Annotated in this window: 49 protein-coding genes; 29 read left to right on the top strand and 20 right to left on the bottom strand. The window is 56.2% G+C overall.

Annotation, left to right across the window (positions count from 1 at the left end; genetic code table 11):
- From PHD44_RS05665 to rpsU, 3 genes are all read right to left on the bottom strand, one after another.
- Positions 1–1,292 (bottom strand): FAD-dependent oxidoreductase (locus PHD44_RS05665; RefSeq protein ID WP_300189049.1); only part of this gene is annotated, 1,292 nt, incomplete at its 3' end.
- Positions 1,293–1,413: 121 nt separating this feature from the next.
- A complete protein-coding gene (locus tag PHD44_RS05660) occupies positions 1,414–1,863 on the bottom strand; it encodes a GatB/YqeY domain-containing protein (protein ID WP_300189047.1) in 450 nt (149 codons plus the stop codon).
- 33 nt (positions 1,864–1,896) lie between these two features.
- Positions 1,897–2,112, bottom strand: coding sequence for a 30S ribosomal protein S21 (rpsU, locus tag PHD44_RS05655; protein ID WP_012824786.1), 216 nt, complete (start codon positions 2,110–2,112; stop codon positions 1,897–1,899).
- Between the two features lie 240 nt (positions 2,113–2,352).
- Here rpsU and PHD44_RS05650 point away from each other — a divergent pair, with 240 nt between their 5' ends.
- Both PHD44_RS05650 and purT read left to right on the top strand, forming a co-directional pair.
- Positions 2,353–2,670, top strand: a complete 318-nt coding sequence (locus tag PHD44_RS05650; RefSeq protein ID WP_290678431.1) for a DUF3301 domain-containing protein — start codon at positions 2,353–2,355, stop codon at positions 2,668–2,670.
- Between the two features lie 79 nt (positions 2,671–2,749).
- A complete protein-coding gene (purT, locus tag PHD44_RS05645) occupies positions 2,750–3,961 on the top strand; it encodes a formate-dependent phosphoribosylglycinamide formyltransferase (protein ID WP_300189043.1) in 1,212 nt (403 codons plus the stop codon).
- 52 nt (positions 3,962–4,013) lie between these two features.
- Here the strand turns inward: purT and glcF are convergent, their stop codons facing one another.
- The 6 genes from glcF to PHD44_RS05620 form a co-directional block, all read right to left on the bottom strand.
- Positions 4,014–5,261 (bottom strand): glycolate oxidase subunit GlcF, encoded by a 1,248-nt coding sequence (gene glcF / locus PHD44_RS05640; protein WP_300189041.1) that lies wholly within the window; start codon positions 5,259–5,261, stop codon positions 4,014–4,016.
- Positions 5,262–5,294: 33 nt separating this feature from the next.
- Positions 5,295–5,795, bottom strand: coding sequence for an FAD-linked oxidase C-terminal domain-containing protein (locus PHD44_RS12730; protein ID WP_367182007.1), 501 nt, complete (start codon positions 5,793–5,795; stop codon positions 5,295–5,297).
- 12 nt (positions 5,796–5,807) lie between these two features.
- Complete coding sequence (gene glcE, locus PHD44_RS12725; RefSeq protein WP_367182006.1) at positions 5,808–6,410, bottom strand: glycolate oxidase subunit GlcE; 603 nt, start codon at positions 6,408–6,410, stop codon at positions 5,808–5,810.
- A gap of 15 nt (positions 6,411–6,425) precedes the next feature.
- Positions 6,426–7,928 carry an FAD-linked oxidase C-terminal domain-containing protein gene (locus PHD44_RS05630; RefSeq protein WP_300189038.1) on the bottom strand — a complete coding sequence of 501 codons (1,503 nt, stop codon included), beginning with the start codon at positions 7,926–7,928 and terminating at the stop codon, positions 6,426–6,428.
- A 28-nt stretch (positions 7,929–7,956) separates the two neighbouring features.
- Positions 7,957–9,276: a four-carbon acid sugar kinase family protein gene (locus PHD44_RS05625; RefSeq protein ID WP_300189035.1), complete on the bottom strand. Its 1,320-nt coding sequence runs from the start codon at positions 9,274–9,276 to the stop codon at positions 7,957–7,959.
- Positions 9,277–9,341: 65 nt separating this feature from the next.
- Entirely contained in the window at positions 9,342–11,528 is a 2,187-nt protein-coding gene (locus PHD44_RS05620) for a phosphoketolase (RefSeq protein ID WP_300189032.1), read from the bottom strand.
- A gap of 197 nt (positions 11,529–11,725) precedes the next feature.
- On the opposite strand from PHD44_RS05620, the gene PHD44_RS05615 reads away from it, so the two are divergent.
- Positions 11,726–12,499: an IclR family transcriptional regulator gene (locus tag PHD44_RS05615; protein WP_300189029.1), complete on the top strand. Its 774-nt coding sequence runs from the start codon at positions 11,726–11,728 to the stop codon at positions 12,497–12,499.
- 527 nt (positions 12,500–13,026) lie between these two features.
- Here PHD44_RS05615 and PHD44_RS05610 read toward each other — a convergent pair.
- The 3 genes from PHD44_RS05610 to PHD44_RS05600 all read right to left on the bottom strand — a co-directional run bounded on the left by PHD44_RS05610 (position 13,027) and on the right by PHD44_RS05600 (position 17,165).
- A complete protein-coding gene (locus PHD44_RS05610; protein WP_300189026.1) occupies positions 13,027–13,593 on the bottom strand; it encodes a methylated-DNA--[protein]-cysteine S-methyltransferase in 567 nt (188 codons plus the stop codon).
- Between the two features lie 215 nt (positions 13,594–13,808).
- Positions 13,809–15,593 (bottom strand): DEAD/DEAH box helicase, encoded by a 1,785-nt coding sequence (locus tag PHD44_RS05605; protein WP_300189024.1) that lies wholly within the window; start codon positions 15,591–15,593, stop codon positions 13,809–13,811.
- Between the two features lie 384 nt (positions 15,594–15,977).
- Positions 15,978–17,165 carry a glycosyltransferase gene (locus tag PHD44_RS05600; protein ID WP_300189022.1) on the bottom strand — a complete coding sequence of 396 codons (1,188 nt, stop codon included), beginning with the start codon at positions 17,163–17,165 and terminating at the stop codon, positions 15,978–15,980.
- Positions 17,166–17,336: 171 nt separating this feature from the next.
- Between PHD44_RS05600 and fabD the strand changes: the two genes are divergently transcribed.
- From fabD to soxB, 10 genes are all read left to right on the top strand, one after another.
- Entirely contained in the window at positions 17,337–18,257 is a 921-nt protein-coding gene (gene fabD, locus PHD44_RS05595) for an ACP S-malonyltransferase (RefSeq protein ID WP_300189019.1), read from the top strand.
- Between the two features lie 54 nt (positions 18,258–18,311).
- A complete protein-coding gene (gene fabG, locus PHD44_RS05590; protein WP_300189017.1) occupies positions 18,312–19,076 on the top strand; it encodes a 3-oxoacyl-ACP reductase FabG in 765 nt (254 codons plus the stop codon).
- A gap of 176 nt (positions 19,077–19,252) precedes the next feature.
- Positions 19,253–19,492 (top strand): acyl carrier protein, encoded by a 240-nt coding sequence (acpP, locus tag PHD44_RS05585; RefSeq protein WP_012824778.1) that lies wholly within the window; start codon positions 19,253–19,255, stop codon positions 19,490–19,492.
- Between the two features lie 118 nt (positions 19,493–19,610).
- Entirely contained in the window at positions 19,611–20,852 is a 1,242-nt protein-coding gene (fabF, locus tag PHD44_RS05580) for a beta-ketoacyl-ACP synthase II (RefSeq protein ID WP_300189015.1), read from the top strand.
- 40 nt (positions 20,853–20,892) lie between these two features.
- Complete coding sequence (locus tag PHD44_RS05575; RefSeq protein ID WP_300189012.1) at positions 20,893–22,356, top strand: aminodeoxychorismate synthase component I; 1,464 nt, start codon at positions 20,893–20,895, stop codon at positions 22,354–22,356.
- Positions 22,353–23,270 (top strand): aminotransferase class IV, encoded by a 918-nt coding sequence (locus tag PHD44_RS05570; protein WP_300189009.1) that lies wholly within the window; start codon positions 22,353–22,355, stop codon positions 23,268–23,270. Before PHD44_RS05575 ends, PHD44_RS05570 begins: the two co-directional genes overlap by 4 nt.
- A complete protein-coding gene (gene mltG / locus PHD44_RS05565) occupies positions 23,263–24,336 on the top strand; it encodes an endolytic transglycosylase MltG (protein ID WP_300189006.1) in 1,074 nt (357 codons plus the stop codon). Before PHD44_RS05570 ends, mltG begins: the two co-directional genes overlap by 8 nt.
- Positions 24,337–24,358: 22 nt before the next feature.
- The gene (gene tmk / locus PHD44_RS05560) at positions 24,359–25,012 is read left to right on the top strand and encodes a dTMP kinase (RefSeq protein WP_300189004.1); all 654 of its coding nucleotides are present in this window, start codon (positions 24,359–24,361) and stop codon (positions 25,010–25,012) included.
- Positions 25,005–26,090, top strand: coding sequence for a DNA polymerase III subunit (locus tag PHD44_RS05555; RefSeq protein ID WP_300189001.1), 1,086 nt, complete (start codon positions 25,005–25,007; stop codon positions 26,088–26,090). Before tmk ends, PHD44_RS05555 begins: the two co-directional genes overlap by 8 nt.
- Before the next feature lie 269 nt (positions 26,091–26,359).
- A complete protein-coding gene (gene soxB, locus PHD44_RS05550; protein ID WP_300188998.1) occupies positions 26,360–28,162 on the top strand; it encodes a thiosulfohydrolase SoxB in 1,803 nt (600 codons plus the stop codon).
- Positions 28,163–28,244: 82 nt separating this feature from the next.
- On the opposite strand, the gene PHD44_RS05545 is transcribed toward soxB, so the two are convergent.
- Positions 28,245–28,862: an asparaginase domain-containing protein gene (locus PHD44_RS05545; RefSeq protein ID WP_300188995.1), complete on the bottom strand. Its 618-nt coding sequence runs from the start codon at positions 28,860–28,862 to the stop codon at positions 28,245–28,247.
- 126 nt (positions 28,863–28,988) lie between these two features.
- Here PHD44_RS05545 and PHD44_RS05540 point away from each other — a divergent pair, with 126 nt between their 5' ends.
- Genes PHD44_RS05540 through PHD44_RS05515 form a run of 6 tightly spaced genes read left to right on the top strand, consistent with a single transcriptional unit; the run spans position 28,989 to position 34,146 of the window.
- Entirely contained in the window at positions 28,989–29,336 is a 348-nt protein-coding gene (locus PHD44_RS05540; protein WP_300188994.1) for a DUF3579 domain-containing protein, read from the top strand.
- A 22-nt stretch (positions 29,337–29,358) separates the two neighbouring features.
- Positions 29,359–30,723 (top strand): 30S ribosomal protein S12 methylthiotransferase RimO, encoded by a 1,365-nt coding sequence (rimO, locus tag PHD44_RS05535; protein ID WP_300188991.1) that lies wholly within the window; start codon positions 29,359–29,361, stop codon positions 30,721–30,723.
- A 29-nt stretch (positions 30,724–30,752) separates the two neighbouring features.
- Entirely contained in the window at positions 30,753–30,992 is a 240-nt protein-coding gene (locus PHD44_RS05530; RefSeq protein ID WP_300188989.1) for a DUF3565 domain-containing protein, read from the top strand.
- A 25-nt stretch (positions 30,993–31,017) separates the two neighbouring features.
- Positions 31,018–31,536 carry a molybdenum cofactor biosynthesis protein B gene (gene moaB / locus PHD44_RS05525; RefSeq protein ID WP_300188987.1) on the top strand — a complete coding sequence of 173 codons (519 nt, stop codon included), beginning with the start codon at positions 31,018–31,020 and terminating at the stop codon, positions 31,534–31,536.
- A 2-nt stretch (positions 31,537–31,538) separates the two neighbouring features.
- On the top strand, positions 31,539–33,407 hold the full coding sequence (locus PHD44_RS05520) for a glycosyltransferase (protein ID WP_300188985.1): 1,869 nt from the start codon (positions 31,539–31,541) through the stop codon (positions 33,405–33,407).
- Positions 33,394–34,146 carry a DedA family protein gene (locus tag PHD44_RS05515; protein ID WP_300188983.1) on the top strand — a complete coding sequence of 251 codons (753 nt, stop codon included), beginning with the start codon at positions 33,394–33,396 and terminating at the stop codon, positions 34,144–34,146. The genes PHD44_RS05520 and PHD44_RS05515 overlap by 14 nt, the downstream gene beginning before the upstream one ends.
- A 128-nt stretch (positions 34,147–34,274) precedes the next feature.
- Here the strand turns inward: PHD44_RS05515 and soxA are convergent, their stop codons facing one another.
- Together soxA and soxX are read right to left on the bottom strand one after the other, a co-directional pair.
- Positions 34,275–35,180: a sulfur oxidation c-type cytochrome SoxA gene (soxA, locus tag PHD44_RS05510; RefSeq protein WP_300188980.1), complete on the bottom strand. Its 906-nt coding sequence runs from the start codon at positions 35,178–35,180 to the stop codon at positions 34,275–34,277.
- A 43-nt stretch (positions 35,181–35,223) separates the two neighbouring features.
- Complete coding sequence (soxX, locus tag PHD44_RS05505; RefSeq protein WP_300188978.1) at positions 35,224–35,604, bottom strand: sulfur oxidation c-type cytochrome SoxX; 381 nt, start codon at positions 35,602–35,604, stop codon at positions 35,224–35,226.
- A gap of 754 nt (positions 35,605–36,358) precedes the next feature.
- Between soxX and PHD44_RS05500 the strand changes: the two genes are divergently transcribed.
- From PHD44_RS05500 to pssA, 8 genes are all read left to right on the top strand, one after another.
- Entirely contained in the window at positions 36,359–36,676 is a 318-nt protein-coding gene (locus PHD44_RS05500) for a rhodanese-like domain-containing protein (RefSeq protein ID WP_300188975.1), read from the top strand.
- A 3-nt stretch (positions 36,677–36,679) separates the two neighbouring features.
- Positions 36,680–36,910: a sulfurtransferase TusA family protein gene (locus tag PHD44_RS05495; protein WP_300188973.1), complete on the top strand. Its 231-nt coding sequence runs from the start codon at positions 36,680–36,682 to the stop codon at positions 36,908–36,910.
- Positions 36,907–37,278 (top strand): DsrE family protein, encoded by a 372-nt coding sequence (locus PHD44_RS05490; protein WP_300188971.1) that lies wholly within the window; start codon positions 36,907–36,909, stop codon positions 37,276–37,278. Before PHD44_RS05495 ends, PHD44_RS05490 begins: the two co-directional genes overlap by 4 nt.
- A 35-nt stretch (positions 37,279–37,313) precedes the next feature.
- Positions 37,314–38,285, top strand: a complete 972-nt coding sequence (locus PHD44_RS05485) for a hypothetical protein (protein WP_300188969.1) — start codon at positions 37,314–37,316, stop codon at positions 38,283–38,285.
- 317 nt (positions 38,286–38,602) lie between these two features.
- Complete coding sequence (locus tag PHD44_RS05480; RefSeq protein ID WP_300188966.1) at positions 38,603–40,303, top strand: acetolactate synthase 3 large subunit; 1,701 nt, start codon at positions 38,603–38,605, stop codon at positions 40,301–40,303.
- Positions 40,304–40,306: 3 nt separating this feature from the next.
- Positions 40,307–40,807: an acetolactate synthase small subunit gene (gene ilvN / locus PHD44_RS05475; RefSeq protein ID WP_300188965.1), complete on the top strand. Its 501-nt coding sequence runs from the start codon at positions 40,307–40,309 to the stop codon at positions 40,805–40,807.
- Between the two features lie 58 nt (positions 40,808–40,865).
- Complete coding sequence (gene ilvC, locus PHD44_RS05470) at positions 40,866–41,882, top strand: ketol-acid reductoisomerase (protein ID WP_300188963.1); 1,017 nt, start codon at positions 40,866–40,868, stop codon at positions 41,880–41,882.
- A gap of 178 nt (positions 41,883–42,060) precedes the next feature.
- Positions 42,061–42,852, top strand: a complete 792-nt coding sequence (gene pssA, locus PHD44_RS05465) for a CDP-diacylglycerol--serine O-phosphatidyltransferase (RefSeq protein ID WP_300188960.1) — start codon at positions 42,061–42,063, stop codon at positions 42,850–42,852.
- Positions 42,853–42,921: 69 nt separating this feature from the next.
- Here pssA and PHD44_RS05460 read toward each other — a convergent pair whose 3' ends face one another.
- A complete protein-coding gene (locus PHD44_RS05460) occupies positions 42,922–43,803 on the bottom strand; it encodes a TIM44-like domain-containing protein (RefSeq protein WP_300188958.1) in 882 nt (293 codons plus the stop codon).
- A gap of 431 nt (positions 43,804–44,234) precedes the next feature.
- Here PHD44_RS05460 and sohB point away from each other — a divergent pair, with 431 nt between their 5' ends.
- Together sohB and PHD44_RS05450 are read left to right on the top strand one after the other, a co-directional pair.
- The gene (gene sohB / locus PHD44_RS05455) at positions 44,235–45,278 is read left to right on the top strand and encodes a protease SohB (protein ID WP_367182008.1); all 1,044 of its coding nucleotides are present in this window, start codon (positions 44,235–44,237) and stop codon (positions 45,276–45,278) included.
- Between the two features lie 36 nt (positions 45,279–45,314).
- Positions 45,315–45,554 (top strand): DUF2789 domain-containing protein, encoded by a 240-nt coding sequence (locus tag PHD44_RS05450; RefSeq protein WP_300188954.1) that lies wholly within the window; start codon positions 45,315–45,317, stop codon positions 45,552–45,554.
- Here the strand turns inward: PHD44_RS05450 and PHD44_RS05445 are convergent, their stop codons facing one another.
- From PHD44_RS05445 to istB, 4 genes are all read right to left on the bottom strand, one after another.
- Entirely contained in the window at positions 45,555–46,151 is a 597-nt protein-coding gene (locus PHD44_RS05445) for a chalcone isomerase family protein (protein WP_300188951.1), read from the bottom strand. It abuts the gene before it with no gap.
- 1 nt (position 46,152) lies between these two features.
- Positions 46,153–46,689, bottom strand: coding sequence for a DUF3833 domain-containing protein (locus tag PHD44_RS05440; protein ID WP_300188949.1), 537 nt, complete (start codon positions 46,687–46,689; stop codon positions 46,153–46,155).
- The gene (locus PHD44_RS05435) at positions 46,686–47,531 is read right to left on the bottom strand and encodes an MFS transporter (protein WP_300188946.1); all 846 of its coding nucleotides are present in this window, start codon (positions 47,529–47,531) and stop codon (positions 46,686–46,688) included. The genes PHD44_RS05440 and PHD44_RS05435 overlap by 4 nt, the downstream gene beginning before the upstream one ends.
- Positions 47,532–47,555: 24 nt before the next feature.
- Positions 47,556–48,046: IS21-like element helper ATPase IstB (gene istB, locus PHD44_RS05430; RefSeq protein WP_300188943.1), on the bottom strand; the 491-nt coding region annotated here is incomplete at its 5' end.

Below are 48,046 nucleotides of genomic sequence, written 5' to 3'. Positions count from 1 at the left end.
GTCTGGAATGCGGGGCTGTGCGGGCTCTGGTTGGCTATCACGCGACCACTGCTGTCGGTTTCAATGCCGATCTGCTTGAGCCAAGGGGCTGGCGAGGGGCGGAAACCAAAAGCGATAAGTACCGTATCTGCTTCAACGATGTGTTCGGAGTGAGGGATGACTTCGGGGCTGCGACGTCCTCGATGGTCCGGTTCACCCAGACGCGTGTTTACGAAGCGAACGCCGGTTACGCGGCCGTTTTCACCGACGATTTCGATCGGTTGGCGGTTGAACAGGAATTCAGCGCCCTCTTCACGTGCATTGGCGACTTCCCGCCGTGAACCGGGCATGTTTTCTTCATCGCGGCGATACACACAGGTCACTTGTGCCGCCTGCTGGCGAAGCGAGGTTCGGGTGCAGTCCATGGCCGTATCGCCACCGCCCAATACGATGACCCGTTGGCCTGAAACATCGATAAAGGGATCGTTGCCCGGGTAGTTCATCAGGCGATTGATGTTGCCGATCAAAAAGGGCAGTGCTTTGTGCACGCCGTCAAGATCTTCGCCCGGAAAGCCACCCTCCATTGCCGTGTAGGTGCCCATGCCCAGGAATACGGCGTCATATTCCTCCAGCAGGGTGTCCATGGAGATGTCGGTCCCGACATCTGTGTTCAGGCGGAATTCGATGCCCATTTCTTCGAAAATGCGTCGACGGGTCTCAAGAACGGATTTATCGAGCTTGAAGGGGGGGATGCCGAAGGTGAGCAGGCCGCCGATTTGCGGGTGGCGATCAAATACCACCGCCTTGACGCCGTGACGGGCGAGGATATCGGCGCAGCCTAATCCTGCCGGGCCGGCGCCGACGATGGCGACGCGTTTGTTGGTCGGGACGACCTTGGACATATCCGGTCGCCAACCGAGCTTGAACGCCTCGTCGGTAATGTATTTTTCAATCGAGCCGATGGTGACGGCGCCGAAGCCGTCATTCAGTGTGCAAGCGCCTTCGCACAGGCGATCCTGCGGGCAAACGCGGCCACAGATTTCGGGCAGGGAGTTTGTCTTGTGCGACATCTCGGCCGCTTCGAGCAGGTTGCCTTCGGCGATCAGCTTCAACCAGTTGGGAATGTAGTTATGGACCGGGCATTTCCATTCGCAGTACGGGTTGCCGCACTCAAGACAGCGATCGGCTTGTTCTGCCGCCTTCTCTGGATTGAATTGGCCGTAAATTTCGCCAAATTGAGTCACACGCTCGGTGGCCGGTTTCTTTTCCGGATCCTGGCGCGGCACGTTCAAAAATTGGAAATGATCAGCCATTGCCCATTACCCATTTGATTTAAATTTTATAAGAAGGGGATACCCGTCCGCGGACACCGCAAGCGGTTTGCCTGTGGTTGAAACATCAGTCTAGGCCAACTTGATGCCGAGCGTCGAATGTTTAGGCGCCGAGTGCCGCCTTGACCCACTGGCTGACAGCGGCAAGATCCGCGCGCCCGGCTACTTTGGCGCGAACGGCGTTCATGACGGCGCCCATCTGGGCAACACCCTGCGCTCCGGTTGCGGCAATGGCATCGGTGATGATCTGCCGGATTTCCGCTTCGCTGAGTTTTGCTGGGAGGTAGGTTTCGATGACCTCGAGTTCGAACTGCTCGGTTTTTACCAAATCATCACGACCGGCTGTTTTGAACTGGTCGATCGATTCGCGCCGCTGCTTGGATTGCTTGACCAGAATGGCGAGAACGTCGTCATCACTCAATGTGATGCGTTCATCGACTTCCTTTTGCTTGATGGCCGCCAGCAACAGGCGAATAACGCCCAGGCGCGACTTGTCGCCGGATTTCATTGCCAGCTTCATGTCGTCGGTCAGCCGGGCTTTGAGGGCGCTCATGCCGATATTCCTCTGTAACGCGGTAGCAGTTTCTTAGAACAGGCGAACGCGACGTGATTGTTCTTTGGACAGGCGCTTTTGGTTGCGTTTGACAGCGGCAGCGTTTTTACGCTTGCGTTCGGTCGTCGGCTTCTCGTAGAACTCGCGCTCACGCAACTCACTGATGATGCCTGCTTTCTCGCAAGAGCGCTTAAACCGACGAACTGCAACTTCAAAGGGCTCGTTGTCCCGAACACGTACTGATGGCATGAAAATGTCTATCCTGTTGAATTGATTGGGTAAAAATTGCCAGAAGCATGAACTTGTCTCGAAGTGCGAGTCAAGGGGTAATTCGCAACCGGGCAATAAAAAGGCCTTGCATTATAAAGCGCTTGGCCAAGGACGCAAGTAGGTTGTTGCTTCTGGGTGTTTTATAAGGAGTGATAAGGATATGGCTTGTCTGGTCTATGATGCTGCGCTGGCCGCATGATTACCGGAGGGGCTTTTATCTTGAGTTTTGGTGATGTGCTGATTTTGATGATTATCGTGGGTTTAGCCGTCTTCTGGTGGCAACAGGACACGTTTCATCGACGTGCGCTGGCATTGGCCAAAAGCGCCTGTGATCGGGCGGATGTGCAGTTGTTGGACGATTCAGTCGGTTTGCGGCGCATGCGCTTGCGTCGATCAAATGGTCACTTCATTATTGAGCGTCAGTTCGGGTTCGAGTTTTCGCCCTCCGGCGCTGCTCGATATCCTGGCCTCATCGTCTTTCATGGCAGCGGTGTGGATGCCGTGGATCTGGACTTATCACGTACGCTGGCCGATTGATCGGCATTGATTCGTTTTTCATCCGGATCTGGTCGTCGTTATCCAGACTGGCTTCAAACTTGATTTTGGTACTGACAACATGGTTTCTCCATCCGCTCATATGAATCAACCGGTAACCCAACTGGGCGCGCCCATGTCCGTTTCTGCGGTGCGCATCATGCTGCTGGGCAGCGGTGAGTTGGGCAAGGAAGTGGCGATTGAAGCGCAGCGGCTTGGGCTGGAAGTCATCGCCGTGGATCGTTATGCGAACGCGCCCGCCATGCAGGTGGCCCACCGCGCGTTCGTAATCGACATGCTGGATGGCAGTGCCTTGCGTGCCTTGGTCGAACGGGAAAAACCCACACTGATCGTGCCGGAAATCGAGGCGATCGCGACCCAGACGCTGGTGGAACTCGAAGCCGAGGGCTGGCAGGTGGTGCCGAATGCGCGTGCGGCCCGCTTGACGATGAATCGTGAGGGTATCCGCCGCCTGGCCGCCGAAGAGTTGGGGATGCCGACCAGTCGCTATGTCTTCGCAGATTCGCTGGCGGATTTTACGCAGGCAATCGAGCAGATCGGTTTGCCCTGCGTCGTCAAGCCGGTCATGAGTTCTTCGGGCAAAGGGCAGTCGGTCGTGCGCTCGACAGCGCAGATTCAAGCAGCGTGGGATTATGCGCAGGCGGGCGGGCGTGCCGGGGGCGGACGGGTGATCGTGGAATCCATGATCGATTTCGACTATGAAATCACCTTGCTGACGGTGCGCCACCGCGGTGGTATCGCGTTTTGTCCGCCCATTGGTCATGTGCAGGTCGATGGCGATTACCGCGAGAGCTGGCAGCCGATGGCCATGTCGGCGACTGCCTTGGCACAGTCGGAACAAATCGCCGCCAAGGTGGTTGATGCTTTGGGCGGCTATGGTCTGTTTGGCGTGGAGCTATTCGTGCGGGGCAATCAGGTCTGGTTCAGTGAAGTGTCGCCCCGTCCACACGATACCGGCATGGTGACGCTTATCTCGCAGGATCTCTCCGAGTTTGCCCTGCACGTGCGCGCCTTCCTCGGCTTGCCGATTCCCAATATCAGAACCCGTGGCCCGGCCGCTTCGGTGGCCTTGCTGCTTGAGGGTAACAGTACGTCACCGGTGGTGACCGGGCTGGTTGAAGCGCTCGAAGCGCCGGATACCCAATTGCGTTGGTTCGGCAAGCCTGGGATTGCGGGCAAACGTCGGATGGGCGTGATGTTGGCATTGGATGAAACGACGGATGCCGCGCGCGAAAAAGCCCGCCGGGCTGCGGCACATGTCCGTTTGCTCTGACCTTGCAACAGCGCGTGTGACTGCACCGTACAACGAGAAGCTACGGCGCTAGTCAGGCGGCCGCTGTCGCCGCCGGGTCGATCAGCGTAAGCCAGTGCACCACGCGCCGTTCCGTTCCGCTTGCCAGATGCGTCTGGCAGCCGATGTTGGCGGTGGCGATCAGTTCGGGTTCGCCGGACTCCAGTGCCTGAATCTTCTGTTTCTTGAGCTGGCCGGAAAGTTCCGGTTGCAGAATCGAGTAGGTACCTGCCGAGCCGCAGCACAGGTGCGCATTGGGTACGGGCGTGAGTTCAAAGCCGAGATCGGTCAGCAGTTTTTCCGTTTTGCCCTTGAGCTTCTGCCCATGCTGAAGCGTGCACGGGGGGTGAAAGGCGATGCGACGCGTCTTCTTTGCCGTCTGGCGCGAACGCAAATCCGCCCATTTGGGGTTGTCCTGTTCGGCCAGCAAGACCTCGATGGGATCACGGGTGAGTGCGGAAATCTTCGCAGCCTTGGCGGCGTAATCGGCATCCTGCGCCAGTGCATGACCATAGTCCTTGACCTGCAGGCCGCAGCCGCTGGCCGTGACGATAATGGCTTCCGCGCCGGATTCGACGAGCGGCCACCAGGCATCGATGTTGCGGCGCATGGTCGCGCGCGCGGCTTCTTCGGCGTCCAGATGATGTTCGATCGCACCGCAGCAGCCGATAGAAGGTGCGGCCACGAGGCTGATGCCCAGTGCATCGAACACGCGGCGTGCAGCCCCGTTGATGTCGGGTGAGAGTGCCGGTTGCACACAGCCTTCGAGCAGAATCATCTGCCGGGAGTGAACGGAGGCGGGCAAGCTGCCAGCAACTCGAAACGCAGGGACTTTCTTTTTCAGACTGTCGGGCAACAGTGGGCGGAACAGGCGCGCACCGCCCAGTGCCAGTGCAAACAGCCGGGGTGAAAGCAGGCTCCGGCGCAGAACATAACGATAGAAACGTGATGAGGTTGAGCGGGGCGATTGGGTTTCGACCTCCGTGCGGCCGATATCGACGAGCTTGCCGTATTCCACGCCGGAAGGGCAGGTGGTCTCGCAGTTGCGGCAGGTCAGGCAGCGATCCAGATGCGTGCGGGTGGTCTCGGTCACCGGTGCGCCTTCAAGCATTTGCTTGATCAGATAAATACGCCCGCGTGGGCCGTCGTCTTCATTGCCCAGCAATTGATAAGTCGGGCAAGTGGCATTGCAGAACCCGCAGTGCACGCAGGCGCGCAGAATGCGTTCGGCCTCGATGCCTCTGGGGGTGTTGATCAGATCGGCGCGGAGATTGGTTTGCATACGATAACGTGTCGCCTTGTGATAACAGGTTGTTTATTCCAGAAAAAGTCGCCCGGCATTCAAGATCCCCTTGGGGTCCATCGCCTTCTTGATGCGTTGGTGCAGGGCGAGCAGGGGCGGAGGCAGCGGTTGGAAACGTTCCGTATCCGCCGGCTTGGATTTTGCCGGACGGAACAGGGTTGCGTGCCCTGAGTGTCTGGCAACCATCGTTCGGAATTCTGTCGCTTGATCCGATGTCAGGTGTACCCAGCGTTGCTGTCCACCCCAGTCGATGAGTTGCCGGGTAACGGGTAGTGCGTCGATCGGTGTCGTGAGCGGGACGGCTGCGCGCCAGAGATCGTTATCGACGGGCGCGATATCCGGCTGGAAAAAATCGAGCCGATGGTCGCGCAGGTCCTGCCAGTAGCGCGTGGCATCCGTTTCGGTCAGCGTGTCACCGCCGATGCGTAGTACGGCCTTGTGGACGGCGCTTTGCGCGCCTCCCAGTCGCACTCGAAGTTGCCCATCGGCAAAGGTGGCCGCTGTAATGGGCAATGCGCTCTGGTTTCACTCGGCGAAGCGTGCCAGTGCCTCTTCGGCAGAGACGGTGACGATCTGGCTCTGCTGCGCGCGCGGCATGGGGACGACGCGCACGGATATGTCGAGCAGCACGCCCAGGGTGCCGAATGCGCCGACCATCAGGCGGGAGACGTCGTATCCGGCGACGTTTTTCATCACCTGACCGCCGAATTTCAGGATTTGCCCCTGGCCGTTGATGAGCCGAACGCCCAGCACGGCATCGCGCACCGCCCCTTGCCATGGCCGGGCCGGGCCGGACAGACCCGCGGCAACGGCACCGCCCAGTGTGCCCGTTCCATCCACTTGCCCCTGAAACTGGGGCGGTTCGAACGGCAGCATCTGGCCTTGCGCAGCGAGTACGCGTTCGATCTCGGCCAGTGGCGTCCCGGCGCGCGCGGTCAGCACCAGTTCTGCCGGTTCATAATTGAGAATGCCGCAGTGTGGCGTGAGATCGAGCCGGATCGATTCCGGGCCGGGTTCTCGTCCGAGAAATGACTTGCTGCCGCTGCCGGTAATCGATACGGGCTGGTCTTGGTTGTAGGCCTGCCGGACGCGTTCGGCCAGTTCTGCGCTGATGTCTTGATCGATCACGGTGATGCGCGCCTCTTAAAAACGCGGTAAATCGGGGTGGGGCAGATGGTTGTGATGCACGTGCATCGCGCCGAATTCGGCACAGCGTTGCAGCGTCGGCACCGCCTTGCCTGGGTTCAGCAGGCCGAGCGGATCGAAAGCGGCCTTGATGGCGTAGAACTGCCTGAGTTCCTCTGGCTTGAACTGCGCGCACATCGGGGCGAGTTTCTCCACGCCGACGCCATGCTCGCCGGTCACGCTGCCACCAACATCCACGCAGAGCGTCAGGATGCGTTCACCGAAGGCTTCCGCCCGGTCGAGCTCGCCGGGTTTGTTTGCATCGAAGAGAATCAGCGGGTGCAGATTGCCGTCGCCCGCATGGAAGACGTTGGCGACTTGTAGCCCGAATTCATGGCTCATGGCGTCGATCTGTGTGAGCACGGAGGCGAGTTCGCGGCGCGGGATGGTGCCATCCATGCAGTAATAGTCGGGCGAGAGGCGGCCGACGGCGGGGAAAGCCGCCTTGCGACCAGCCCAGAAGCGGGCGCGTTCCTCGTCGTTGCGGGCGATCCATAATCCCGTGGCCCCGGAGCGCTGAACCACGGCCTCCACTTCGGCCAGGAGTTCGGCGACTTCTTCGGCCGTGCCGTCGAGTTCACAGAGCAGAATGGCGGCGGCCTCAGTCGGATAGCCCGCGTGCACAAACGCCTCGGCGGCACGGATGGCATTGTTGTCCATCATTTCGAGACCGGCGGGAATGATCCCTGCGGCGATGATATCGGCCACGGCCTGCCCCGCGTTTTCGAGGGAATCGAACCCGGCCATCAATACCTTGGCGCATTCCGGAATGGGCAACAGGCGCACCAGTACTTCGATCATGACGCCCAGCATGCCTTCGGAGCCGTTCATCAGGGCAAGAATGTCGTAGCCCGCCGTGTCGAGCGTCGGGCCGCCGACGGTCATCTTCTCGCCTTCCATGGTGATGAAGGTGACTTCCAGCACGTTGTGCACCGTCAGGCCATATTTCAGGCAGTGCACGCCGCCGGAGTTTTCCGCCACGTTACCGCCGATGGTGCAGGCGATCTGCGAGGACGGATCGGGCGCGTAATACAGGCCGGAGGGCGCCGCCGCCTCGGAGATGGCGAGGTTGCGCACGCCGGGTTGGACGCGCGCGGTGCGGTTGACCGAGTCGATGTGCAGAATCTGCTTGAACTTCGCCAGGCTGAGCAGCAAACCGTCCGCACTGGGCAGCGCCCCGCCGGATAATCCCGTACCTGCGCCGCGCGCCACCACCGGAATTTCCAGTTCGCTGCACAGTCGCAGCACGCCCTGAACCTGTTCGACGGTTTCGGGCAGTGCCACCACGGCGGGCATGCGTTTGATCGCTGCCAAGCCGTCGCACTCGAATGGCTTCATGGCTTCGGTCGTGGTGAGCAGGGCCGTATCCGGCAGGATGGCGCGCAGTCGCTGGATCAGCGTGTTCCGCCGCTCCGGGCAGAGCGGCGTCGATTCGTCGGCGAGTTCAGCGGCAATGCTCATGCGTCTTCCCCCTATCTTTTTTTGAGGCTCAGCGGCCGCGCAACCTGCGGCAGGCTTCGGCCACGGCGAAGCGATCACCCACATTGCCGGGGAAAATCACCACCGGCAACAAGGGGAAGCGGGGGTGATCGGCGGGGCAGCGAACCACGGAGCAACCGGTCAGGATCTGGCCCAGCACGCGGGATGCCTTGAGGTTCAGGCCGGTGGACAGCACGTCGTTGGAGGTGATGCCTCCCTTGCTGATCAACCAGCCGAGTTCCCCGGGCAGCCCGGCGACGATCTTCATCAGCGTGGCCGAAACCCGCTCGCCGAAGGCCAATCGAGTCGCCTGATCGGCAAATGTTTTTTCCACCCGGCTCGTGAAGATGACCGAGGTCTTGCCGTCGGCAAATGCCCGTTCGGCGGCAGCCAGAACATCGCCCACCAGTGCGTCGTTATCGGTATCGATGCGTTCGATATCGACCTCGATGGGTACGATGTCCGGTTCCTTGAGCAGTTCTTCGAGCTGTTCGCTGGTCTTTTTGACGTGCGAACCCACGACCACCGCGCCCGGTTTGCCGTTTCGCACGAAGTGATGCATCGATTCGGCGCAAATCGGTTGCGGCGGCAGGTTGGCCAGCGCCGTGAGCAGGCTGGCGGCGCTGCGAAATAGGAAACGTTTTCCGGTCGCGGCCACGGCCATCACGTCGCGGGCGAAGCGGTTCAGATCGTCCTGGGTTTCCGCGTCGACTACGGCGCAGGCATTACCGTTCAGGCCAGCCAGCTTGGACTGGATGCCGTCGCCGCGAATCTCGTCCAGCACGAAACGAGTGACCGCTTCGGCCGGAATGCGCCCGGCTGTTTTTTCGGCCACGTAATCGGGCAGGTAGCTGGTGCTGTAACCGAAGACCGAGTCTCGGGCGAATTCGGTTTCATGCGTGGGCACCGGCTTGCCATCCACCAGCAGGTAATGCTGGCTGTTGCGCGTGATTCGCCCCGCTTCGATGAAAGCCGGAACGAGGAAATGTGCGTCGAACGGGCCGAGTTCTTCGGCGATCACGTCGGTTTCGACCGGGTAGTGACCGCGCAGGGTCGAGTCCGAGCGGCTGACCAGAATCGGATTGATCGGATGCCCGGCCTCGCTGCGGGTTTTGAGTGCCGCATTGAGGTTGCGGCATACCTCACGGGTCACTCGCGCCGCACTGGCCGCATCCATGCCCCGGGTGTTGGTGAGCACGAAAAACAGCGGCGACTCGTCATCGAGCGCTTCGAGCAACGTGGCTTCATCCCACCGGGTCAGCAGTAGACAACCGTGGACGGTTTGCGAACCGGTCGGGTCGTCGTCCAGCGCAATAATCTTGGTTTGCACAATCTGTTACCTATTCTTGGCCTATTTGGGGCCTATTCATGGCGTAGCTGATCGACGGCTCTTGCTTAGAACGCAGCCTTGACGCGTGCGGCGATGTCGGTGCCGGTCATGCCGTTCAGCTCGAACAGTTCCTGCGGGCTGGCGGTGGTTTCACCGCGCTTCCACGAGAATACGTCGCGACGGGCGGCACGGCTGCGAACCAGGATCGGCTCCAACGGTGCGGATGAACCGCCACTGACCGCGACGAGCATGTCGCCATCGAACAGGGCGTTGAACGCCGCGTCGCTCATGAAGCCATTGTCGGACTCGGGCACGCTGTCCCAGGCGACATCGGTCGGACGATAGAGCTGACGCGGATTGGCGGCGGCAACGATGCGTACCTTGAAGCCTGCCTTTTCCAGTTCATCCTTCGCGGCGAAAACCGGCAGGAAGACCATGTCGCCCGTGGCTGCGAGGACGACGGTCTTGTCGCCACCCGCGCTTTCGTACAGAGTCACAGCACCTTGCTCAATGGCCGTCTTGGCCTGTTCCGGTGTGGTGTAGACCGGCAGTGCCGTTTTCGACGCAACGATGGTGATGCACTTGTTGTAGCTGTTCAGCGCCCAGGCGTAGGCGGCCTGGATCATGTTGGCATCGGCCGGGTAGAGCAGGAAGCTGTTGCCGTTCTTCATCATCGCGGCGAAGTGGCCTTCGATTTCCGGACGTTGATGCGTCCAGCCGTTTCGGCCCTGTTCCAGCGCACCGGCGGTGAACATGCTGATCATCGACGGTGTCTTGCGGCGCAGTTCGGCCATTGCCTGGGCGACGGTCTGAACGATCGGCCAGCCGTTGATCGCGAAGCTTTCATACGACAACCAGATGGCGCGCGAACCGAACAGCGCGAGACCGGCAGCCAGACCGGCGCAGGCGTCTTCATTCAACGGCTCGTAGACACGGCCGGTTGGAACCTGGTTGTACAGCGGGTCGGTCGAGGGGTGACGAATCTTGAGCGCGTCGTTGATGTTCTTCATGGCCGAGGCTTCGTTCCCGTCCGCATTGGTGACGATGAAACGCGGATCCTTCTGGCCGACGTGCGCAACCAGTGCACCGAATACCGTGGCCGGAACCTGCGACTCGCCGACGGTGAAATTCTGGATCGGCAGCGTGCCGAGATCGGCCAGCGGCAATTCGTGCTCGGTCACCGCGGTATGAACCGCCGATCCGCCACCGGCGCGAACGAGATTGCTGCGAACCAGCGCCCAGGCTTCCGGCGCCAGCGCACGGGTCTTCAGCGCATCGATGATGTGTGGCTTGTCGAGCGTATCGGCCGGATACAGGTTGTGCGACTTGGCACCGTGCGTGTGAACGCCCGCCCCCTTGATCTGCTTGATGATGAGCGCGGTGAACGTGCCGCCCAGCGCGGATTTCGCCGCCTTGTTGGTGGCTGCGAGGACAGCCTTGCCGAAGGCCAGACGGGCCTCGTGCGAGAACAGGGTCGAATCGACATACTCGCCTTTCTGCCCGGCATCGTCGAAATCCTTGGCGTTGATGAGAATGACTTCCTTGAAGCCATGCCCATGCCAGTATTCCTTCATGCGTTCGTTGCTCCACAGCGAGCACATGGAATGGTGTTCCTGGCTATAACCGTTCCAGACCAGAATCGGCAGGAAGTTCGTGATGTCCGGAAAGGAGGTGTTGAAATGCATCATCGCGTTCAGGATGTACGGTTCGCCCATGCCGCCGTCGCCGATGGTGACCGGGAACAGCTTGTCGCGATGCAGGTAGGCGCCCGCCATGGCGAAATGTTGCCCCTGACCCAACGGGCCTGCCGGTGCCAGCAAGCCGGGAATCGCACCGGAAAGGTGACCGAGCAGACCATGCTTTTCCCGGAAGCGTGCGCGCATTTCTTCAACCGTGTGGATGCCCATGTGTTCGAGTGACCGGTCCAGGAACATGGCGCTGTAGAAGCCCGGCGCGTGGTGGCCGACTTCGGTGACCATGTTCTTGTGGCCCAGCAGCATCAATGCGGCATGAACATCGGCAGAGGAGGCATAACCGCCGGGGTGGCCCGAACCCTTGGAGCCGGTGATTTGCAGTGTGAGATACCGCAGCGCGTCGGCGGTGAGCAGGGTCTGGAACGCCGCTGCCTCACTGTGGACGTCGGCAATCGCGGTGGCGCCTTCGGGAACGGCCGGTGTCCTGGCGAGTTCGTCGAAACGCGGCCACGCGGGATTGAAGTATTGAATGCCTTGGGTGAATGTCGGGTTGCTCATGTCGCGTTCCTTAAGTTTCGGTTGTTCTGTGCAGTCGATCTGATAAGTTGGTTGGCGGTGTTTTTTACCTTGACGAGGACTTTAACGAGCTTTCATAATTTCTCAATGCAAAATCGTTTTCACAATGTGAAATTAAACTGGGTTTGATTTGATCGTGTGAAATTTATCCGATTGGTCCTTGAGAAGGAGCGCCCTTGATGAGTGAATCTGGCATGAACGAATCCGGCGAACGCGCAGGCGGTATTCAGGTCATCGACCGCGCCGTGTGCCTGATGCAGGCGCTGGCGCGTTACCCGCATCCGGTCACATTGAAAGTCGTGGCGGCAGAATGTGGTCTGCATCCCTCTACCGCGCACCGCATTCTGGCGGCATTGGCGGATCATCACTGGGTCGACAAACATCCGGACGGTTACGCGTTGGGCAGCGCCATGGTGCGACTGGCGGCCAGGGCGCGTCCGGCCCCGCGCTGGCGGGAAATCGCCTTGCCCGTACTCGATGCCCTGCGCGATGAGTTGGGCGAGAGCGTCAATCTCACCGTGCGGGAAGGGGATGAGGTGGTGTATGTGGAGCGCTCCGTTCCCAATCGCATGATGCGTGTGGAACAGGTAATCGGCACCCGGGCGCCGCTGCACGTGACATCCGTGGGCAAAATCCTGCTGGGTGCGGAGGGTGTGCCCGCGATGACCCGTTACGCCGAACGCACCGGTCTGCTGGCCATGACCGCCAATACGATCCGCAATACGGACACGCTGATCAAAACCTGTCTTGAAGCCGCGCAAACCGGCGTGGCGTTCGATAATGAAGAGGCTGAAGTCGGTGTCGGCTGCATCGGTGTGTTGGTGCGGGACATGGATGGCGTTCCGGTGGCCGGGTTGTCGATTTCCTGTCCGATCGAGCGTCGTCAGGAGGCGTGGGTTGCAAACCTGAAAGCCGCTGCGAAGCAAATTGAAGCGCGTTTGAATGGCGTCTGAGTGCTCCGCCAGCTTTGCCACCGTTTCAAGCGTACCTCGAAAAACCTTTCGAGATTCCCTGATAGGGTGTTACAAAACCAAGCCTAAAACGGTCGTAATCAAACCTTCAATAGTCTTTCAATGGGTTTCAAGACAGGCTTGTGTTGTTTCGCCCGCCAAACGCCCCGTTCTTCGATCCACTGAGTTCGCATGCGGGCGCCCCCTTTCTTTGTTGCCAATGACGTCCATGTCATTGGCCCTGCGGGTGATGCTGCGCATCCCAACGGCGTTCCCTACGGCGTTTGTCGTGCAAAGAAAGGGGGGAAAGAAACACGCCCCACGGGGCCGGCCCTTCGGGCAGCCCCTGGCCTTACCTGATCCAGCCGGGTCGCCTCGACGTGACTTCCTGTCACGGCGAGGCTGAATGGGCCATCCATGGCCCATTCCCCCAGCCTCCACAGGTCAGCCCAGGGCGGCCCCAAAGGGGATTCTCCGAATTCGTTTAGCATGGTGTTATCCGGAAAACTTTTGGTTTTGTAAACACTATCTCAAGTGGGGTTGAACGGCTTTTGAACGATGAAATTACCGGAAGCCTGCGCTACCTGAACGTCTTCCAGTGTCAGAAGGCGGGCTTTGACCGCCGTGCCGCCGCCGGAATACGCGCCCAGCCTGCCATCGGCACGCACGACCCGATGGCAGGGAATCACAAACGGCAATGGATTTAGTGCCAGCGCCGTGCCGACTGCCCGGTGGGCATTGGGGCTGCCAATCGCCCGTGCGATCCAGCCGTAGCTTCGAACCTGACCCCGGGGAATCTCAGCCGTCTTGCCGAGCACGCGCTGCTGGAAGGGTGTCAGTGTGTCGAGGCAAATGGGTAGCTTCATGGGGGTATCTTCCATGAAAACAGCAAGAATCTGGCGTGAATAGTCATGCAGAATCGAATCGGCTCTGATGGGCGCTTCACCTGCCGATGGTGTGATGATTCGCAGGAATTCGGCTTCGGTTCCAGCGGAGATTCGACACAGCGCGCCGCGTGAAAAAGCGGCGAATACAAGCCCGATCGGTGTCTCGATTCCGGTGTAGGTAATGGTCGCGTTTTGCTTTTGCTGCAACATTTTATTCCCTCACTTCACCACCCGCTGCGGACTTGTCATTCTGCATGATATGGGTGAATTCGGGACGAAAAAAAACGGCACCGGCGAATTTCTTCGGGGTGCCGTTTCCGTAAAAGGGGGAATCAGTCCCTTCTTTTTGAATGTGAGCTCCTCCCCCTTTGAAAAAGGGGGAATGAGGGGGATTTAAGAGGGCTTTGCATTCGTGCAGAGTTTGCTTAGCTGCGTGGTTTCGAGCGACGGGGTTTGCCACCGAAGGAATCAGCACCACTACGAGGACCGAATTTGCGCGGGCCGGCCGGTGGGCGGCGATTGCCACCACGCTCGCCTTCGCTATCACTGGGACCGGCTTCGCTGATGTCGAGCGGTACGCCCAAAACGTGCAAACGCTTGAGCTGCGTGAACACTTCGTTTGGCATGCCCTCGGGCAAGTCTACGGTGCTGTGGCTGTCGAAGATGCGAATCGCGCCGATGTATTTGCTGTCAATGCCCGCTTCGTTGGCCAGTGCGCCGACGATGTTCTTCGGCTGGACGCCGTGCTCGTGGCCGATCTCGATCCGGTACTTGATGCGCGCCATGTCATCGTTCTGACGTGGACGACGGGGCTCGTCGCGACGATCCTGATCCCGACCTTGGCCGCGATCTTGGCGATCACCAAAGCTGACCTGCGCCGATTCCTTGATTTCGGCCGGCAGCAGCGGGCGATCCTTCTGCGCCAGATAGGCGAGTGCCGCTGCGATTTCCGGCAAGCCGACGTCGTGTTCGGACTGGTATTCCTCAATCAATGTTTCAAAGAAAGACAGATCTTCCGATTCCATCGCTTCGCTGATCTGATTCTTGAACGCGGCAGAACGTTTGTCTGCGATATCGCTCTGGCTCGGCAGACGCATGGGCGTGATCAACTGGCCTGTGGCGCGTTCGATGGCGCCCAGCATGCGTTTTTCGCGCGGGGCGACAAACAGGATGGCTTCACCCGAACGACCGGCACGACCGGTACGACCGATGCGGTGAACGTAGGATTCGGTGTCCAGCGGAATATCGTAGTTAATCACGTGGCTGACCCGCGGCACATCAATACCCCGAGCGGCCACGTCGGTCGCGATGATGATATCGAGTGATCCGCGCTTGAGGCGATCGATTGCCTTTTCACGCATGGCCTGATTCATGTCGCCATTCAACGGAGAGGCAGCATAGCCGCGCGCTTCCAGTTTTTCGGCCAGTTCGGTGGTGGCCACTTTGGTGCGCACGAAAATGATCACCGCGTCAAACTCTTCGACTTCCAGGATACGGGTCAGCGCATCGAGCTTGTGCATGCCGCTGACGGCCCAGTAGCGCTGGTTGATGGCCTTGACGGTCGAGGTGCTGGATTTGATCGCAATCTCGACCGGGTTGCGCAGGTGACGCTGGGCAATGCGGCGAATCTGATCGGGCATGGTGGCGGAGAACAGCGCGACCTGACGGTTTGCCGGGGTCTTGCTTAAGATTTCGTCCACGTCATCGATAAAGCCCATGCGCAGCATTTCGTCGGCTTCATCCAGTACAACGGCCTGAATTTGATTGAGTTTCAGGGTGCCACGCTTGATGTGATCCTGGATGCGACCCGGTGTGCCAACCACCACGTGCACGCCACGTTTCAGGCCGCGCAGTTGGGGCTCCATTGCCTGTCCGCCGTAGACGGGCAGAACATGAAAGTCCGGCAGGTGACGGGCGTAGGTCTGCATGGCTTCGGCGACCTGGATTGCCAGTTCACGTGTTGGCGCCAGTACCAGCAGTTGGGGTGCACGCAGGTTGATGTCGATCCGGCTCAGCAAAGGCAGGGCGAACGCACCGGTTTTGCCGGTGCCGGTTTGCGCCATGCCCAGTACGTCTTTGCCTTCCAGCAGGACTGGAATGCTTTTGGCTTGTATGGGTGAAGGGCTTTCGTAGCCCAGTTCTTCGACCGATCGCAGCAGGGGTGCGGCGAGGGCGAAATCGGAAAATAGAATGGTGTTTTCTTCAGACATGAGTATTTCAGGGCTCTTCTAGGGGGAATGTCGTCCGAATTGGACGAACAGAAAAGGCGCGACATGTGCGCGTTGGAATGTCGCGCTTATCGAGCCGTGATGGAATTTCGGCGCATATTACCTGAAAACGAACGGTTTGTCTTTAAGGAAACGCTGAAATATTCGGCGTTTCCTGTTCCGGGCAAGGATGCCCGGACGCAAACAATGGTGTAAGCCATTGATTTGCCTAGGCCACCGCGAATTCACTTCGCGGTGCTCTCGAAAGCTGAAGTCCGCAGGACCTTCTGGCATGGATGCCAGAAGAGCTTGAGAGGAGGGATTAGCCGATCTGAAAAAATCTATGGATGGATTTTTTCAGTATTTACTTATTTTCTTTTGCTTATATCAAGAGGTTGTATGACTGGCGAGTTGTTGCCGGTACATTTCCAGTAGCTGTTGTGTCTTTTGGGCGGCGGTCCAGGTTTCTGCGTAGCGCGGAGCCTGATCGACCAATTGCTGGTAGCGATCGGGTTGATTCAGGGTTTGATTGACTGCCTCGGCGAACTCGGATGGATCATCCGGTGCGATCATGCAGCCGCCGTCGGGATTCAGCACATCCAGTGTGCCCATGGCCCCCAGCGCGACAACCGGCGTGCCGAGCGCCAGTGCTTCCAGCAGAACCAGTCCCTGGGTTTCGGTTCGGGAGGCGAACACGAACAGATCGGCGGCACGATAGGCATCCTGCAAGGCACCATCCCGCCGCATATAGCCCACAAATTTGACAGAAGCCTGTAATCCCATAGCCGCAACTTTGCGTTGAAGATGGGATTCTGCCGGGCCTTCGCCGGCGATGACCAGGATGGCTTCGGGGGTTTCTTTCAGGACGAAGGGCATCATGTTCAACAGGAAATCAATATTTTTTTCCAGTGCGACCCGGCCGACATACAAAAGAATGGGCTGGTCGTCTCTGATCGATAGTTTTGCCCGGAAGTCCGATGTCGGCGGTGTATGGAATGTGTCGAGGTTGAGCCCGGTCGGGATAATGTGCATCCCGGTGCGCACACCATAGGTTTGCAGGGCATCGCGCATGGGTGAGGAGGGCACGACGAGGGCATCGACGGCATTGCACTGGCTTTTCGAGAAAAAACGCGCTGCCCATTTGAGCCAGTTTCTGGGTGCCCAGCGAACGTAGTTGTAGAGATATTCCTCGAAGAAGGTGTGATAGCTCTCGACGACCGGAATGGCCAGTTTGCGTGCCAGTTTTACCCCCGCGTAATGGGCCACGAAGGGTGTGTGTATGTGGACGATATCTATCGTTCGTCCCCGCAGGATCGGTAACAGGTTGATGATGGCACCGTAACTCATCATCCGGTCCTCGGGGTCGAGCAGCACCTTGCGCGAAGGCAGGCGCAAAATATCTTCATCATCGTGTTGATCTTTGGCGCGTTCCAGTGTGATTGACTCGGGGTAGTCCGGGCAGATCAGGGTGACCCGATGCCCCGAGGCGATCAATTCGCTGCGAAAGCTCTGGATGGAGGTCGATACGCCGTTGATTCTCGGGAAGTACACATCGGAGATCATTAGAATATGCACGGATGACAGCTCAATATTTATGGAGAATGAAACAGGTTGTCGACTTTATATGACAAATTCGTGATTTAACCCATGAGACATCACTCGGTAGTCAGAATCTGGCGATGATTTTGACTGTGATAGCATGGCGCGCAGTTTTTTCGTAAAAAATGATGATCGTGGGGAATCAGCATGATTGCAGGTGTTTTTCCGGGGCAGGGTTCGCAGTCCATTGGCATGAGTAGCGGCTGGGGGGCGCATCAGGCTCTGGCCGAGGCCGTCTATCGCGAGGCCGGCGACGTGCTGGATTTTGATTTGTGGGCCTTGGTGGCGAATGGGGATGTGCAAGAACTCAACCGCACAGAAATCACCCAGCCCGCCATGTTGGCTGCCGATGTGGCGGCGTGGCGCATTTATCTGGCCGCAGGCGGACACAGGCCGATTGCATTGGCCGGGCACAGTCTGGGCGAGTATGCCGCGCTCGTGGCAGCAGAAAGCATCGACTTTGCCGATGCGGTGGCCCTCGTGTTTGAACGGGGACGTCTGATGCAGGCCGCCGTTGCACCCGGCGCCGGCGCCATGGCGGCGCTGTTGGGGCTGACCGATGAAGCGGTTCTGAGCGTTTGTGCCGAGGCTGCGCAAGGGCAGGTTTGCGAAGCGGTGAACTTCAACTCGCCCGGGCAGGTGGTCATCGCCGGTGATGCGACTGCCGTGGCGCGTGCCGAGGAATTGGCCAAGGCGGCCGGTGCCAAGCGCTTTGTGCCGCTGCCGGTCAGTGTGCCCTCCCATTCGAGTCTGATGATTGACGCCGCCCGCGAATTGGATGCCTATCTGGCCAAGGTTATGATCAAACCGCCCGTGCTTCCCGTCCTGCATAATGTTGATGCGCAAACCCACGACGACGCGGTTGCCATCCGTCATGCATTGGTTGAGCAGTTGTACCGTCCGGTACAGTGGGTGGCTTGTGTGCAGGCCCTGCATGGTCGCGGCTGCAACCGTCAGTTCGAATTTGGCCCCGGTAAGGTGCTGACTGGTCTGGCAAAACGTATCGAAAAAGGGGTGACTGGCAACGCTGTATTCGATGAAGCCAGTCTGTCTGCGGTTATTTCCTGAACCCCACACGTTCGCTGATCACTTATTCGAGAGCCATTTCAAGAGGAATGAAAGATGAGTAATGAAACAAAAGGCCAGATTAATGGTTTGAATGGCAAGGTCGCGTTGGTGACCGGTGCATCCCGCGGCATTGGTGCGGCCATCGCCGAGCAGCTCGCGCAAGCAGGCGCGGTGGTGATCGGTACGGCAACCTCCGATTCGGGTGCGGCGGCCATCAACGAGCGCCTGGCACCGCTGGGCGGCGCGGGGATGCGTCTCGATGTGACCGATAGTGTGCAAATCGATGCCGTTCTTGCCGAGATCGAGGCCCGTTTCGGCGCCGTGGCCGTGCTGGTCAATAACGCAGGCATCACCCGTGACACCCTGCTCATGCGCATGAAGGAAGATGACTGGTCCGCGATTATCGACACCAACCTCACTTCGGTTTTCCGTCTGTCGCAAAAGGTCTTGCGCGGCATGACCCGCGCACGCTGGGGCCGGATCATCTCGATTGCCTCGGTGGTCGGCTCCATGGGGAATGCAGGACAAACCAATTACGCAGCCGCCAAAGCCGGTCTGATGGGCTTTTCCAAATCCTTGGCACGGGAAGTGGGGGCGCGGAACATCACGGTCAACGTGGTGGCACCCGGGTTCATCGATACCGACATGACGCGCGACCTGCCCGAGGCGCACAAGACAGCATTGTTGGCGAATGTTCCTCTGGGGCGGCTGGGCGATCCGGCAGAAATTGCCGGCTGTGTTCGCTTTTTGGCGAGCGACGATGCCGCTTATGTGACGGGGCACACCCTGCATGTCAATGGCGGCATGTACATGAGCTGATTGGTATTTATCAATATAATCATTTATTTGTGTGGATGTTCTTTGGTTTTATATCAGGTGGCCCGAGTACGCTGAAGTGATTTTTATTTTGCGGTTTGGCCGGTTTTAACTAGAATGCCTGCCATCTCGGGCAAGCGCCCTTGAACCAATTTGTCTTAAATCGAGGTTGAATCGTTATGAGCACCGTTGACGAACGCGTGAAGAAGATTGTTGTAGAACAGCTGGGTGTTAAGGAAGAAGAAGTCACCAATGAGGCTTCATTCGTTGATGATCTGGGCGCTGATTCCCTTGACACCGTCGAGTTGGTGATGGCTTTGGAAGAGGAGTTCGAGTGCGAAATTCCTGACGAAGAAGCTGAAAAAATCACAACCGTACAGTTGGCCATTGATTACATCAACGCCCACAAAGACGCATAACTCGCGGCCCTGGGTATGCCCCGGGGTCTGGGTGGTTTATTGAATAAAAGGCCGCGCCCTGGGTTATCCCGGCGCGGTTTTTTTCATATGAAAAAAGAAAAGATATGGATTTGAACGCATGAGCAAGCAACGTGTGGTGGTGACGGGGTTGGGGGCGTTGACCCCTCTGGGTAATACAGTGGCATCCAGCTGGGCTGGCATTCTTGCAGGCCGCTCGGGGGTCCGCCGGATCGATCGTTTCGATGTCAGTGCGATGGCTTCGCAAATCGCAGGCACGTTACGCGATTTCGATGCAGCCCAGTTCATTCCCGCCAAAGAAATCAAGAAGATGGAGCCATTTATCCATTACGGGATCGCGGCTGCAATCGAAGCGATCGAAGATGCCGGTCTGATCAGTGACACATTGAATTACGATCGTGTCGGTACATTGATCGGTTCCGGTATTGGTGGTTTGGAGGGGATCGAGCGTAATACCATGACATTGGCGCAACAGGGGCCGCGACGTGTGTCCCCGTTCTTCGTGCCCGGTGCGATCGTGAATATGGTGTCCGGTCAACTATCGATCCGCTACGGCTTTCGTGGGCCGAATCTGGCCACAGTTACCGCCTGCGCGGCAGGTACGCACAGCATTGGTCAGGCGGCACGCTTGATTGCCTATGGCGATGCGGATGTGATGATTGCCGGCGGCTCCGAAGGCGCGGTCTCGCCACTGGGCGTGGCCGGTTTCTCCGCTGCGCGTGCGTTGTCGACCCGTAACGATGATCCTGAACATGCCTCGCGGCCCTGGGATAAGGACCGTGATGGTTTCGTCCTGGGTGAAGGTGCCGGCGTACTGGTGCTCGAATCATTGGATCATGCCAGGGCGCGCGGCGCGAACATCTATGGTGAGTTGATCGGTTTCGGCATGAGCGCCGATGCCTATCACATGACGTCACCTTCATCCGACGGTGACGGCGCGCGCCGCTGCATGCTGGCGGCCATGCAGGATGCCAGGGTCAATCCGGAAGACATCGGCTACGTGAACGCCCACGGCACCTCGACACAGGCAGGCGATCTGGCCGAGGTGGCGGCCTTGCACGCAGCCTTCGGCGAACATGCCAAGCGCTGCCCGGTCAGCTCCACCAAATCCATGACCGGCCATCTGTTGGGTGCCGCCGGGGGCATCGAGGCGGTTTTTTCCCTGTTGGCCCTGCGCGACCAGGTTTTGCCGCCGACGATCAACCTCTTTGAGCCGTCCGAAGGCTGCGATCTGGATTTCGTACCGCATACTGCGCGCGAGGTTCGTGGTCTTGATGTGGTCATGTCCAATTCCTTCGGTTTCGGCGGTACCAATGGCACGCTGATTTTCCGGCGGGTGTAATTTCCGTGAACCGGTTTCGTTCGCACCATGTCCAGTAAAAATGTCCAGTAAAACACCCTCCGCGAGGACGTGTTCACCGGTCATCGAACAAATTGAAGGGATAACGGCGGCCGATTTTCCGGATCTGATCGCTCAGGCGCCCGGGCGATTCTCGCATCTGTTCGCGAGTCTGGCTTCGGGCGCCGCGAGCGAGTCAGGGCAGAACAATGCCCGCTGGTCCATCCTGTTCGGCACGGTGCGCGCCGAATTGCGTCTGGATGCGCAGGGCATACTGCACGCGACAGGCTTGCATCAGGCCCTGACGACCGAATCCCATTTCCTCTCCGCCTTTGGCTTGGCAGCGAAGGCCTTTTTAAAGCCACCGGTTGGCTTTTCGACCGAATTGCCCTTTGTCGGTGGTTGGAGTTTTTATCTTTCCTATGAACTGGCGGGACAAATCGAACCTAGCCTGGATCTGCCGCGATTTGCTCCGGCCGATCGGGTAGGTTTTCCGGTCGCTGTGGCCCAGTACCACAGCGACGCACTGGTATTCGATCATCTGCATCACAAAACCTGGCTGGTTCAAGACGGGCAATCGCCTGTTGATGCCGAATCCCTGCGTTCATTCCTGGCTGCGTTCAGCGCCACGCCTCAGGCCGACTCAACCTTGGAGATTCAAGCCTTGCAGGCAGACGATCCGGCGCGTTATCGGTCGGGTGTGCGGAAGATTCTGGCGTATCTGCGTGCCGGTGATGTCTTCCAGGCCAATCTGTCGCGCGCCTGGCGATTCCGCGCGCCTCAAGCCGATGCCGGGCTGCGCATATTCCGCCGTTTGGAACAGCATAATCCCGCGCCGTTCGCAGCGTGGTATCGCCTGCCAGAGGGCGAGATCATCAGCTCGTCGCCCGAGCGTTTGGCCGATCACCGCGGTGGCCATGTTTCGACGCGTCCGATTGCCGGTACGCGCCGTCGGGATGCCGACAGCGCGCGTGATGCTGCGCTGATGGCCGAGCTCCGAGCGCATCCCAAGGAGCGCGCCGAGCATGTGATGCTGATCGATCTGGAACGCAACGATCTTGGCCGCGTGTGCCAGCCGGGTAGTGTTCGCGTGGATGAATTGATGGTGCTGGAGTCTTTTGCGCACGTGCATCATCTGGTATCGAATGTCTCTGGGCAGTTGCGTCCTGATCAAACGGTATTCGATCTGCTGGCCGCGGTATTTCCGGGCGGCACGATCACCGGTTGCCCCAAGGTGCGCTGCATGGAAATTCTGGCGGAACTGGAGCAGACCGGCCGTGGCCCTTACACGGGAAGTGTCGGCTATTTGAGTCTGGATGGTCGGATGGACAGCAACATTCTGATTCGAACCGTATTTCTGGCGAAGGACGGCCAAGGCGAATTTCGAACCGGCGCTGGCATTGTGGCCGATAGCGAGCCCGAACGTGAATGCACGGAAACCGAAGAGAAAGCCCGTGGCCTGTTGATGGCGCTGACCGGCGCCCACAATGCAGATCAAATGCCGTGACACACTTTGCGCCCTTCACCATGCAGGATCGCGGTCTGGCCTACGGCGATGGTCTGTTTGAAACGATGCGGTTATCCCGTGGTCGGTTGTCCTGGTGGCCGGAGCACTTCGCCAGAATGAGTTACACCTGTTGCGTGCTGGGCTTGCCGATCCCTGATGAAATCGACGTGCGCGCTATCATTGATTCGGCGGTTGAGCAGAGCGGCAAGTCGGAGGCCGTGGTAAAACTCATGTACACGGCAGGATCGGGGCAGCGGGGCTATCATCGTGCGGAACCGGTTGAACCCACACTGGCTGTTTTGATCGGTGCTGTGCCTGCGGCGGATTCGCAATGGTCGATTCAGGGATTAAGCGTTGGTCTGCTCAAGCAATCCGGCGGTATCCCGATACCTGCACTCAGCGGACTCAAGCATCTCAATCGTCTGCCCCAAGTGCTGGCGCGCGCGGCTTGGCCGGAGGGAGTCGATGAGTGCCTGATCTATGACGAGAATGGTCTGGTACTGGGCGGAACACAAAGCAATTTTTACTGGCAGGAAGAGGGTCGCTGGTTTACGCCGCCGATTCAGGGGGCTGCCATTGCCGGGACAGTTCGTGCCTTGTTGTGTCGTTATCTGGATGTGACGATTGCACCCGTGTCCATCGGTCGCCTGGCTTTGGCGCAGGCCGCTGCGATCAGCAATGCCGTCCGGGGCGTGCTGCCGATTGGTCGTCTGGCGGGGCGTGTGTTGTCTGTTGATCAATCCATGGAACTGGTGGCGCGCTGGCATCGTCTGTGCGATCTTCAGGCAAACGAGAGTGCTATGCCGATCGATTCTGCCTGGTTCGCTTTGCAGCGTCAGGTAGCGTTTTTTGATAGCGGCAGCCAAGTGCTTTGTCGGAAAATGTTTGGTGAAATGGCTGAATACTATGAATAGGGCGATCGGTTATTTGTGGGTCTGGCTGTTCACGATGGGGCTTTTATTCGCCACCGTTTGGATGGTCGGCCGGGTTGGTGTTTTTCTCACCCAGCCCTTGCTGCCTGCTGGCGCGGCGGCGGTCACGATAGAAATCCCAAGTGGTGCGGACGCGCGGCAAATCGCCAAAATAGCTGATGCCTCCGGTGCCAGGGTCAATCCGACTGTGTTCGCGTGGGCGGCTCGATTGAGTGGTAAAGCGCGCTCGATTCAGGCCGGTGAATACCGGATTACCGATCAGGATCGATTGCTCGGTTTTCTCGATCGTTTGATTGCGGGCGATGTGCTGCGTTATCGAATCACCATCCCCGAAGGGGATACGGCCCAGGATTTTCTGAACAAGCTCGCGGCGCAAAAAGAAATCAAACACACCCTGAACGGGCTGGATCAGGCCCAGATCATCGCCGAGATGCATTGGCCTATCACCCATCTTGAAGGCTGGTTGTTCCCCGATACCTATGTATTCACACGCGGCACCACGGACAAAAAGATTCTGCAGGAAGCTTACCGCTCGATGCGGTCGCATCTGGACGCGGCATGGGCGGATCGTGCACCCGGTTTACCCTTGAAAACGCCCTACGACGCGTTGATTCTGGCCTCCATCGTTGAAAAGGAAACCGGCCTGCCTGATGAACGTGCCATGGTGGCGGGTGTGTTCATCAACCGATTGAACATCGGGATGCGGTTACAGACGGATCCGGCTGTCATTTACGGTGTGGCCGAGGCAATCCGGGGGCAGGTCGACGAGGACAGTTCGCCGCGAAGTCTGACGCTAAGCCAACTGCGCGCCGATACGCCGTACAATACCTACACCCGTACCGGATTGCCGCCGACGCCGATTGCCCTGCCGTCCGCAGCCGCATTGCAGGCTGTGACACATCCCGATAAAACGGATGCCTTGTATTTTGTTGCCAATGGCACGGGCGGACATACCTTTTCGCGCACGTTGAAAGGTCACAATCAGGCCGTGCAGACCTGGCGTAAAGTCGAAAATACGCGTGCATCCGAGCCGAAAAAAAACCAATGAACCCACCAATGACTGAGCATTCATGAACCTACCCGGAATATTTATCACCATCGAGGGTGTCGAAGGCGCGGGCAAGTCCACCGCCATCGCGGGCGTGGCCGAGTGGTTTGGCGCCCATGGTCGGGAAGTGGATTGCACACGGGAGCCGGGCGGTACACCGATTGCCGAAGCAATTCGTCAACTCCTGCTCAATCCGGTAGAGGAAGATCTGGTGCCGCTCACTGAACTCATGCTGATGTTCGCAGCCCGTGCGCAACATGTGGCGGGAAGGATCAAGCCCGGATTGGCTGCGGGTAAGGTGGTGATCAGCGATCGCTTCACCGACTCCTCCCGTGCCTATCAGGGTGCGGGGCGCGGTCTGGATCGATCATTGATCGAAACCTTGGCACAGGCGGCAGAACAGGGCGTATCACCCGATTTGACCTTGTTGCTCGATCTGCCCGTGGATATCGGCATGAAGCGAGCGGCGGCCCGGCGAGGAGCCTGTGCCCACGACCGATTCGAACGTGAGCGCCATGATTTTTTTGAACGTGTCCGCGCGGGCTTTCTTGAGTTGGCCAGGCAGTCATCGCGCTTTGCATTGATCGATGCCGCCGCGCCGATTGTGGATGTGCAGACCCAGATACAGACTGTACTTGCTGCCCGTTTCCCGCAGGGGGGCGTCAATTGTGGCTAGGGCAAGAACCAGCAAAGTAGGCGCCGATAAGGCAAAACCCAAAAACGCGGCAGAGGATCTTGCGGCGGAATCGCCTTGGCCCAATTCCTCGGTTGATGTGGCCGACATGCCTTGGCTTCGGGCACCTTGGGATCGATTTTTGTCGATGCACCGGCAGAATCGGCTGCCGCATGGCTTGCTGGTTGCCGGTGCCTCGGGTTTGGGTTCGCTCACTCTGGCGCGGGAAATGGCGGCGTATCTATTATGCGCCGACCCCGTTACGACGCCGGGGGCGGAGCGCGCCTGCGGTGAATGCGCTTCTTGTCGGTTGCGTCGCGCGGGTACGCATCCCGATATTCAACTCCTGGTTCGTGATGGCGCAAACAAGGATATTTCTGTTGATGACATCCGGACGTTGATCGAAAGCTTCAGCCTGACGCGTTACGGTCCGCTGCGCGTGGCCTTGATCGAACAGGCCGAACGCATGAATCGCAGTGCCGCCAACGGGTTGCTCAAATTGCTTGAAGAGCCGCCACCGGGCAGCCTGTTTCTGATGACATCCGAGCGTGCGGATCTGTTGCCGTCCACCATCCGTTCCCGCATACAGCGATTGGCGATTGCGGTGCCCGGTCGCGCGACACTGGTCGATTGGCTGACGCTGCGATACGGCCTTGCCACCGAAGAAGCCGAATTGCTCTGGTTTATCGGTGACGACCGACTGATGGACGGTTCGCCACCTGCATGGGATTGGCAATCGCCGACAATGGCGTGGGTACGTTTGATGACGGAACGCGACCAGGTGCTGCCGGTCGTCAAGCAGTGGCAAACCATGGATCGGGACGTGCTCGCCCGCTGGTTGATGCGGCTATGGGTCGAGGTAATGCGCATGCATTCGGGTCTTCCGACCGAAGCCCCCGCATCGATCCAACCCTTCATTCAAAAGCTGGCCGGTGCCCGCTCCAAATCGCACTGGCTCAAGGTTCATCGCGTCTTGCTCGAATTCCTGCAATCGGCCAAACACCCGCTGAATGAGGAGCTGGCGCTGGATCGTCTTGCGCTGGACTTGGTCGATCCTGATTTGCCCGCTCGCCTGGCCTGATAGTCAATGAACTTTGAACTCGGGAACTATTTCGGAGAAATGACGTCCGACCTCGCAGCCTGATTTCACCATCATGTGGTACAGGTGTGTGCTTTGCTTTTATGCACATAAGTATTTTTGCTGTCGTCGACAGTGGCAGTGTGGTTAAATCTTGGGCCGCGGTTTTGAACTTTTTGGGTCTCTGGCGATATTAATAATGGTTCGCTTCAGACAAACCTGTTCTGCACTGCGCGTGCGCACTTAAAAAATCCAATAACGGAGATCAACGAATGAATTTATCTCGTCGGGAATTCCTGCAAATGCTCGCAGCAGCATCTGCGGCCGGTATCAATCTGGAAACCGCCCAAGCGGGCACAGGCAACCAATCCGTGGCGAATACCGTCAAGGTGAACCGTGCCTCTGGCAACATGTACGAAGTGCCCAAATTCGGTAACGTGCACATCCTGCATTACACCGACATTCACGCGCAGTTGGAACCTGTCCATTTCCGTGAACCCAGCATCAACCTGGGTATTGGCTCCATGAAGGGTAACCCGCCGCATCTGGTAGGCGAAGCGTTCCTCAAGTATTTCGGGCTCAAGCCCAACACCCCCGAGGCTCATGCGTTCACATGCATCAATTATGTTGAAGCAGCCAAGAAATACGGCAAGGTCGGCGGTTATGCCCATCTGCTGACCCTCGTTAAACACATGAAGGCCCAGCGTCCAGGTGCGTTGGTTCTCGATGGTGGTGACAACTGGCAAGGTTCCGGCCTCGCACTGTGGACCAACGCACAATGCCAGATCGACGCACAGAAGCTGTTCGGTATCGACGCATTCACCTCTCATTGGGAAGCGACTTACGGTAAAGACCGCATGATGGAAGGCATCAAGCAGCTCGAAGCCGCTGGCAATCTCACGTTTGTTGCCCAGAATATCCGTAGCGAGGATTTCGAAGAGCGCGTGTTCAAGCCGTATATCATTCGTGAGATGAATGGCGTCAAGGTGGCGATTGTCGGTCAGGCTTTCCCATACACCCCTATCGCCAACCCGCGTTGGATGGTGGAGGGCTGGACGTTTGGCATTAACCCGGAAGACATGCAGGATGTCGTCAACAAGGCGCGTAAAGAAGGTGCCGAGTGCGTCGTGGTGCTGTCGCACAACGGCATGGACGTTGACTTGAAGCTGGCTTCACAGGTTTCTGGTATCGACGCCATTATGGGCGGCCATACGCACGATGCGGTTCCGCACCCGACGATCGTCAAGAACCCGGGCGGCAAGACCATCGTGACCAACGCCGGTTCAAACAGCAAGTTCCTCGGCGTACTCGACATGGACTTCAAAAACGGCAAATTGCAGGACTTCAAATACCACCTGCTGCCAGTGTTTGCTGACTTCATCGAACCCGACAAGGAAATGGCGGCACTGATCGAGAAGATGACCAACCAGGACGTCACCTTCCAGGGCAAGACTTTCAACGCCAAGAAGCGTCTGGATGAAGTTGTCGCTACCAACGAAGGTCTGCTGTACCGTCGCGGTAACTTCACCGGTTCCTGGGATCAGCTGATCTGCCAAGCCATCATCGACGCCAACGATTGCGAAATCTCCTTCTCTCCGGGGGTTCGCTGGGGTACTTCGCTTATTCCGGGCGAGCCGATCAAATACGGCGACCTGATGACCGAAGTGGGCCTGACCTACCCGAATGTGACTGTGAATGAATTCACCGGCGAGCAGATCAAAGGTATTTGTGAAGATGTTTGCGACAACATCTTCAACAAAGATCCGTACTACCAGCAAGGCGGTGACATGATGCGGATCGGCGGTATGACCTACGCTTGCGCACCGAACGAAGTCAAAGGCAAGCGCATCAGCGACATGATGCTGGGTGGTAAGCCGATTGATCCTAAGAAAAAGTACAAGGTTGCCGGTTGGGCGTCTGTGCAAAAACCGGGCGAAATTCCGGGCGATACCGGCAAGATGATCTGGGATCAGGTGGAAACCTGGTTGCGCGACAAGAAGCACATCAAGCCAGTCAAGATCAACGAACCGCGTTTGATCGGCGTGAAGGGTAACCCGGGTTTGACCAACTGCTGAGTCCGAAACAGATGGCTTCAGCGTAAAGTTGAGGTCATGCTTGTGTGATTAAAAAGCCCCGCTTTTGCGGGGCTTTTGTCGTTTATTTCGTTTGAAAAATCCCGATAGTCCGATTTTTTCGGTACTGATTGTACGGTAGTACGCGTCCATGCATGGCGATATAGATACCCGGGTGTGGTGTTGCGGCGGCAAATCCGAGCGTCATGCCCAGGTGCAAAGCGGCTTCAATCGGATCAATCTGTGCAGGACGCATGGCACCTGTCATGATGATGACTCGATTCAATTCGGCCTTGTCGAGAAAAAGGGCGGTTTCATGCATCGTGTCGGTGCCATGAATGATGATGATGGGTGCCGCATTCAACGAAGGAGATAGGTTGCGGATGGTCTCGCAGATTGAAGTGCGGTCATCCTGTGTCATATCCAGACTGTCCTTGTGAACCACACCGATCAGGTGCAGATCAAGATTCGGTGCGGCTGAATGCAATAGATCTTCAATGGTTCGCTCATCGTTCGCGACGGTCAGCAGACCGGTCAACGGCTGGTATATTTTGTTGAAAGTGCCACCGGTGTTGATGATGACAACAGGAAATGATGATGAATTGTTCGGTGTCGACATGTCTTCAGGCTCGGTCGGTTGGGTTGGGAGTTGGGCATCAGATTGAGCGTATGGCGCGTTCTTCAGGGTATGAAGTGGACGCATCGCGCATGTCCAAGTGCTTTTGTCCATTAATTAATTTAGAATGCAAGGCGATTTCGCTTTACGGTGGCTGCGTGTCGTCGGCACTGTATTTGCTGATCGGTTCTTACCTCAAGAAAAGAATTCATTATGAGCGATCCCATGCATTTCCGTTATCTCATCGAATCCGTTACAAAATCGGGTGCGCGTTTTCGTCCGAGTGACTGGATTGATCGTTTGGCCAGTTGGGATGCTACGTTTGATCTGCACCGGCTGGTATTTTCCAACCGCCTTCATCCGGCCTCGCTGGATGGGCAGAAAGTCCTCGCCATCGAGCCCGAGTTGCAAACTCAGAACCCCGCGATGTTCGACTCGGTACTTCAATTCGCTGAGCGCAACAATCTCAAAATTCACAAGCAATACGATGATGGCCGCCTGGAAGAATATGTTCCTCCCTCTGCATCGGGCGATACCCAGGCTGAAATTCAGGCCAAATAATACTTTTTAGGTTTCAGATAATATGAGTTCATCCTCACCGCGTGTGGGTTTTGTCAGCCTGGGGTGCCCCAAGGCATTGGTCGATTCCGAGCGAATCCTGACCCAGCTGCGTGCCGAAGGCTACGCATTATCGAGTGATTATCAGGATGCGGAACTCGTTATCGTGAATACCTGTGGTTTCATCGACTCGGCCACGCAAGAATCGCTGGATGCGATCGGCGAAGCGCTGGCCGAGAACGGTAAAGTCATCGTGACCGGTTGTCTGGGTGCGCGTGACGAGGGTGAGCTGATCCGTCAGACTCATCCGAGCGTACTCGCCATCACAGGTCCACAGGCTTACGGCGAAGTGATGGGGGCGGTTCATCAGCATTTGCCGCCCCGGCACGATCCCTTCGTCGATTTGATGCCGGCACCTCGCGTTCAGACGGAGGTTTCGGATTTCGAATCCAGGGTCGGTATCAAACTCACCCCTCGGCATTACGCTTATCTGAAAATATCCGAGGGCTGCAACCATCGTTGCAGCTTCTGCATCATTCCGAGCATGCGGGGCGATCTCGTGAGTCGCCCTGTGGGTGAGGTGCTCACCGAAGCCCAGAATCTGGTGAATGCCGGGGTGCGCGAACTGCTGGTCGTCTCGCAGGACACCAGCGCGTATGGTCTGGATACGCGCTACAAGCTTGATTTCTTCGGCGGCAAACCGGTCAAGACCCGTTTCAAGGAGCTGGCGGCCGAATTGGGGCAGATGGATGCCTGGATTCGATTGCATTATGTCTATCCCTACCCGCATGTGGATGAGGTCATTCCGTTAATGGCCGAGGGCTGGGTGCTGCCTTACCTCGATATCCCGTTCCAGCACGCCAGCCCGCGGATTCTCAAGGCGATGAAGCGCCCGGCATCCAGCGAGAACGTGCTGGCGCGAATCCGTACATGGCGAGATATCTGCCCCGACCTGACTTTGCGTTCGACCTTTATCGTCGGCTTCCCTGGCGAGACCGAGGATGACTTCCAGCAGTTGCTCGATTTTCTGGATGAAGCGCAGCTTGATCGAGTCGGTGCCTTTACCTATTCGCCTGTCGAGGGCGCTACGGCAAATCAGCTGGCCAACCCCGTGCCGGAGTCGCTCAAGCAGGAGCGGCTTGAGCGGTTCATGGCAAAACAGGCCGAAATCAGCGTGGCAAAGTTGGCCGCCAAGGTGGGGCAGCGCATGGCTATTCTGATCGACGAAGTGGACGAATCCGGAGCTGTGGGCCGCGGTCCCGGTGATGCGCCGGAAATCGATGGTGTCGTCTTCCTGCCGGACGTGACCGACGTGCGTCCTGGCGACTTCGTCGAGGTTGAAATCACGGCTGCTGACGAGCATGACCTTTGGGCTTCACCGTGCGACTGATCGCGCGCTAACGATACGAAGCGGCGTTCATGGCACGTGTCACAGATCAGACGTTCAGTTCTGCTATTGTGTCGTTCCACCGGGATGAGCTGGGCGACTGGTTCGCCCGATTGGCATGCGGCCACCATCAACATACGCGCCATCAACCGCCGTGGGTCAATCGCCCCTGGATTGAAACCGAAGCCGGAAGGCGGTCGATGATCGGGAAGTCGTTGGTCTGTAAAAAATGCGCTCAAGGCTTGCCAGCTGATGACATCCCGCCCGAATAAACCACTCATGAATGAAGGCTTGTGAATGAACACGCGTGCATTTGTCCCTCTGAATATTGCTGTACTGACGGTATCGGATACCCGCTCTCTTACGAATGATCCTTCGGGTGATTTATTGCAGGGGAGAGTGATTGATGGAGGGCACCGGTTGTACGACCGGCAGATCGTTCGTGATGACAAGTACGCGATTCGTGCGGTAGTGTCAGCGTGGATTGCCAACCCGGAGTGTCAGGTCATTATCACGACGGGCGGTACCGGACTGACCGGGCGCGACGGCACGCCAGAAGCAGTGATACCGCTGCTCGACAAGGAAATCGAGGGTTTCGGTGAACTCTTCCGGTGGTTGTCCTTCCAGTCAATCGGCACGTCAACCTTGCAATCCCGCGCCACTTCGGGTGTTGCCAACGGTACCTACCTGTTCGTGCTGCCCGGATCGACCAGCGCCTGTCGCGATGCCTGGGATCAAATTATTCATGCTCAGTTGGATTTCCGTACCCGGCCATGCAACATGGTTGAGCTGATGCCACGATTGAACGAGCAGTAATCATGAACGTAAATACCGGGCGTTGTTCGCATGCCGAGCGCTATTCGGGGGCATCCCCCAGCGCCCTGTTTGCGGTGAGTTCACTGGGACTGGGGCATGCCACGCGCAGCCTGGTTCTGATCCATGCGTTTCTGGCCGAGGGGTACCGCGTTACAGTTATTTCGACGGGTAATGCCTTGGCCTTCATGCGTCTGGAGTTGGCCGATCACCCCGCCGTCGAATGGCTGGACTGGTCTGATTATCCGCCGCTGGAACGCGGGACCGGTTGGCGGTTCTACGCCTATCTTGCCCTCGATCTGTTTACCACTTGGCGACGAATTCGCGAAGAACATCGTCGGTTTGAATCCATTGCCTGTGATTATGATTTCGTATTCAGCGACGGTCGTTACGGTATCTACAGCCGCTGGGTTCCCTCGTTCATACTGTCGCATCAGATTGCTTTCATACCGCCAAAGGGGTTGCAGGAAGTCAGCTGGTTGAGCGATCACCTCAATGTAGCCGCGCTCAAGCAGTTCGACCGTATCTTTATTCCAGATTTTCCCTGCCCGAGTCTGAATCTTGCCGGGAACCTTTCACATACGCCCGTCTTGCAGAATACCCAGCGCGAATATGTCGGGATTCTGTCGTCCTATCCGCATCAGGATTGTGAGCAGGATATCGATTACCTGTTCGTGATCAGTGGCTATCTGCACGAACACAAGGGGGCGTTTGTGCGTGATCTGCTTGTGCAGGCGCAAAATCTGCCCGGCAAGAAGGTCTTTGTCCTGGGTGACGCAAAAGCTGATCCGGCACAGTATCAGGACGCCCTTTCCGAACATCTTCAAGTGTATCCGCTGGCGACGGGGAATCTACGGCAGGAATTGTTCGGTCGTGCCAAATGCATTATCTCTCGAGCCGGGTATACCACGGTGATGGATCTGGTGGAACATGGTAAGCGCGCGCTTCTTATTCCCACGCCGAATCAAACGGAGCAGGAATACTTGGGTTATTACCTCGGTAGCCTTAAATACTTTAACAATCGTGATCAGGCGGAATCATTCGACCTTGCCAGCGCCTTGGCGGAAACAGAGAACACCCGGCAGTTTGAACCGCCCTGGCGAACGCAGGAATCGGTGCGTCGTATCCAGTCATCAATGAGCGATGCGCTGTACAAGAACTTTTTCTCGGTGATTGTGCCGGCACATAACGAGGAGGCGGTACTGGCGGAAACGCTGGACAGCCTGATGGCGCAACAATATCCCGCTAATCGGATGGAAATCATCATCGTGGAGAACGGTTCAACCGATGATACCTGGGCGATTGCCGAACGTTATGCGGCGCTATCTGATGGCAACCTGACCATTCGTGCCCTGCAAAGCGAGAAGGGTGTTTCCAAGGCCAAAAACGTTGGCCTGGAGCGCATCAGCGTCAATTCTGATTGGGTGGTTTTTTGTGATGCCGACACGCATTTGGCACCGAAAGCCTTGCGTCAGTTCAACCACTGGATCAATCAGCATGGCTCTGAGAGCCTCGCGGTGGGTACGACGCGTGTACAACCCCTGAGCGCAAATCATGTGTATGTTCGGTTGTGGTTCAGAGCCTATGACTTGATTCATCGAATGACGCGCAGTTCCTACTCCATACAGTTGGCGCGTTCGCCAATTGCACGCGGGATCGGATTCCATCCGGAATTGAGTTTTGCCGAAGATCTGACATTCATCAGTGAGTGTCGTCGCTATGGCCGGTTTTTCTTTATCCCCAGTGATCAGGTAGCGACATCGACCCGGCGATTTGAAACGCACGGCTATATCAAACAAAGCCTGAAATGGTTGTTCGAGGCGCTGATGCCCATGCGGATGAAGCGGAAACGAGGATACGATGTCATTCGCTGATCTGACTTCATTCGATCAGGCGGTAACCTTTCTACAGCAGCATCAACAAACTGCCTATATCATTCTTTTTTTGGGCGCGCTGCTTGAAACTGTCATCCCTTTTTCCCTGATTGTCTTAGGAGAAGTTTTTTTCCTTTCTGGCGCTGTCTTGGCGGGGCTTGGCGTACTTGATATCTGGGTTGTCATGCTCGTGTTATTCAGTGGCGGAATTCTGGGAGACAACCTGAGTTACTGGCTGGGCTATCGATACGGGAATGGACTGTTTGATCGACTGCAACACTGGCCGTTGATCGGGCGAATGATTCACCAAGAAAACTATGAAAAAGGCGTGGCTTTCTTTGAGAAACGAGGTGCTTCTGCCGTTTTTATCGCCCGTTTGAGTGGGCCACTGTCCTGGATTACGCCTGCATTAGCGGGAATATTTCGACTCAACTACGGTACGTTCGTTCGTTTTAATACACCGGCAGTGATTATCGGGATTAGCCAGTTCATTATTCTGGGGTACTTCTTCGGCAGTTATATTCGGCCCATACTGAATTGGGCGCACCAGTACGGTTTGGCTGTCGCGCTGATTGTGGTTGGTTTAATCGCAGCTATTTTCCTATTGCACCGTTTTCTGGATTGGCGGAAACGGGTTGAACGGACGCGAGAGGAAATCGTGCAGTTCATCTTGCATCATTTTGGCTTATCACTGGTCATTATCGCTTGCGTGTTTGTCGGTTTGCTGATCTTGATTTGACCCGATTAATAATTCAGTCAGTGAATGTTCAATTGATGCCTAAGTTTGATGACATTGTTTCGTGGGTTAAATTCAAAGCCAACAAAAAAGCCAGCATTGATGCTGGCTTTGTTTTTCAGCGCGTGGTCTTACTTGCGTAAGGCAGGGCCGTTAATTTCAAGGCCATTGTCGATGTAGGACAGGAAGTATTCCAAATCAAGCATGTTCGTCGAGTATTGCTTGAACGGAATGGTTCGTGTGTCACGCATGCAACCAAACAGTCGATTATTCAAGGTGATCATCTTATCCTTGCTATAACGGAACACAGGAAAACCCGTGGTGTTACCCATGCCTGGATGCAGCGTTTCTGAACGAGTCATTTGCGTGGCGTGATACATATGGCAATCGGCGCAAGAGAAATTCAGCTGACCTGTTTTGCGGAAAAACATGTGCTTGCCGTTGTTGAATGCTGCTACCGCTTTGGGATCGTTGGGAACTTTTACATCAACCTTTAGCCCTTGGGACATACTGGACAGGTAAGCAGAAACACTGGCGAGGTCTTTATAAGCACCTTTGGAACCCAGTGACTTATCTTTAGGCACCCCGGCATTTAGTTGGCAATTAATCAAATCCGATTCCAGATCATGTACCTTGCCATCCTTGGTATTGAAGTAAGGATACTTGGCGCGTAAACCTTTTGCATCCCCTACACAAGAAGACAGTGGTTTGCCGTTAGGCAGGCGGTAGTCTTCCCAAAATTTCTTACCCTTGGCAATGTATTCATCCTGGGGTGGAAATTGCATCATGTCTTGATACTGACTGTAGGCATCCTTATCAAAGGCATATACGCCCATGTTGTATTTGTCATGGGGAATTTGCGGGAAATTCTGATAAAAATAGTTGCGGTATTCTTTAGCGAATTCAGCGGGATTGCTTGGGTTGTTCAGCGGATTGAAATTATTGGCCGCTGATGGGGCGTTGTTGTCCGCGGCCATTGCCGTGCCAGCACCCGTTCCGATGGCGGCAATAAGTAAAGTTGTAACTAGCTTTTTCATGCTAACGAGCTCCTCGTGAAATGTTGATTTGCGTTCGCTGCGCTTAAAGGGTGTACAGATAGTCGACGACTTTCTCAATCTGTTCCTTGGTCAGTACTTTATGGTCACCAAAAGGTGTCATGATTACGCCCCGACCAAACTTTTTGCGCGGATCCCAAATCACATCAAACAAATCCTGTTTGTTGGGGAAGCGAATCTTCATTGCAATCAACATGGGGCCGACGTTACCAGGTTGCGTGCCGTCTGCAATTTTGTGACAAGCCAGGCAATTGCCCTCACTTTTTGTGAAGGCAATAGCTCGTCCCTCTTCCTGATTCTTGGTCAGGGCAGAGTCTGCCGCAAAGGCTTGTCCGGCCATGAGTAGGCTTGCTGCAACGATCACAGCTGAGCCGGTTTGTGTTAATGCTCGAATCTTTGGTGTCATTATCATCCTCTCCTCTTCAGACGCGCAACGCGCCAAGATGGTTTTGGTGGTCTTCTTGTCATTTGACCCTGTCACTGTAGTGGGTAAGTGACACGAGACAAATAAAAAATTTTTTATATGGACATGGTTTCTTTCTGAACCTGTAGCCCGTTAAATATTAGCGTTTGCCCATATTCCTCCTCCTACATTTTTGTGAAAACGTGATACTTTTTTTCGCTTTTTTACTAAACACCCTTATTTTTCAATATTACGACTCTTGGTCTCAACGTGCCACTCTATTGGGAGCACCGCCCCTCATCCTTGAAGTTTTTCTAGGGCTTTCTATGCGCTCCCCTTTTTTGATTTTTTGCCTGCTTGGCCTTGAAATTTGAAATTTGTATGCAGGTGAAAATATTTTGCATGTTGGTGGACGCGAGTTTGTGGTATCTATTACCCCTTTAGCGGCGTATGTTCGAGTGGTTGCGTTAGTCCGACCTTGCGGTTCTGATCTTCTTGTGAGGTTCGGTTGTAGTTGTTGCCCGGTGTGCGCTTGTGTCTTTAAGGGAGCCTCGAAAAACCCCTTCCATGGGGTTTTTCGAGGACGTTCGTCGCGGGGAACCATCGCGTAGCTGACGAAGTCCGCGACGAACTCACGCCATTTCAATTGCTTACGCGATTGGGCGGCGTCCCGTCCCTGGGACGCTCGGGCACCTCGAAAGGTTTTTCGAGGTGCCCTTAAGTCTATTTTTTACATTTGATTTTAGTGAGTATCGGAATGTCCAGTTTCAAGAATATCGCACCGGAAGAATTGCAGGGCCGCCTTGATGAGGTGCTGCTGGTTGATGTCCGCGGACCTTCAGAGACGGTGCGTGGCGTGATCAAGGGGGCCAAATTGATACCGTTGCACCTTGTTCCCATGAATGTGGATCAATTCAAAACCGATAAGGATGTTGTGATTTATTGCCATAGTGGCGCCCGTTCGGCCCAGGCATGCCACTTTCTGGCTGGACAGGGTTTGACTGGATTGCATAACCTCGATGGCGGCGTGATGTATTGGGCCGGTTCCGGGCTCCCCTTGGTTGCCCCAGAGTAATCGGTGGAAGTGATCGACGCCCGAGGCCTGCGCTGTCCCATGCCATTGCTGCGAGCTCGCCGGCTTCTGTCCACGGCGACACCCGGTGAAGTCGTCCAGATTTGGGCGACCGATTTGGGTGCGCCAGCGGACTTCGAAGCTTACTGCGCTCAGGCTGGCCATGAGCTGATTGGCGTAGAGCGCGAGGCCGGCTCGCCAGAGTTCTTCAAAATCACCTTGGCCAAATCTTCGTGAGTAAATCCATCCCCGACATGGCTCATGACCTTGCTCGGGCAGGGATGGCCATCATTCTTTCCCGCGACGATCCGGGCGCTGTCCGTTCGGCGTTGTCGCTCTCGCTCGCCGCGATTGCAGCGGAAGATCCCGCCGCAATTTTCTTCACACAAACCGGCGTCCGGTTTTTACAGCAAGGGGAGCAGGATGCCGCGCTCGCTGAAATGAGATCGATGGCTCAGGAGGAGGGGGTTCGGTTGATTGCTTGTTCTGACTCCATGGCGGAGATCGGTGTACAGCCAAAGGTGCTGATCCCTGGAGTGGAACTGGCCGGGGCCATGAGCTTCTATCAGTTTGCCCGTCAGGCGGCAGTGTCTCTATACATATGATGTTGGGGTGCTTCCTGAGCGTTCGGGGAGATTTGTTGATAAAAATTTTAAGGATTTTCAGGGGTAGTTTGATGATGAAGTCTGTGCGCATTTTGTTTTTGGTCATCCTGTCTTCATTGGTTGTGCCTTCTGTCTCTGTGGCTGCTGGCTTGCAGCCTTTTGTTGAGGGCTCGACACTATCAGCCACGTTGGCTGACGCGGATAAAACGATTCAAGCGAAGCTGGTTAAGGGCGGGTTTGAAGTGGTTGGACATTACTCGCCCGTGAAGAATGTGATTGTGCTTTCGATCAGCAGTCCGGCGATGTTGAGGACTGCTTCGCAAACCCCGCGGGGTGGCTACGGTGCTGCGCTGAGTATTTCTCTGGAAGAACACAAGGGTAAAACCTATGTGACCTACATGAACCCGCCGTATGTGGCGGCCGGTTACCGCTTGGCATCAGATAATGAGTCCGTCGCCAAAGCATTGGCGAGTATTCTGGGCGCGGAGAAAACCTTTGGTGCCAAGCCGCGGACGGTGGAGCAGCTGGCCAATTATCAATATGGTTTCGGCATGGAAACCTTCAATGATCCGGTTGATTTGGGTGGTTACCCTGGTTTTTCTACAGGGGAGCAGAAGATTCTCAGTCGATTGGCGGCGAAAAAGGATGGTGTCGGCCTGGTCTATAAAATAAAGATTCCGGGCAAGGATCAGGAAGTGTTCGGTGTGGATCTGTCTGGAGTTAAGGACAACAACGCCAATGGCGTGGCGCTGGTCGATGCTATTGATAGCGGAATGCCGCACCGCTACGCCTTCCTGCCTTATGAAGTGCTTTTGAACAACAAGGAAGCAGAGGCGCTGAACCTACGCTTCCGCATGGCGCTTTTCTTCCCGGATTTACCGATGATGGGGAGCGATGCCTCTTTTTTCAAACTGCGCAGCTCGCCTGATGCAATCAAAAAAGTATTGCAAAAGGCGATGGGCGGCGCATTGGTGACTAATTCGGACAATGGGTTTGGTGGCTTTTAACGAACAGGTTGCCCGTTAATCATGCGCCCTTGCTGGCGCACCGCGCGTTGTCGGTAGAAGTGGGAAACTCGGCGATGCAATTTGGCTCATAAAGAGCTATATTACTCGGCTTGGATTCATTTGTTTTCGCAGGGCGGGTTGACTAGGCTGATAATTTTAGCCCTGTCACCGCGAATTCAGACGTATGTTTGTCAGGTTTCCTGTGGCGCTTTATGAGCGCCAAAAACATTAGGCCTTGGGTCGAGTCGGTGCCTTGATTAATGGCACCTGTTCGGGCAAGGCCTTGTCTTTCACTAAAAAAATAAGAGAGAACGCTCGTGGAATTGTCCGGTGGTCAAATCCTGGTGGAATGCTTGAAAGCTGAAGGGGTAGAGGCTGTATTCGGCTATCCCGGTGGCGCCGTTCTACACATTTATGATGCCTTGTTCCAGCAGGAGCAGGTTCAACATATCCTGGTTCGTCATGAACAGGGTGCCGTACACATGGCCGATGGCTATGCGCGTGCTACGGGCAAACCGGGTGTCGTTCTGGTGACGTCCGGCCCGGGTGCGACCAATGCCGTCACCGGTATTGCCACCGCGCACATGGATTCGATTCCGCTGGTTGTGATTACCGGACAGGTGCCAACCAGTCTCATCGGCAATGATGCGTTTCAGGAAGTCGATAGCGTCGGCATTACGCGCCCTTGCGTCAAACACAACTTCTTGGTCAAGGATGTCCGTGATCTGGCCGAGACGATGAAAAAAGCCTTCTATATCGCGACGACCGGACGGCCCGGGCCGGTCGTGGTCGATATCCCCAAGGATGTCACCGACCCCCGTGTGCTGATTCCATTCGAATATCCCCAATCTGTTTCCTTGCGTTCTTATCACCCGACGGTGAAAGGGCATAGCGGTCAGATTCGCAAGGCCGTAGACCTGATCGTCAACGCCGAACGGCCGATGATCTATTCCGGTGGCGGCGTCGTGCTGGGGCGTGCCGCAGAGCAGCTGACCCGGTTTGCCCGTCTGCTCAATTATCCGATCACAAATACCTTGATGGGCTTGGGCGCGTACCCGGCGAGTGACCGGCAGTTCCTCGGCATGCTGGGCATGCACGGCACTTATGAAGCGAACATGGGGATGCATCACTGCGACGTGCTCATTGCCATCGGCGCGCGCTTCGATGACCGGGTGACGGGTAATCTCGCCAAGTTCTGTCCGACCGCCAAGATCGTGCATATCGATATTGATCCGGCATCCATTTCCAAGAATGTTGTTGTGGACGTGCCAATCGTCGGTTCGGTCAAATCCGTACTGGAAGAAATGCTGCCTTTGATCGAAGACGCGGGCGGTGCCAAGCAGAAAGAAGCCATCGCCGCCTGGTGGGCGCAGATCGAGCAGTGGCGCGAAATGCGCTGCCTCGACTACAAGACCAATGGCGAGGTGATCAAACCTCAGTATGTGGTGCAGAAAGTCTGGGAAATCACCAAGGGAGACGCGTTCGTGGCTTCCGATGTGGGCCAGCATCAGATGTGGGCTGCCCAATACTATGGTTTCGACAAGCCGAACCGCTGGTTGAACTCCGGCGGCTTGGGCACGATGGGTTTTGGTCTGCCCGCCGCGCTGGGGGCCAAGTTCGCCTTCCCGGACGAAGAAGTCGTCTGTGTGACGGGCGAAGGCAGTATCCAGATGTGTACGCAGGAATTGTCCACGGCATTGCAGTATCACCTGCCGATCAAGGTCGTCAGTTTGAACAACCGTTACCTTGGCATGGTGCGTCAGTGGCAGGAGTTCTTCTACTCCGGCCGTTACGCCATGAGTTACATGGAAGCCCTGCCGGATTTTGTCAAGCTGGCGGAATCTTATGGTCACGTGGGTATGCGGATCGAAAAGGCATCCGACGTCGAGGGTGCCTTGCGCGAGGCGTTCGCCATGCGCGATCGGCTGGTCTTCATGGATTTCCAGACCGACCCGACCGAGAATGTTTACCCGATGGTGCCAGCCGGTGCCGGTTTGAATGAAATGATTCTGGTATAAGACATGCGGCACATCATCTCAATTTTGATTGAAAACGAAGCAGGCGCCCTGTCGCGGGTCGCCGGTTTATTTTCCGCACGCGGTTACAACATTGAATCGCTCTGCGTTGCACCCACCGTCGACGAAACCTTGTCGCGGATGACCCTGGTCACGCGCGGTGACGAACAGATCATCGAGCAGATCATCAAGCAGCTCAACAAGTTGATTGATGTGATCAAGGTTCAGGACATGGCGGATGCCCCTCATATCGAGCGTGAACTCATGCTGATCAAGGTGCAGGCCGTCGAGCGCTATCGGGAAGAGGTCTACCGTTTGGCCGAAATTTTCCGTGGCCAGATTATCGATGTCAGTGAAACGAGCTACACCATCCAGATGGTGGGACCTGGACACAAGCTGGACGCGTTTCTTTCGGCGCTGGGTGATATCCCGGTGGTTGAAATCGTACGCTCCGGCGCGCTCGGAATTGCGCGTGGTCCGCGTGGTATGTCCGTGCCCGAGGCCTGATGCGCTCGCAGATCTGATTTTTTATTCGACTTTATTTCGTTATCTGGAGATTTTTTCCATGCAAGTGTATTACGACAAAGATTGTGACCTGACGCTGATCCAGGGCAAGAAAGTCGCCATCATCGGTTATGGTTCGCAAGGCCACGCCCATGCCCTGAACCTCAAGGATTCTGGCGTAAGCGTAGTGGTTGGCCTGCGTCCAGGCTCTACATCGGCACGTAAAGCTCAGGCCGAAGGTTTGACCGTTCTTCCTGTAGGCGAGGCCGTTGCCGCGGCCGATGTCATCATGATCCTCACACCCGACGAGTATCAGTCTGCAATTTATCGTAACGACATCGAACCGAATCTCAAGCAAGGCGCTACATTGGCTTTCGCTCATGGCTTCGCCATCCTGTATAACCAGGTTGTGCCGCGTGCCGACCTCGATGTCATCATGATCGCGCCGAAGGCACCGGGCCACACCGTGCGCTCCGAGTTCGTCCGGGGCGGCGGTATTCCCGATCTGATCGCGGTGCAACAGGATGCCAGTGGGACCGCCAAGGCGACCGCCTTGTCCTATGCCTCAGCAATTGGCGGCGGGCGTACGGGTATCATCGAAACCACCTTCAAAGACGAGACCGAAACTGACTTGTTCGGCGAGCAGGCCGTTCTGTGTGGCGGTACGGTCGAGCTGGTCAAAGCCGGTTTTGAAACTTTGGTCGAAGCCGGTTATGCGCCCGAAATGGCCTATTTCGAATGCCTGCACGAGCTCAAATTGATTGTCGATCTCATGTACGAAGGCGGTATCGCCAACATGAACTATTCGATTTCCAACAATGCCGAGTATGGCGAATACGTGACCGGTCCTCAGGTGATCAATGCCGAATCGCGTCAGGCCATGCGTGAAGCTCTGGCGCGTATTCAGTCGGGTGACTACGCGAAGGCCTTTATCTCGGAAGGTGCGACCAACTACCCGTCCATGACAGCACGTCGTCGACAGAATGCGGCTCATGCGATCGAACAAACCGGTGCCAAGCTGCGCAGCATGATGCCGTGGATTACCGCCAACAAGATCGTCGATAAAGATCGTAATTGATCTGATTGCTTCTTGCTGAGCTAGCCTCGGTCCTTGCGGGACCGGGCCAACCCAAACATAGGCCTACCCTTGGGAGTAGCCTTCCGTTTGGGTTTTTTATTTGAGGGGATTCTGCTCGCTGCATGATCGTCACATTCTGCGTTTAGAATGTCCCCAACCAACTGAATAAGGTGACCACATGATGGATCAAGAATCGGATAAGCATTTGGAGCCGGATAGCCAGATGACGGATGACGGGGCGCCAAAACATCGTCGCAAGGCCATTTACCTGTTACCGAATCTCTTTACCACGGGCGCTCTTTTCGCCGGTTTTTTTGCGATTTTGCGGGCCATTCAAGGTGATTTCGAACAGGCGGCCATGGCCGTATTCATAGCCATGATCCTCGATGGCCTGGACGGCCGCGTGGCGAGGCTGACCAATACACAGTCGGATTTCGGTGTGCAGTACGACTCTCTGTCCGATGTCATTTCCTTTGGCCTGGCTCCGGCAGTGATTGTCTTCCAGTGGAGCTTGAACGGTATTGATGACCGTTGGGGAATGCTGGGCGCTTTTGTGTTCGTCGCGGCCGCTGCGGTTCGTTTGGCGCGTTTCAATGTTCAGGTGGAAACCGTCGACAAGAAGTACTTTGTTGGTCTGGCTTCACCCGCTGCTGCAGCTGTGCTGATGGGGATGGTCTGGTTCTTCGAAGAGCACGGGATTGCATTTCAGGAAAATATCGGTTGGGTCTGGATTATTACCGTCGTTACCGGACTGTTGATGGTGTCGAGCATGCCGTACTACAGTTTCAAGAGCGTGAGTCCGCAGATTCGTGTTTCGTTCTTGAGCGTGCCCTTGTTGATTCTGCTGTTTGTGCTCGCGCTGAAGGACTTTCCGCTTACCTTGTGGCTGATTGCCTCTGCCTACGCGCTGTCGGCGCCACTATGGTTCATTGCTCGTCGGGTGCAAAAGCTGAGAAGAAAATCGTCGTGAATGCCTGATTTACTTTTGCATGATCACAAAAAAAGCCCGGTCGACCCGGGCTTTTGATTATCAAGGCGATCAGTGGATGGATTGATTATATTGCTGAATACCGACAATCAACCAATCACCCTGAGCTGAGTCCGCCGCGTGGCGAACATGCCAGATTTCAGCGATTGGCTCAGGCTGGCCGTAATTCTCGCGCACCATGCCTTGAAAGAGAACGGATGCCACAACCGAGTCGCCTTCACGGCTCAAATCCAATAGTTGTGCGTTCAGGCTCTGTACTTCGGTCACGTTGTTTTCGTCACCGATACGGGCACGCTCGCGCGCCAGTTCCAGAAACAACTCAGGAGTGAAGTATTCCTGCATGGTTTTAAGATCGTTGGCATCCCAGGCACGTTGCAGATTGGTGAAATGCTCCTTGGCCCCCTGCAGGAAGGAATCTTCGTTGAACCAGACTGGCGCATTCGGGAGCGTGGCTTGTGCTGAGCCGGCGTTTGAAAACGAACCGATGCTCGACGGTTGCGGTGATTGACCGGGCATTGCGCCAGCTGTTGAACGCGCGTAGGGCGAAGCCGCAGACTGGCTGGATTTGCGCAGTGCCCGGATCAGCATGAACGCGCCGAGAGCAAACAGGGCAATGATGATGAAATCCATCGGCTTGAGGCCATCAAACGCGCCGCCGAAAAACATGGCCGCCAGCAGCCCGCCCGCCGCCAGACCCGCCAAGGGCCCAAGCCATCGGCTGGCGCCACCAGCAGCCGGTGCGGCGGAGCGAGTCGGCGCACTCGCCGGGTTTGTTGGTGTCGTCGCTTGACGGCTGAAACTTTGCTTTTGCGAGCCAAAGTTAGCGCCGCCGCCGATCCGCTTCGCATCGGCTGTTTGCAGACTAGCGGCAAACAGCACGCCGAGGCTGACCACCATGACAGTGAGAAGAACAGTCAGTTTTTTGGCAAACATTAGAGAACCCTTAAATATAAAATCACTATCTCATTCTAATTTGATCAGACCGGGGTTGCACGATAAACCCCGAAATATCGAATAGCCTACATATTTAGTGCGGGCTCAACACATTGCGGATGTAGGGTACCTCGAAAAACCTACTGAACGTGGGCTTGCGCCTGCTTCGCAATAAGCTGGCGTCAGCCCGTTACGGTTTTTCGAGTTGCCCTGTACTTTAATGCACGAAAATGCGCTGCCTCGTTATACTCGAAAGCCGGGGGTGGGCAGTTGTAGTCGGTTTTTTCCGGATGGTTATCGAACAAACAGGGTTGCGTCAGGGCGAGTGATTCCCTTCGATGGCCTTCTGCCTGCAAGATGATGACGGTATTCTTGGCCCTCTCGTGCGATCCGTTGGTTACTGCGCTTCTTTGATATTGATTGGGGTAATGATGGAATTTCTGAGTGACTACGGGCTATTTCTGGCAAAAACGCTGACCTTCGTTTTCGCAGCACTGTTTCTGCTGGCTGGTTTGGCGGCGCTCCGGCAGCGCCAGAAACAAGGCGGTCAGGGCGTGCTGAAAGTCACGGATCTCCGGGAGCGCTTCGAGTCGAATCGCCAGCAACTGGAGCAGCACATCCTGCCTGCCAAACAGTTCAAGTCTGAACAAAAGAAAAGAGAAAAAGAAAGGAAGCAGCTAAAGAAAGAGGGACTAGAGCACGAGTTGCGCACCTTCGTATTGAGATTCTCCGGTGACTTGCGCGCGAGCCAGGTTGGCGCTTTGCGTGAGGAGGTGTCTTCGATTCTCTCTGTCGCCCGGCCTGAAGTGGATGAAGTTCTGGTCTGCCTTGAAAGTGGCGGTGGTCTGGTTACGGCGTACGGTCTTGCCGCAGCGCAGCTTGCGCGACTTCGCGCTGCGGGTCTGCATTTGACTATAGCTGTTGATAAAGTCGCAGCTAGTGGTGGCTACATGATGGCGGCTGTGGCGCATAGAATCGTCGCCGCGCCGTTTGCGATTGTCGGGTCAATCGGCGTGGTGGCGCAGATACCCAATATTCACCGTCTGCTCAAGAACCACGATGTCGATATCGAATTGCTCACGGCGGGGCAGTACAAACGTACCTTGACCTTGTTGGGTGAAAATACGCCAGAGGGGCGTGAAAAGTTTCAAACGCAACTCAATGAAACGCATGAGTTGTTCAAATCGTTCTTGCTCGAATACCGCCCTTCGCTTGATCTATCGAGGGTGGCAACTGGTGAGTATTGGTTCGGCACCCAGGCCATGGCGCTTGGTTTGGTTGATGAATTGACCACCAGCGATGAGTGGATTGAACGCCAGTTTGCCGAACGCGCGGTCATCGAAGTGCGTAAAATGCCTGCCACCAACATGCTCAAGAAACTACAAGGTTCAGCCGAGCAGAGCGCGCATCGGGTGTTGCATCGGTTCTGGGATCAATTGCGCCAAAAATCGACCGATCCGCACGAACAGTTATAGAATCAAACCGCAACTTTCCTCAAAGCAGGTGTGATTATGGATACGGTATTTCATCCCCTCGCCGATTTATTCGCCCAATTGGGCTTGCCCAGTTCAGCGGACGAGATTGATGCGTTCATTGCGCAACATGCACCTTTGTCTTCGGACATTGCGCTCGCGGATGCACCTTTTTGGTCAGAAGCGCAGGCCGGTTTTATTCGCGAGTCATTGGAAATGGACGCGGACTGGGCCGAAGCGGTCGATCATCTGGATGCGCGCTTGCGCAACGCCGGATAATCAACCACCCAATAGCGAACGTTTGAGGGATTGGGAGAGCGGCGGCTTGCCGAGCCAAATCCCGAAATAGGTCGCGGCCAAGCGCGCGTTATCGCTTTTGAATACGATCTTGTCATTAAGCTTGAGTGTCAGTTCAGGCTTTTTTTGCGCACTTACCGGTTGCCACGTCAATGTGTACTGATCACCGGGCGATACGTTTTTCATGCTGGATTGCAATGCATCGACTTGGGGTTTTATCGATTGTCGTTCGCTGGGCGTGAGTTGCTTATCCAGCGTTTGCCAACTCGCTTTTTCGATGTCTTTCACGGTAACGGCATGGTGATACTGAAGCACCAGCACTCTCGGCGTTTCCTGTGAAAGAATCTGCGCGGGCTTAATGTTTTCAGGGGCATAGAGCGCGGCATCGTACACATCAAACCAGAGGTACGTTGCCGTGCCTTTCCCGAGCAACGTCAGGTCCGTTTGCCCCAATTGCATTTGTTTTGGCATGGATTTATTGCTCGCAACCACAGGGGTGCTTGCTCCCAGCGAAAACAGGAGCAGTGCGGATACGAGCAGGCGCGTGCGCCGTTGTATAGCTATTGAGTGACTACTCATATCATTTATCCGGATCTGATTTGGTGAAAAACAGGGTTACTTCACCGACGCGAATACCGAATTTGCTCACGTAGGCGCGATTGATCATCACGTTTTTGGAAACGCGAATCATCCAGTCGTTGAATTTCACATCAATCGTGCTGCCGTTGTATGGCAGTTTGAGTGTGTAGTGCCAGTTAAGTGCCTGGCCCACTTCGTGCCCTTGGGCCACGCCGACAATGTCTCCGGCTTTGCCAATATAGCGATCCTGTCCATCGCGCGTGATATGCCATACCCGCTCGCCCGTTTCGCCATCGTTGTATTTAAAGTGTTCGCTTAACACAAATTCATCGCCGACTTTTTTCCCTTCGATATGCACTTTGAATTGGCGTTTGATTTCCCCGCCGCGTGATTGAAAGATGCCCCAGGCGTAGGTATCTCCCGCAAAATATTGTTCGAGATCGAATTTGGGTTCGGTGTTTGTGTATTGGTCAAGATTCAAGCTGGCACACCCCGTCATGGAAAACGCAAGAAGAACGAGCAAAGCAAATCGTTTCATGGTGAAACCTCTTTGATTTTAGTGGAAGAAATAACCAGTGATTCCGTGTCGTGAAGATAGCGAAACACAATCAGTGCTGCGGCCAGTTTGAACAACACCGGCAAGCCGCCATAAACCCAGGCGAGCGCATCGGTATGGCTGTCGCCCGATTGATAACCCGTCAAGCTCAATAAGCCGTAACCTAAGCCTACGGCAATAGCCAGCGCCAGTTTGGTCACGAGACCAAACAAACCGAAAAACAAGCCCGCGCGATCTCCACCGCCGGCGTCCGCATCAGCCCCGGCCAAATCACCCTGAATGGACGCGGGTAAGGCCATATCCGCACCCAAACTAAAACCTGAAATCAAGCAGACCACTGCGAAAGCCGTGACATCGCCTGAATGCAAAAAAGGCACGGCGAGAAAACTTAATCCCGCGAGTGTTATTGAAAAACCCCAAGCCGAACGTTTGCCGTATCGGTGCGCGACCCAGGTCCAGAAGGGCAGGGCGACGATGCCCGCGCCGAAATACAAAAGCAGTAATGGACCTAATGCCTGCGGCGCGGCCAGTCGATCATTGATGAAAAGAATAAATAGCGCCGCAGGAATGCCATTGGCCAGATTATTCAGAAAAAAACCAATCATGGTGCCGCGAAGCTGACGGTTGTCACGCAATAAGGGCCAGCCAGCGCTCAACTTGACGGGGCGGCGCGTGGCGGGTTTTTCGGGCACGGCAAAAATGAGCAGTGCCAAGCCGATGGGTAACAAGATGGCCATCAACCAGAATACGACACCGAGTAGGTCACCATTTGCCGCTTGTGCCTCACCTGTGGTGTCAAACAGCGTCGAAAATTGACCACCCAACAGCGTCCAATTTTGACCAGGGTATCAGGCTGATTTCTTGCGCTGTTTGAAGCGGTAGGAATCGTTGCCGGTCTCGAGGATGTCGCAGTGGTGAGTGATGCGATCGAGCAGGGCTGTGGTCATTTTGGCGTTGCCGAATACGTTGACCCATTCGCCGAAGCTTAAGTTGGTGGTGATGATCAGCGAGGTCTTTTCATAGAGCTGGCTGATGAGGTGGAAGAGCAATGCACCACCGGATTCGGGGAAAGGCAGATAACCGAGTTCATCCAAAATGACCACATCAATCAGGGTGAGTTGTCGGGCAAGGTTTCCTGCCTTGCCTTGTTGTTTTTCCTTGTCCAAGAGATTGACCAGATCGACGGCATTGTAGAAGCGTACCCGCTTGCCCTGATGGATGGCAGCGACACCCAAAGCGGTGGCCAGATGGGTCTTGCCGGTACCGGTGCCGCCAACCAGGATCAGGTTATGGGCGGTGTCGAGGTAGCTGCCCTGAGCGAGCTGTTCGATCCGAATCT

Source organism: Halothiobacillus sp., from assembly GCF_028710545.1.
Lineage (GTDB): Bacteria > Pseudomonadota > Gammaproteobacteria > Halothiobacillales > Halothiobacillaceae > Halothiobacillus.
The sequence above is the reverse complement of the archived record's forward strand: the minus strand, read 5'-3'. Positions and strand labels throughout refer to the sequence as shown.

What these genes read in the sequence shown, in the direction of transcription:
- PHD44_RS05660 (WP_300189047.1), bottom strand. Translation starts at nt 1,863, where the DNA reads ATGAGCGCCCTCAAAGCCCGGCTGACCGACGACATGAAGCTGGCAATG.
- rpsU (WP_012824786.1), bottom strand. Translation starts at nt 2,112, where the DNA reads ATGCCATCAGTACGTGTTCGGGACAACGAGCCCTTTGAAGTTGCAGTT.
- purT (WP_300189043.1), top strand. Translation starts at nt 2,750, where the DNA reads ATGGTTTCTCCATCCGCTCATATGAATCAACCGGTAACCCAACTGGGC.
- glcF (WP_300189041.1), bottom strand. Translation starts at nt 5,261, where the DNA reads ATGCAAACCAATCTCCGCGCCGATCTGATCAACACCCCCAGAGGCATC.
- PHD44_RS05630 (WP_300189038.1), bottom strand. Translation starts at nt 7,928, where the DNA reads ATGAGCATTGCCGCTGAACTCGCCGACGAATCGACGCCGCTCTGCCCG.
- PHD44_RS05620 (WP_300189032.1), bottom strand. Translation starts at nt 11,528, where the DNA reads ATGAGCAACCCGACATTCACCCAAGGCATTCAATACTTCAATCCCGCG.
- PHD44_RS05615 (WP_300189029.1), top strand. Translation starts at nt 11,726, where the DNA reads ATGAGTGAATCTGGCATGAACGAATCCGGCGAACGCGCAGGCGGTATT.
- PHD44_RS05610 (WP_300189026.1), bottom strand. Translation starts at nt 13,593, where the DNA reads ATGTTGCAGCAAAAGCAAAACGCGACCATTACCTACACCGGAATCGAG.
- PHD44_RS05605 (WP_300189024.1), bottom strand. Translation starts at nt 15,593, where the DNA reads ATGTCTGAAGAAAACACCATTCTATTTTCCGATTTCGCCCTCGCCGCA.
- fabD (WP_300189019.1), top strand. Translation starts at nt 17,337, where the DNA reads ATGATTGCAGGTGTTTTTCCGGGGCAGGGTTCGCAGTCCATTGGCATG.
- fabG (WP_300189017.1), top strand. Translation starts at nt 18,312, where the DNA reads ATGAGTAATGAAACAAAAGGCCAGATTAATGGTTTGAATGGCAAGGTC.
- acpP (WP_012824778.1), top strand. Translation starts at nt 19,253, where the DNA reads ATGAGCACCGTTGACGAACGCGTGAAGAAGATTGTTGTAGAACAGCTG.
- fabF (WP_300189015.1), top strand. Translation starts at nt 19,611, where the DNA reads ATGAGCAAGCAACGTGTGGTGGTGACGGGGTTGGGGGCGTTGACCCCT.
- PHD44_RS05575 (WP_300189012.1), top strand. Translation starts at nt 20,893, where the DNA reads ATGTCCAGTAAAACACCCTCCGCGAGGACGTGTTCACCGGTCATCGAA.
- mltG (WP_300189006.1), top strand. Translation starts at nt 23,263, where the DNA reads ATGAATAGGGCGATCGGTTATTTGTGGGTCTGGCTGTTCACGATGGGG.
- tmk (WP_300189004.1), top strand. Translation starts at nt 24,359, where the DNA reads ATGAACCTACCCGGAATATTTATCACCATCGAGGGTGTCGAAGGCGCG.
- soxB (WP_300188998.1), top strand. Translation starts at nt 26,360, where the DNA reads ATGAATTTATCTCGTCGGGAATTCCTGCAAATGCTCGCAGCAGCATCT.
- PHD44_RS05545 (WP_300188995.1), bottom strand. Translation starts at nt 28,862, where the DNA reads ATGCGTCCACTTCATACCCTGAAGAACGCGCCATACGCTCAATCTGAT.
- PHD44_RS05540 (WP_300188994.1), top strand. Translation starts at nt 28,989, where the DNA reads ATGAGCGATCCCATGCATTTCCGTTATCTCATCGAATCCGTTACAAAA.
- rimO (WP_300188991.1), top strand. Translation starts at nt 29,359, where the DNA reads ATGAGTTCATCCTCACCGCGTGTGGGTTTTGTCAGCCTGGGGTGCCCC.
- PHD44_RS05530 (WP_300188989.1), top strand. Translation starts at nt 30,753, where the DNA reads ATGGCACGTGTCACAGATCAGACGTTCAGTTCTGCTATTGTGTCGTTC.
- moaB (WP_300188987.1), top strand. Translation starts at nt 31,018, where the DNA reads ATGAACACGCGTGCATTTGTCCCTCTGAATATTGCTGTACTGACGGTA.
- PHD44_RS05520 (WP_300188985.1), top strand. Translation starts at nt 31,539, where the DNA reads ATGAACGTAAATACCGGGCGTTGTTCGCATGCCGAGCGCTATTCGGGG.
- PHD44_RS05515 (WP_300188983.1), top strand. Translation starts at nt 33,394, where the DNA reads ATGTCATTCGCTGATCTGACTTCATTCGATCAGGCGGTAACCTTTCTA.
- soxA (WP_300188980.1), bottom strand. Translation starts at nt 35,180, where the DNA reads ATGAAAAAGCTAGTTACAACTTTACTTATTGCCGCCATCGGAACGGGT.
- soxX (WP_300188978.1), bottom strand. Translation starts at nt 35,604, where the DNA reads ATGACACCAAAGATTCGAGCATTAACACAAACCGGCTCAGCTGTGATC.
- PHD44_RS05500 (WP_300188975.1), top strand. Translation starts at nt 36,359, where the DNA reads ATGTCCAGTTTCAAGAATATCGCACCGGAAGAATTGCAGGGCCGCCTT.
- ilvN (WP_300188965.1), top strand. Translation starts at nt 40,307, where the DNA reads ATGCGGCACATCATCTCAATTTTGATTGAAAACGAAGCAGGCGCCCTG.
- ilvC (WP_300188963.1), top strand. Translation starts at nt 40,866, where the DNA reads ATGCAAGTGTATTACGACAAAGATTGTGACCTGACGCTGATCCAGGGC.
- pssA (WP_300188960.1), top strand. Translation starts at nt 42,061, where the DNA reads ATGATGGATCAAGAATCGGATAAGCATTTGGAGCCGGATAGCCAGATG.
- PHD44_RS05460 (WP_300188958.1), bottom strand. Translation starts at nt 43,803, where the DNA reads ATGTTTGCCAAAAAACTGACTGTTCTTCTCACTGTCATGGTGGTCAGC.
- sohB (WP_367182008.1), top strand. Translation starts at nt 44,235, where the DNA reads ATGGAATTTCTGAGTGACTACGGGCTATTTCTGGCAAAAACGCTGACC.
- PHD44_RS05450 (WP_300188954.1), top strand. Translation starts at nt 45,315, where the DNA reads ATGGATACGGTATTTCATCCCCTCGCCGATTTATTCGCCCAATTGGGC.
- PHD44_RS05445 (WP_300188951.1), bottom strand. Translation starts at nt 46,151, where the DNA reads ATGAGTAGTCACTCAATAGCTATACAACGGCGCACGCGCCTGCTCGTA.
- PHD44_RS05440 (WP_300188949.1), bottom strand. Translation starts at nt 46,689, where the DNA reads ATGAAACGATTTGCTTTGCTCGTTCTTCTTGCGTTTTCCATGACGGGG.